This window comes from Streptomyces sp. NPDC005151, assembly GCF_053599875.1.
Genome location: NZ_JBSFYR010000005.1, coordinates 115,344 through 161,954 on the forward strand (window position 1 = coordinate 115,344; position 46,611 = coordinate 161,954).

The 46,611-nt window shown below is 69.6% G+C and carries 40 protein-coding genes and 6 pseudogenes (1 of these 46 cut by a window edge); 33 read left to right on the plus strand and 13 right to left on the minus strand.

Annotation, left to right across the window (positions count from 1 at the left end):
- The 7 genes from ACWD6R_RS04995 to ACWD6R_RS05025 form a co-directional block, all read left to right on the plus strand.
- Window positions 1-438: the final stretch of an ABC transporter substrate-binding protein gene (locus ACWD6R_RS04995; RefSeq protein ID WP_451817428.1), read on the plus strand. 900 nt of this gene lie to the left of the window's left edge; only the last 438 of its 1,338 coding nucleotides appear in the window; the start codon falls outside the window, past its left edge; its stop codon occupies window positions 436-438.
- Window positions 439-442: 4 nt separating this feature from the next.
- A complete protein-coding gene (locus tag ACWD6R_RS05000) occupies window positions 443-1,369 on the plus strand; it encodes a carbohydrate ABC transporter permease (protein ID WP_451817429.1) in 927 nt (308 codons plus the stop codon).
- Complete coding sequence (locus tag ACWD6R_RS05005) at window positions 1,366-2,223, plus strand: carbohydrate ABC transporter permease (protein ID WP_451817430.1); 858 nt, start codon at window positions 1,366-1,368, stop codon at window positions 2,221-2,223. The genes ACWD6R_RS05000 and ACWD6R_RS05005 overlap by 4 nt, the downstream gene beginning before the upstream one ends.
- Window positions 2,220-4,253: a beta-galactosidase gene (locus ACWD6R_RS05010; RefSeq protein WP_451817431.1), complete on the plus strand. Its 2,034-nt coding sequence runs from the start codon at window positions 2,220-2,222 to the stop codon at window positions 4,251-4,253. Before ACWD6R_RS05005 ends, ACWD6R_RS05010 begins: the two co-directional genes overlap by 4 nt.
- Window positions 4,250-6,430, plus strand: coding sequence for an MGH1-like glycoside hydrolase domain-containing protein (locus tag ACWD6R_RS05015; RefSeq protein WP_451817432.1), 2,181 nt, complete (start codon window positions 4,250-4,252; stop codon window positions 6,428-6,430). The genes ACWD6R_RS05010 and ACWD6R_RS05015 overlap by 4 nt, the downstream gene beginning before the upstream one ends.
- A 269-nt stretch (window positions 6,431-6,699) precedes the next feature.
- Window positions 6,700-10,074 carry a pyruvate carboxylase gene (locus tag ACWD6R_RS05020; RefSeq protein ID WP_451817433.1) on the plus strand — a complete coding sequence of 1,125 codons (3,375 nt, stop codon included), beginning with the start codon at window positions 6,700-6,702 and terminating at the stop codon, window positions 10,072-10,074.
- A gap of 430 nt (window positions 10,075-10,504) precedes the next feature.
- The gene (locus ACWD6R_RS05025; RefSeq protein WP_451817434.1) at window positions 10,505-10,642 is read left to right on the plus strand and encodes a hypothetical protein; all 138 of its coding nucleotides are present in this window, start codon (window positions 10,505-10,507) and stop codon (window positions 10,640-10,642) included.
- Window positions 10,643-10,653: 11 nt separating this feature from the next.
- Here ACWD6R_RS05025 and ACWD6R_RS05030 read toward each other — a convergent pair whose 3' ends face one another.
- Window positions 10,654-11,874: a saccharopine dehydrogenase family protein gene (locus ACWD6R_RS05030; RefSeq protein ID WP_451817435.1), complete on the minus strand. Its 1,221-nt coding sequence runs from the start codon at window positions 11,872-11,874 to the stop codon at window positions 10,654-10,656.
- A gap of 137 nt (window positions 11,875-12,011) precedes the next feature.
- Between ACWD6R_RS05030 and ACWD6R_RS05035 the strand changes: the two genes are divergently transcribed.
- Window positions 12,012-12,725 (plus strand): TetR/AcrR family transcriptional regulator, encoded by a 714-nt coding sequence (locus ACWD6R_RS05035; protein ID WP_451817436.1) that lies wholly within the window; start codon window positions 12,012-12,014, stop codon window positions 12,723-12,725.
- Between the two features lie 124 nt (window positions 12,726-12,849).
- Here the strand turns inward: ACWD6R_RS05035 and ACWD6R_RS05040 are convergent.
- The 4 genes and pseudogenes from ACWD6R_RS05040 to ACWD6R_RS05055 form a co-directional block, all read right to left on the minus strand.
- Window positions 12,850-13,452, minus strand: a pseudogene (locus ACWD6R_RS05040) (serine/threonine-protein kinase); the annotation flags it as partial.
- Window positions 13,453-13,467: 15 nt separating this feature from the next.
- The gene (locus ACWD6R_RS05045) at window positions 13,468-14,772 is read right to left on the minus strand and encodes a hypothetical protein (RefSeq protein ID WP_451817437.1); all 1,305 of its coding nucleotides are present in this window, start codon (window positions 14,770-14,772) and stop codon (window positions 13,468-13,470) included.
- Window positions 14,765-15,121 carry a hypothetical protein gene (locus tag ACWD6R_RS05050; RefSeq protein ID WP_451817438.1) on the minus strand — a complete coding sequence of 119 codons (357 nt, stop codon included), beginning with the start codon at window positions 15,119-15,121 and terminating at the stop codon, window positions 14,765-14,767. The genes ACWD6R_RS05045 and ACWD6R_RS05050 overlap by 8 nt, the downstream gene beginning before the upstream one ends.
- Before the next feature lie 1,145 nt (window positions 15,122-16,266).
- On the minus strand, window positions 16,267-16,689 hold the full coding sequence (locus ACWD6R_RS05055; protein ID WP_451817439.1) for an Hsp20/alpha crystallin family protein: 423 nt from the start codon (window positions 16,687-16,689) through the stop codon (window positions 16,267-16,269).
- A gap of 280 nt (window positions 16,690-16,969) precedes the next feature.
- Between ACWD6R_RS05055 and ACWD6R_RS05060 the strand changes: the two genes are divergently transcribed.
- From ACWD6R_RS05060 to ACWD6R_RS05070, 3 genes are all read left to right on the plus strand, one after another.
- Entirely contained in the window at window positions 16,970-17,818 is an 849-nt protein-coding gene (locus ACWD6R_RS05060; protein WP_451817440.1) for a universal stress protein, read from the plus strand.
- Between the two features lie 40 nt (window positions 17,819-17,858).
- Window positions 17,859-18,164 (plus strand): hypothetical protein, encoded by a 306-nt coding sequence (locus ACWD6R_RS05065; protein ID WP_451817441.1) that lies wholly within the window; start codon window positions 17,859-17,861, stop codon window positions 18,162-18,164.
- Between the two features lie 390 nt (window positions 18,165-18,554).
- Complete coding sequence (locus ACWD6R_RS05070) at window positions 18,555-19,601, plus strand: M4 family metallopeptidase (protein WP_451817442.1); 1,047 nt, start codon at window positions 18,555-18,557, stop codon at window positions 19,599-19,601.
- A gap of 333 nt (window positions 19,602-19,934) precedes the next feature.
- Here ACWD6R_RS05070 and ACWD6R_RS05075 read toward each other — a convergent pair whose 3' ends face one another.
- Entirely contained in the window at window positions 19,935-20,102 is a 168-nt protein-coding gene (locus ACWD6R_RS05075; RefSeq protein WP_451817470.1) for a hypothetical protein, read from the minus strand.
- 336 nt (window positions 20,103-20,438) lie between these two features.
- On the opposite strand from ACWD6R_RS05075, the gene ACWD6R_RS05080 reads away from it, so the two are divergent.
- The 3 genes and pseudogenes from ACWD6R_RS05080 (at window position 20,439) to ACWD6R_RS05090 (ending at window position 23,166) form a co-directional block, all read left to right on the plus strand.
- On the plus strand, window positions 20,439-21,770 hold the full coding sequence (locus ACWD6R_RS05080; protein ID WP_451817443.1) for a serine hydrolase domain-containing protein: 1,332 nt from the start codon (window positions 20,439-20,441) through the stop codon (window positions 21,768-21,770).
- Window positions 21,771-21,977: 207 nt separating this feature from the next.
- A pseudogene (locus ACWD6R_RS05085) lies at window positions 21,978-22,088 on the plus strand (ISAzo13-like element transposase-related protein); the annotation flags it as partial.
- A 583-nt stretch (window positions 22,089-22,671) separates the two neighbouring features.
- A complete protein-coding gene (locus tag ACWD6R_RS05090; RefSeq protein WP_451817466.1) occupies window positions 22,672-23,166 on the plus strand; it encodes a lamin tail domain-containing protein in 495 nt (164 codons plus the stop codon).
- 230 nt (window positions 23,167-23,396) lie between these two features.
- On the opposite strand, the gene ACWD6R_RS05095 is transcribed toward ACWD6R_RS05090, so the two are convergent.
- On the minus strand, window positions 23,397-24,242 hold the full coding sequence (locus tag ACWD6R_RS05095; protein WP_451817444.1) for a pentapeptide repeat-containing protein: 846 nt from the start codon (window positions 24,240-24,242) through the stop codon (window positions 23,397-23,399).
- 115 nt (window positions 24,243-24,357) lie between these two features.
- On the minus strand, window positions 24,358-24,504 hold the full coding sequence (locus tag ACWD6R_RS05100; protein WP_451817471.1) for a hypothetical protein: 147 nt from the start codon (window positions 24,502-24,504) through the stop codon (window positions 24,358-24,360).
- Here ACWD6R_RS05100 and ACWD6R_RS05105 point away from each other — a divergent pair.
- From ACWD6R_RS05105 to ACWD6R_RS05155, 11 genes are all read left to right on the plus strand, one after another.
- The gene (locus ACWD6R_RS05105; protein ID WP_451817445.1) at window positions 24,497-25,651 is read left to right on the plus strand and encodes an ABC transporter substrate-binding protein; all 1,155 of its coding nucleotides are present in this window, start codon (window positions 24,497-24,499) and stop codon (window positions 25,649-25,651) included. The two genes, ACWD6R_RS05100 and ACWD6R_RS05105, sit on opposite strands and share 8 nt — an antisense overlap.
- The gene (locus tag ACWD6R_RS05110) at window positions 25,648-26,607 is read left to right on the plus strand and encodes an ABC transporter permease (RefSeq protein ID WP_451817446.1); all 960 of its coding nucleotides are present in this window, start codon (window positions 25,648-25,650) and stop codon (window positions 26,605-26,607) included. Before ACWD6R_RS05105 ends, ACWD6R_RS05110 begins: the two co-directional genes overlap by 4 nt.
- On the plus strand, window positions 26,604-27,458 hold the full coding sequence (locus ACWD6R_RS05115) for an ABC transporter permease (protein ID WP_451817447.1): 855 nt from the start codon (window positions 26,604-26,606) through the stop codon (window positions 27,456-27,458). Before ACWD6R_RS05110 ends, ACWD6R_RS05115 begins: the two co-directional genes overlap by 4 nt.
- Entirely contained in the window at window positions 27,455-28,432 is a 978-nt protein-coding gene (locus tag ACWD6R_RS05120; RefSeq protein ID WP_451817448.1) for an ABC transporter ATP-binding protein, read from the plus strand. Before ACWD6R_RS05115 ends, ACWD6R_RS05120 begins: the two co-directional genes overlap by 4 nt.
- On the plus strand, window positions 28,425-29,222 hold the full coding sequence (locus tag ACWD6R_RS05125) for an ABC transporter ATP-binding protein (RefSeq protein ID WP_451817449.1): 798 nt from the start codon (window positions 28,425-28,427) through the stop codon (window positions 29,220-29,222). Before ACWD6R_RS05120 ends, ACWD6R_RS05125 begins: the two co-directional genes overlap by 8 nt.
- Window positions 29,223-29,383: 161 nt before the next feature.
- The gene (locus ACWD6R_RS05130; protein WP_451817467.1) at window positions 29,384-30,469 is read left to right on the plus strand and encodes an agmatine deiminase family protein; all 1,086 of its coding nucleotides are present in this window, start codon (window positions 29,384-29,386) and stop codon (window positions 30,467-30,469) included.
- Between the two features lie 344 nt (window positions 30,470-30,813).
- Window positions 30,814-32,070 (plus strand): sensor histidine kinase, encoded by a 1,257-nt coding sequence (locus ACWD6R_RS05135; protein WP_451817450.1) that lies wholly within the window; start codon window positions 30,814-30,816, stop codon window positions 32,068-32,070.
- A complete protein-coding gene (locus ACWD6R_RS05140; protein WP_451817451.1) occupies window positions 32,042-32,737 on the plus strand; it encodes a response regulator in 696 nt (231 codons plus the stop codon). The genes ACWD6R_RS05135 and ACWD6R_RS05140 overlap by 29 nt, the downstream gene beginning before the upstream one ends.
- 149 nt (window positions 32,738-32,886) lie before the next feature.
- Entirely contained in the window at window positions 32,887-33,825 is a 939-nt protein-coding gene (locus ACWD6R_RS05145) for an ATP-binding cassette domain-containing protein (protein WP_451817452.1), read from the plus strand.
- The gene (locus ACWD6R_RS05150; protein ID WP_451817453.1) at window positions 33,822-34,634 is read left to right on the plus strand and encodes an ABC transporter permease; all 813 of its coding nucleotides are present in this window, start codon (window positions 33,822-33,824) and stop codon (window positions 34,632-34,634) included. The genes ACWD6R_RS05145 and ACWD6R_RS05150 overlap by 4 nt, the downstream gene beginning before the upstream one ends.
- Window positions 34,635-35,122: 488 nt before the next feature.
- Entirely contained in the window at window positions 35,123-35,587 is a 465-nt protein-coding gene (locus tag ACWD6R_RS05155; protein WP_451817454.1) for a zf-HC2 domain-containing protein, read from the plus strand.
- 315 nt (window positions 35,588-35,902) lie between these two features.
- On the opposite strand, the gene ACWD6R_RS05160 is transcribed toward ACWD6R_RS05155, so the two are convergent.
- Complete coding sequence (locus tag ACWD6R_RS05160) at window positions 35,903-36,436, minus strand: SixA phosphatase family protein (RefSeq protein ID WP_451817455.1); 534 nt, start codon at window positions 36,434-36,436, stop codon at window positions 35,903-35,905.
- A gap of 428 nt (window positions 36,437-36,864) precedes the next feature.
- Here ACWD6R_RS05160 and ACWD6R_RS05165 point away from each other — a divergent pair.
- A pseudogene (locus tag ACWD6R_RS05165) lies at window positions 36,865-37,047 on the plus strand (IMP dehydrogenase); the annotation flags it as partial.
- Between the two features lie 307 nt (window positions 37,048-37,354).
- Window positions 37,355-38,539, plus strand: coding sequence for an AI-2E family transporter (locus ACWD6R_RS05170; RefSeq protein WP_451817456.1), 1,185 nt, complete (start codon window positions 37,355-37,357; stop codon window positions 38,537-38,539).
- A gap of 263 nt (window positions 38,540-38,802) precedes the next feature.
- Here ACWD6R_RS05170 and ACWD6R_RS05175 read toward each other — a convergent pair.
- Window positions 38,803-38,970, minus strand: a pseudogene (locus ACWD6R_RS05175) (SDR family NAD(P)-dependent oxidoreductase); the annotation flags it as partial.
- 111 nt (window positions 38,971-39,081) lie between these two features.
- Here ACWD6R_RS05175 and ACWD6R_RS05180 point away from each other — a divergent pair.
- Entirely contained in the window at window positions 39,082-39,726 is a 645-nt protein-coding gene (locus ACWD6R_RS05180; protein WP_451817457.1) for a TetR family transcriptional regulator, read from the plus strand.
- A 380-nt stretch (window positions 39,727-40,106) separates the two neighbouring features.
- Here the strand turns inward: ACWD6R_RS05180 and ACWD6R_RS05185 are convergent, their stop codons facing one another.
- From ACWD6R_RS05185 to ACWD6R_RS05195, 3 genes are all read right to left on the minus strand, one after another.
- On the minus strand, window positions 40,107-41,072 hold the full coding sequence (locus ACWD6R_RS05185) for an aldo/keto reductase (RefSeq protein WP_451817468.1): 966 nt from the start codon (window positions 41,070-41,072) through the stop codon (window positions 40,107-40,109).
- Window positions 41,073-41,420: 348 nt separating this feature from the next.
- Window positions 41,421-42,503, minus strand: coding sequence for an IS630 family transposase (locus ACWD6R_RS05190; protein ID WP_451817469.1), 1,083 nt, complete (start codon window positions 42,501-42,503; stop codon window positions 41,421-41,423).
- 119 nt (window positions 42,504-42,622) lie between these two features.
- Window positions 42,623-42,769, minus strand: coding sequence for a hypothetical protein (locus ACWD6R_RS05195; RefSeq protein WP_451817458.1), 147 nt, complete (start codon window positions 42,767-42,769; stop codon window positions 42,623-42,625).
- Between ACWD6R_RS05195 and ACWD6R_RS05200 the strand changes: the two genes are divergently transcribed.
- The 5 genes and pseudogenes from ACWD6R_RS05200 to ACWD6R_RS05220 all read left to right on the plus strand — a co-directional run.
- Window positions 42,768-43,004 (plus strand): hypothetical protein, encoded by a 237-nt coding sequence (locus tag ACWD6R_RS05200; protein ID WP_451817459.1) that lies wholly within the window; start codon window positions 42,768-42,770, stop codon window positions 43,002-43,004. The two genes, ACWD6R_RS05195 and ACWD6R_RS05200, sit on opposite strands and share 2 nt — an antisense overlap.
- A gap of 199 nt (window positions 43,005-43,203) precedes the next feature.
- Window positions 43,204-43,554, plus strand: a pseudogene (locus tag ACWD6R_RS05205) (NAD(P)/FAD-dependent oxidoreductase); the annotation flags it as partial.
- Between the two features lie 86 nt (window positions 43,555-43,640).
- Complete coding sequence (locus ACWD6R_RS05210) at window positions 43,641-45,239, plus strand: MFS transporter (protein WP_451817460.1); 1,599 nt, start codon at window positions 43,641-43,643, stop codon at window positions 45,237-45,239.
- A 366-nt stretch (window positions 45,240-45,605) separates the two neighbouring features.
- Window positions 45,606-45,896, plus strand: a pseudogene (locus ACWD6R_RS05215) (transposase family protein); the annotation flags it as partial.
- 50 nt (window positions 45,897-45,946) lie between these two features.
- On the plus strand, window positions 45,947-46,611 hold a 665-nt coding region (locus ACWD6R_RS05220; RefSeq protein WP_451817461.1), incomplete at its 3' end, for an ISAs1 family transposase.

The window sequence follows — 46,611 nt, forward strand, 5'->3', positions numbered from 1 at the left end:
GGGGTGGTGCCCCTGCCCGGGTTCACCGCCGACGGCATCCGCACCTCGAACATCGGTGGCTCCACTCTCTGCGTGCCCGAGCAGAGCAAGAACCCGCGCCTGGCCTGGGCGTTCATCGAGTTCCTGCTCACGGCCAAGGCGAACCAGATCTCCATGCTGAAGCGCGAGGGCCTCTTCCCGGCCTACCTGCCCGCGCTCGACGACCCGTATCTGAGCGCGAAGCAGGAGTACTTCGGCGGCCAGGCGGCCCTCGACGGGTTCGCCCGGCTCGCCCGCAACATCCCGCCGGTCGAGAACAACAAGGACGACGCGAAGGCATCCGACATCATGATCTCCGCAGTCACCGGTGTGATGCTGCGGGGCAAGGACCCGCGTGCCACGCTGAGTTCGGCGGCGCGGCAGATCGCCGCGGCAACCGGCCGCGAGAGGGTGAAGTAGCCCGATGGCCGTCCACACCACCTACGACCGGCCGGTCGCACCCGCCCGCGCCCCCGCGACTGCCCGCCGCCGGCGCCCGCGCCCCGTCGCCTGGATCTTCGCCGGACCGGCCGCCGCCCTCTTCGCTCTTTTCTTCGCCTATCCGCTCGGCGCGAGCCTCCTGCAGAGCTTCACCACCGAGGACGCGGGCGCCACCCGCTGGGTCGGCCTCGACCAGTACCGGCGCATGATCCACGACCCCGCCTTCGTGGAGTCCCTGCTCAACACGGGGATCATCCTCGTTGTCCAGGTTCCGGTGATGATCGGCCTTGCCCTCGTCCTCGCCGTCCTCCTCAACCAGTCCTGGCTGCGCTTCCGTGGCACCTGGCGCGCGGTCCACTTCCTGCCCGCCGTCACTACACTCGTCGCGTACGCCGTCGTCTTCCAGGTCCTCCTCAAGACCGACGGCGGCCTCGTCAACCAGATGCTCGGCGCCGTCGGCATCGGCCCGATCGACTGGCTCAACAGCCCCACCTGGGCCCGTATCTCACTGATCGCGTCCCTGACCTGGCGCTGGACCGGCTACAACGCCGTCATCCTCCTCGCCGGACTTCAGGCCATCGGCAAGGAGCAGTACGAGGCCGCAGCCATCGACGGCTCCGGCACGCTCTCCACGTACACGCGCGTGATCCTGCCGCAGCTGCGCCCGGTCGTCCTGTTCTGCGTGATCACCTCCACCATCGGCACGCTCCAGCTCTTCGACGAGAACTACGTCCTCACGCGTGGCGGACCCGACGACGCGACGCTCACCCCGGTCGTCTACCTCTACAAAGTCGGCTTCCAGCAGCTCGACTTCGGCTACGCCGCCGCCATCGCCTGGGTCGTCGTGGCCCTCATCGCCGCGGTCTCCGCCCTCCAGTACGTCGCCTTCGGAAGGGAGCGCCGCCGGTGACCGCCCTCCAGCCGGCCCCCGTACGCGTCCACCCCGCCCGGCGCGTCGGCCGCTACACCGTGCGTCTGTTCCTTGCGGTCGGCGCCGTCGTCAGCCTCGTGCCGTTCCTGTGGATGGCGATCGCCGCGACGCACTCCACCTCCGACCTGTTCCACTCGCCGCCACCGCTCCTGCCCGGCGGACGCCTGCTCGACAACCTCGCACGACTCCAGGACACCATCGGCTTCGGCCGTGTCCTCCTCAACAGCCTCGGCATCGCCGTCGTGCACACCGCGCTCAGCTCGCTGATCTCCGCCATGTGCGGCTACGGGCTCGCCAAGTACCGCTTCCGCGGAAGGGGTCTGCTGCTCGGCGCCGTGCTCGCCACCATGATGATCCCGTTCCAGGTGCTGCTCGTGCCGCTGTTCCAGATGATGGCGAGCGTCGGCTGGATCGACTCCTACCAAGCCGTCGTCCTGCCGTTCCTTGCCAACTCCTTCGGCATCCTGCTGATGCGGCAGGGCTTCGTCGACTTCCCCGACGAGCTCCTCGAATCGGCCCGCATCGATGGCTCCGGCGAGCTGCGCACCTTCTACCAGGTCGTGCTGCCGTGCGTACGCCCACAGCTCGGCGCCCTGGTCATCTTCACGTTCATGGCGCAGTGGAACAGCTTCATCTGGCCGCTGCTCATGCTCAACTCCGAGGACAAATACACCGTGCCCGTCGCGCTCAACACCCTCACGGGGCTCTCCCATGTCGACTACTCGGGCCTGATGCTCGGCTCGCTGCTCGCGACGCTGCCCCTCATGGTCCTCTTCCTGCTCTTCCAGCGGCAGTTCGTGGCCGGGCTGCTCGGCGGGGCGGTGAAGGGATGAGCCGCCTGACTCGAGTCCCGGGCGTCCTCTATGGCGGTGACTACAACCCCGAGCAGTGGCCCGAGGACGTCTGGGCCGAGGACGCCGAGCTGATGCGCGAGGCCGGCGTCACCATGGTGACCGTCGGCGTCTTCTCCTGGGCGAGACTCCAGCCCGGCCCGGACACCTGGGACTTCGCCTGGTTCGACCGGCTCCTCGACCTGCTGCACGCCCACGGTGTCGCCGTCGATCTGGCCACCGCGACCGCGTCACCTCCCGCCTGGCTCGTGCGCGCCCACCCCGAGATCCTGCCGGTCACGGCCGACGGCGTACGTCTCGAATTCGGCTCGCGCCAGCACTACTGCCCGTCCTCGCCCGTGTACCGTGCCGCCGCCGTGCGCCTGACCCGCGCCCTCGCCGAACGCTACGCACACCACCCGGCGCTCGCCCTGTGGCACATCCACAACGAGTACGGCGACCATGTCACCGAGTGCTTCTGCGCCCGCTCCGCCGACCACTTCCGTACCTGGCTCACCGACCGCTACGGCACGATCGACGCCCTCAACCACGCCTGGGGAACGGCCTTCTGGTCGCAGCGCTACGGCACGTACGCCGAGGTCGAACCCCCGCGCACCGCGCCCGGACCGGTCAACCCGACGCAGCTCCTCGACTGGCGGCGCTTCTGCTCCGACGCCCTCCTGGACTGCCACCGCGCCGAGCGCGACGTCCTGAGCGAGCTGAGCCCGGACATCCCGGCCACCACCAACTTCATGTCGATGTTCAAGGCACTCGACTACTGGAAGTGGGCCGAGCACGAGGACCTCGTCTCCGACGACGCCTACCCGGACCCCACCGACCCGCGCGCCCACGTCAACGCCGCCCTCAACTACGACCTGATGCGCTCGCTCAAGGGCGGCCGCCCCTGGCTGCTCCTCGAGCAGGCGCCGTCCGCGGTCAGCTGGCGCCCGGTCAACGTCCCCAAGAAGCCCGGCCTGCAACGCCTCTGGTCCCTCCAGGCCCTGGCCCGCGGCGCCGACGGCATCATGTACTTCCAGTGGCGCGCCTCCCACGCGGGCGCCGAGAAATACCACAGCGCACTGCTGCCGCACCGCGGCACCGCCTCCCGCGGCTGGCGCGAGACCGTCCGCTTCGGCACCGAACTCGCCCGGCTCGGCGAGGTCACCGGCGCCACCACCCCTGCGGACGTGGCGATCGTCCTCGACTGGGACTCCTGGTGGGCCCTCGAGGCCGACGACCACCCCTCGGCACGCATGCGCTGGCGCGACCTCCTGCGCCCCTGGTATGCGGCGCTCCACGCCCGCGCAGTCACCGCCGAGTTCGTGCCCCCGCACGCCGACCTCGACGGCTACCGGGCGGTCCTCGCGCCCAACCTCCACCTGCTGCGCCCCGAGAACGCCGAACGCATCGCCGCGTACGTCCGGGGAGGCGGCCACCTCGTGTGCGGCCCCTTCAGCGGCGTCGTCGACGGCCACGACCACATCCACGACGGGGGCGCGCCCGGACCACTGAGAGACGTACTCGGCGTGAGCGTCGACGAGTTCTGGCCGATCCGCGACGGCGAGGCGGTGCAGCTGGCCTCCGGCGCCGAGGCCACCCTGTGGAGCGAGTGGATCGAGACCGAGGGCCCGGAGACCGAGGTCGTCGACGTGTACGCGGCCGGAGAGCTGACCGGCCGCCCCGCCGTCACCCGCCACCCCTACGGCAGTGGCACCGCCTGGTACGCGAGTGCTCACCTCGGCGACGGCATCGGCGCCGTGTTCGACGCCGCACTGCCGGAGGCCGGCGTACGGCCCGTGCTCGACGTCCCCGAGGGAGTCGAGGCGACCGTCCGGACCGGCGAGCAGGGCACGTACCTCTTCGTCCTCAACCACAGCGACCACGACACACGGACGCCATTGACCGGCGCCTACGCCGCAGGCGGCACCGATCTGCTCACCGGAACGACCGTCCGCGACCACGTACGCCTCGGCCCGCTCGGCGTCGCCGTCCTGCGCATCGCCACCGACTCCCTTGGAGGGACCCAGAAGTGACCGGACACCGGCCCCTGAGAGCTCTGACTGCACTCCTTCTCGCCGGCGGCGCCCTCGCCGTGCCGCAAGCGGCCTCCGCCCATGAGCACCCGGCGCCGGCGTCCCCGTACGCCGACGTGCTCGACCTGCACGGCACCCCGGCCGCCGCCCTGCCCGGCGACGACGAGGACAACAACCCCGTCACCGTCTTCGCCGACCAAGGGGCCTGGCATGCCTACGCCCTGCCGAAGGCCGGTGACAAGGACGCGTACGGCGGCTTCTCCGGGCCCCTCTACATTGCCCAGGAATACCCCTGGTGGCTCAGCAAGTCCTTCAGCCGCATGCGCCTCACCGAACACGGCCGCACCCTCGACCTGGCCGGCGGCGGCACACCCCGGTTCACGTCATTGCCCGGCCGGCTCCTCCAGTCGTACGACCTCGGTCACGGACTGCGCCTCACCCTCGAACTCCGCTTCGCGACCGACCGCAGCGCCCTGGTGCGCGCCCAGGTCCGCAATACCGGCTCGGCGCCCCGCACGCTGGGCGCCGACTGGACGGGCAGCCTGCTGCGGCCCGCCGACAGACCGATGCGCGACGCGCCCTCGCTGACCGCCACCCGCTCGGGCGTCGGCGTCGACTTCGCCAAGGTCCGTGAGACCTGGGACTACCTCACCGACGGCACGGAACGCTTCGAGGTCACCCACAACGACCGCGTCCGCACCACGGTGGACGGTGACACGTATCGCACCGAGGCCACCGAGCCGGTGACCCTCGCGCCGGGTCGCTCGCACAGCTTCGACTGGACCGAGTCCTACACCTTCACCGCCGCTGAGAGGAGCCGCGAGAACGCGACGGTGCGGGACGTCCTCGACCACCCGGCGTCGGTCGTCTCGGCGAGCGACGCACGCTGGCGCGGCTACGTCGCCGGAGTGACCCGGAACGTGCCCGCGGACCGGCGGCGCGCCGCCGTGAAGTCCCTGGAGACCCTCGTCACCAACTGGCGCAGCGCGGCAGGGCAGATCAAGCACGACGGGATTACGCCGTCGATCTCCTACAAGTGGTTCACCGGCGGTATCTGGGCCTGGGACACCTGGAAGCAGGCCGTGGGCACGGCCCGCTTCGCGCCCGATCTGGCCGAGTCACAGATCCGCTCCATGTTCGACTGGCAGATCACGTCGGACTCCGCGACGCGCCCGCAGGACGTCGGGATGATCCCGGACGTCATCTTCTACAACGCCCCCTCGCGCGGCGGCGGCAACTGGAACGAGCGCAACTCCAAGCCCCCGCTGGCCGCCTGGGCCGTGTGGGAGGTGTACGCGAAGACGGGCGACAAGGCCTTCCTTCGTGAGATGTACCCGAAGCTCGCCGCCTACCAGGCCTGGTGGTACCGCAACCGCGACCACGACCACAACGGCCTCGCCGAGTACGGTGCCACCGTCGACCCCGCCAACAACTCGCCCGAGGAACGGCGCCTCGCCGCTGCCTGGGAGAGCGGCATGGACAACGCGCCCCGCTTCGACGCCGCCCTCGGCGCGAACGTCGTTGCCAACCGCGCGGCCGACGGAACACTCCTCGGCTACTCCCTCAACCAGGAGTCCGTCGACCTGAACTCCTATCTCGCCGCTGACCAGGGGCACTTGGCGCGCATCGCGAGCGCGCTCGGCCGCGGTGCCGACGCCGAGCGGTGGATGCAGCGGTCCGCCGCGACCTCCTCCGCCGTCCGCACGACGATGTACGACCCCACCGACGGCTGGTTCCACGACACCGCGCTGGGCAGCGGCGCGCCGCTCACGGCCCGCGGCCGTGGCATCGAGGGCGCGGTCCCGCTGTGGACCGGCACCGCGTCCAGGGCGCAGGCCCGCGCCGTGCGCGACAAGCTGACGGACCCGGCGGAGTTCGCGACGACCGTCCCGTTCCCGACCGTGTCGAAGAGCTCCCCCTACTTCTCGCCGACCGCGTACTGGCGCGGCCCCGTGTGGTTCGACCAGGCCTACTTCGCCCTCGGCGGCCTGCGCCGCTACGGCTACGACAAGGACGCGAACGCCCTGACGGATCAACTCCTCACCCATGCGTCGGGCCTCACCGGCAACGGGCCGATCATGGAGAACTACGACCCGACGACGGGAGCCCCGCTCAACTCGCCCAATTTCAGCTGGTCGGCGGCTCTGCTGCTGCCGATGCTGACACGGGACAACTAGTCCCGCATCAGGCAACGTTCGCCCTGTCGACGACGGCGCGTAGGCGCCGGTCGTCACAGGCGGCAGGTCGCTGGACGTGGCTGATCAGCACCGCGCACACCGAGCCGAGGCGTACCCGACCGCTCGATGATGACCTCCGCGAACCTGCAGAAGAGCGACCGGCCGGTGGTGATTCGGCCCAAGGTGCTCTTGTGCGGGTGTAGACAGGGCATCAGTCACGAGGGCGCCCGTCGGGCGCGCACGTCGCGAACGTCAGGAAGGGACTGCGCATGTTCCGGAAGGTACTTGTCGCGAACCGTGGTGAGATCGCCGTCCGTGCGTTCCGCGCCGCCTACGAACTGGGCGCGGGAACGGCGGCGGTGTTCCCGTACGAGGACCGCGGCTCGCTGCATCGTCTCAAGGCCGACGAGGCCTACGAGATCGGCCGGAGGGGGCACCCGGTGCGCGCCTACCTGTCGGTCGAGGAGATCGTGGACGCGGCGCGCAGGGCCGGGGCGGACGCCGTGTACCCCGGGTACGGCTTCCTGTCCGAGAACCCGGATCTGGCCCGGGCCTGCGAGGACGCCGGGATCACGTTCATCGGTCCCGGCGTCGGGGTGCTGGAACTGACCGGCAACAAGGCGCGCGCGGTCGCCGCGGCCCGTGCGGCGGGCGTGCCGGTCCTGGGGTCGTCGCAGCCGTCGACCGACGTGGACGAGCTGGCGGCGGCCGCGGAGGAGATCGGCTTCCCGTTGTTCGTCAAAGCGGTCGCCGGAGGCGGCGGGCGCGGAATGCGGCGAGTGGACGACCCCGCGCACCTGCGCGAGGCCATCGAGGCGGCGTCCCGCGAGGCCGAGTCCGCCTTCGGCGACGCCACGGTGTTCCTGGAGAAGGCCGTCGTCCACCCCCGCCACATCGAGGTGCAGATTCTCGCCGACGGACACGGCGACGTCATCCACCTGTTCGAGCGGGACTGCTCGGTGCAGCGGCGCCACCAGAAGGTCGTCGAACTGGCCCCGGCGCCCAACCTCGACCCCGTGATCCGGGACCGCATCTGCGCCGACGCGGTCGCCTTCGCGCACAGCATCGGCTACCGCAACGCCGGCACCGTCGAGTTCCTGCTCGACCGGGAAGGCAACCACGTCTTCATCGAGATGAACCCGCGCATCCAGGTCGAGCACACGGTGACCGAGGAGGTCACCGACGTCGACCTGGTCCAGGCGCAACTGCGCATCGCCGCCGGCGAGACCCTGGCCGACCTCGGTCTCGCACAGGACAGGATCTACCTGCGGGGTGCCGCACTGCAGTGCCGGATCACCAGCGAGGACCCGGCCAACGGGTTCCGGCCGGACACCGGCACCATCAGCGCGTACCGCTCGCCGGGCGGCTCCGGCATCCGGCTGGACGGCGGCACCGCTTTCGTCGGCTCGGAGATCAGCGCCCACTTCGACTCCATGCTGGTGAAACTGACCTGCCGGGGCCGCGACTTCGCCACCGCGGTGCGACGGGCCCGGCGCGCGGTGGCCGAGTTCCGCATCCGCGGCGTGGCCACGAACATTCCGTTCCTGCAGGCGGTCCTCGACGACCCGGACTTCCAGGAGGGCCGGGTCACCACGTCGTTCATCGAGGAGCGCCCGCATCTGCTGACCTCGCGCCACTCCGCCGACCGCGGCACCCGCCTGCTCACCTACCTCGCCGACGTCACGGTCAACAAGCCGCACGGCGAGCGCCCGCACCTGATCGACCCCACGACCAAACTGCCGGACATCGCGAACGGCGTACCGCCCGCCGGGTCGAAGCAGCAGCTGACCGAGCTGGGGCCGGAGGGCTTCGCGCGGCGGCTGCGGGAATCACCCATGGTGGCCGTCACCGACACCACCTTCCGGGACGCCCACCAGTCCCTGCTGGCCACCCGGGTGCGGACGAAGGATCTGCTGGCCGTTGCCCCGGCCGTGGCCCGGACTCTGCCGCAGCTGCTCTCGCTGGAGTGCTGGGGCGGCGCCACCTACGACGTGGCGCTGCGCTTCCTGGCCGAGGACCCATGGGACCGCCTGGCCCGCCTGCGTGAGGCGGTGCCCAACATCTGCCTGCAGATGCTGCTGCGTGGCCGCAATACGGTCGGCTACACCCCATACCCCGCAGAGGTCACCACCGCCTTCGTCGAGGAGGCCACCCGGACCGGCATCGACATCTTCCGCATCTTCGACGCGCTCAATGACGTCGGCCGGATGCGGCCTGCGATCGACGCCGTACGCGAGACCGGATCGGCCGTTGCCGAGGTGGCCCTGTGCTACACCTCGGACCTGTCCGACCCGGCCGAGAAGCTCTACACCCTCGACTACTACCTCCGGCTCGCCGAGCAGATCGTCGAGGCCGGCGCGCACGTCCTGGCGATCAAGGACATGGCGGGGCTGCTCCGGGCACCCGCCGCCGCGAAACTGGTGACCGCGCTGCGCAGGGAGTTCGAGCTGCCCGTCCACCTCCACACCCACGACACGGCCGGCGGTCAGCTGGCCACCTACCTGGCGGCGATCAACGCGGGCGCCGACGCCGTGGACGGAGCGGTGGCCTCGATGGCGGGCACCACCTCGCAGCCCTCGCTGTCGGCGATCGTCGCGGCCACCGACCACTCCGAGCGGCCGACCGGGCTGAGCCTGCGGGCGGTCGGCGACCTCGAACCGTACTGGGAGATCGTGCGCAGGATCTACGCGCCGTTCGAGGCCGGCCCGGCCTCGCCCACCGGGCGCGTGTACGACCACGGGATCCCCGGCGGTCAGCTGTCCAACCTGCGCGTCCAGGCAAGGGAGTTGGGCCTCGGCGACCGGTTCGAGGACATCGAGGCGATGTACGCCGCGGCCGACCGCATGCTCGGCCGCCCGGTCAAGGTCACACCGTCGTCCAAAGTGGTCGGCGACCTCGCCCTGCACCTCGTCGGCGCGGGCGTCTCACCTGAGCGGTTCGCCGCCGAGCCCGGCGCGTACGACATCCCGGACTCCGTGATCGGTTTCCTGCGCGGCGAGCTGGGCGACCCGCCCGGCGGCTGGCCGGAGCCGTTCCGCAGCAAGGCCCTCAAGGGCCGCGCCGCGCCCAGGCCGGTCGCCGAACTGTCCGCCGGGGACCGCGACGGACTGGAAAAGGACCGGCGGGCCACCCTCAACCGACTGCTGTTCCCCGGACCGGCGAAGGAGTTCGAGGCACATCGGGACGCCTACGGCGACACCGGAGTCCTGCCGAGCAAGGACTTCTTCTACGGTCTGCTGCCCGGGGAGGAGCATGAGGTGGACCTCGAGCCCGGGGTGCGGCTGCTCATCGCACTGGAGGCGATCGGTGAAGCGGATGAGCGCGGCATGCGCACCGTGATGGCCACGCTCAACGGCCAGCTCCGGCCGATCCAGGTGCGTGACCGCTCGGTGGCTTCGGAACTGCCGGCCGCGGAGAAGGCCGACAAGTCCGACCCGAAACACGTAGCCGCGCCGTTCGCCGGGGTGGTGACGCTGTCGGTCGCAGCCGGAGACCGGATCGAGGCGGGTGCGACCATCGCGACGATCGAGGCGATGAAGATGGAGGCCGCCATCACCGCTCCGGTCGCCGGAGCTGTGGACCGTCTGGCCATCACCGCCGTTCAGCAGGTCGAGGCGGGCGACCTCCTGATGGTGATCGCCTAACGGCCTGCCCCGCGGTAGGGAGTGGGCTCCCGACGCCCTGCGACTCCGCTTGCGGCGTTGTCGTCAGTCACCGACGCTCCGCGTCGACTCCGTCCTCCGCCTTGCCATCGAAGCCGCATGACGCCGCTCGCTGATCCACTCCCTGCCGCGGGGGAGGCCGTAAGGGTTGTCCCGTAGTCCCTGGCGGACCAGCGCGCGGCGTCGGATGCGGTGCATCGCAAGGCGGAGGGGTGTCCGCATACTGGATGTATTCGGACGTTCCGACAACGCTGCGAGGTGCCGTAGCTGTCGTCGTGCGCCCGCCAGGGATCGCGGGACAGCCCTTGGCCCCTGTGAGATTGATCGCCCGGGCCCCGGGACCGTGCAGATGCCCGCCCGGCTCCGGGACCCCACGGCCGGGAGGTGCGCAGGCCGGGAGGGTTCACCGCGCATGCGACGATCTCGCGGTGAACCCTCCCTGACGGTGTTCCTGGCCGGCGCCGACAACTGGGAGTACCCCGACAGCGGCGATGGGATCGGCTGTCCGACGCTCGCCCTCACCGAGGGGGGACGTCGGATCCCCTGGTGAGCCGAGGACGGTCACTGCTCCCGCATGCCCCACGGAGAGCCATACGCGGTGAGCAGGTCCAGGAAGGGGCGGGCGGGGAAGGCCTCCGGGCCGAGGACTCCCGAGCCGGTCCACGCGCCCGTGGCCAGGAGTTCGAGGGCGACGACCGGGTTGACGGCCGTCTGCCACACCACTGCCTGGGAGCCGTACTCGGCCATCGACCATTGGTTGTCGACCACGTGGTAGAGGTAGACCTCGCGCGGCGCGCCGTCCTTGGTGCCGCGCACCCAGGTGCCCGCGCAGGTCTTGCCGTGCATGCGCTCGCCCAGCGTCGCCGGGTCCGGCAGGCAGGCGGCCACGACGTCGCGGGGCGACACACCCACCGGGCCCGCAGCGCTCGGCACGGTCACCGGGTCGGTGCGGTCCAGGCCCAGGAGGTGCAGCGTCCTGAGGGTCTGGATGAATTCCTCGCCCAGGCCGTACTTGAAGGTCACGCGCCGTGCGTCGATCCAACGGGGGACAAGCAGCACCTCCTCGTGCTCCACGTTCACGCACTCGACCGGGCCGATGCCCTCGGGGAAGTCGAACACCTCCGGCTCGCTGAAGGGCGCGGTGGTGAACCAGCCGCGGTCCGCTTCGTAGACGACCGGCGGATTGAGGCACTCCTCAATGGTGGTCCAGATGCTGAAGGAGGGTGCGAACTCGTAGCCGTCGACGGTGAGGTTCGCGCCGTCGCGGATGCCGATCTCCTCGATCTCGTCGAAGAGTTCGTCGGCCGCGTACCGCGCGAAGACATCGGACAGCCCCGGCTCCACGCCCATGCCGACGAGGGCCAGCGCGCCCGCCTTCTCCCAGTCGGCGGCCTGCGCGAACTGCGTGTCGCCGAGCATGACCCCGCACTCCTCGTACGGTCGCTCGGGGTGCGGGCGCGACAGAGACATCGCCATGTCGAGGTAGGTTGCGCCGGCCGCGAGCGCCGCCTGGAAGAGGGGCATCACGAACCGTGGGTCGGTGGCATTGAGCAGGACGTCGCACCCGTGCCGCGTCAGCAGCGCCGTCACCGCGGCCTGATCGGACGCGTCGACGTGCTCGGCACGGAAGCGTCCCGCGGTGCCCGCGAGGGCAGCGACCGCCGCCTCGGCCCGGCTCAGGTCGTAGTCGGCCACGACCATCTCGTCGAAGAACGAGCGCCGGGCCGCGATCCGGGTGATCGCGGTGCCCACACCGCCGGCTCCCACAAGCAGAACACGCATGACACGGACTTCCTCTCAGTGGAGATGGGGCATGCCCGCGCGGACCGAAGGCGCGGCGCCCCTGCCGGGAGATCCAACGCCGCGTGCTCGGGTAAGGTCAATGGTGTTGGCATAAGGGCCGGGGCGAGGAGGCGGCGGTGGCGAAAGCGGTGGTGCCCGAGGAGAAACGGCGGCGCCGCCGTCCCACCAGGAGCGGCACCGTGCTGTCCGAGCAACTGATCGTCGAGACCGCCCTGCGGATGCTGTGTGAGCACGGCAGCGCGGGACTCACCGCCCGCCGTCTCGGCCTGGCCCTGGACGCCGACCCCAGCACCCTCTACCGGTACTTCCGCGGCATGGACGATCTGACCCTCGCCATCGGCGACGCCCTCATCGGGCAGGCCCTGCAAGGCTGGCGGCCCACGGGGGAGTGGCGGTCGGATCTGCGCGGCCTCGGGTTGCGCATCCACGCCGTGTATGTCGGGCATCCGCAGGCGGCACTGCTGACCGCGAACCGGGTCACCGGCCGGGCCCACGAGCTGGCGGCCGACGAGGCCATCCTTGACGTACTCCGCACGGCGGGGTTCCCGCTGCCGGACACGGTACGGATCTACCAGGCCTTCATCGACCAGACCCTGGCCTTCGCCGCGCTCGACGCCGCCTCGCTGGCCCTGCCACGCGAAAGCCTCAGCGCCGACGAGGACATGTGGCGTTCGACGTACGCCCGCCTGCCGCGCACCACACACCCCCGGATCGCCGAGGCGGCGCCCCTCCTGGCGACCCGCATGGTCGACAGCGCCTATCCCACGGCCCTGGAGATGCTGCTGGACGGCGCCGCAGCGCAGTGGGAGGCACTGCGCTCCCGGCGATAGAGGACCGTCCGGGGTCGTTGCGGGGCGGACTCGTCCGTTGACGCCGGCGCCGTTGCAGTTGGGGCAGGCGCCCTCGGAGTTGGCGCTGAACAGCCACCCGGTAGAGCACCGCGTGCGGTTCCCCGTCCGCGAAGGCGGCACCGCCCGTCGCTGCGAATACGACGGTCTGTTCCAGTGCGAACACATCGGCCGAAGCAGCGGCCTCTCCGCCGAGCACCAGCTCCGGCGCCATATAGGCGACCGTGCCGAGGGGCGTACCGCTCTGCGTCACCGACGTGGTATCCGCAGCCCGCGCGTTACCGAAGTCGATGACGCGTGGCCCGTCCGAGGCGAGCAGCACGTTCGACGGCTTGAGGTCACGGTGCACGATGCTCTCGCGGTGCACTGCCTGCAGCGCCTCCGCGACACCGGCGATCAGTCGCAGCACGGTGTCGACGGACAGTGGCCCGTGGTCACGCACCGCATCGGCGAGGGACGGCCCCGGCACATAGGCGGTGGCACACCATGGCATGGAGCCCTCGGTGTCGCTGTCCACGACCGGAGCCGTACAGAGCCCGTGTACTCGGCTCGCCGCCGCCACCTCGGCCCGGAACCGCTTCCGGAACTCGGCGCTCTCGGCCAGCTCCGGACGGATCACCTTGACCGCGACGGCCCGCCCGCCGGGCGTGTGGGAGAGATAGACCCGCCCCATGCCGCCGGACCCGAGCTCACAGCGTAGACCGGGCAGTTGCGGCCGTTTCGCTCACGTGTCCGTGCCCGCGCCACCGACCAGGGCGGCCAAGTGGTCCCGGTCCTGTGGGTTGTTGAGGTTCACGGTCTCGTACTGGTGCCGCGGCCACAGAGGACGGCCCTCGATCCAAGGGACGACAGTGGGGCCGCTGTCCTGCCAGCCGTGCAGGTCCGCGGCACCGGCCGGCGGCGGCATCCCGTGCGTGGGGTGCTTGGGTGTACCCGGCGGGTTGACCTCCATGAACGCTTCCGGTGGGTCGTCCGGGCCTCCGTGCGCGGGAAAGAGCACCAGGACGAACCCGTCGTCGGGGCCGGGCAGCAGGACATAGCGTTTGGGGACGGGAACGGGCGCTCGGGCAGCGAGCGCGAGGGCCTTGACCGCGGGTATCCCGTCGAGCATGCGGCGGCCGAACCGGAGAGCGTTGAATGCGGACAGGGCCGCGAACATCAGCGGCACCGAGATGACCGGATCCCTGCCGAGCAGCCACCAGGTCACCGTCATCCCGATCGCGAAAGCCGCGTTGAGCACGGTCGGCCAGAGCTGGGATATCTCCAGCAGTGAGCGTACGCGCCACCAGGGCGCGACCCGGATGTCGGCCTCATGGTGCGGGCCGACGCCCTCTTCCTCCGCAGTCGCCTGTCGGTAGGCCGCTTCCGCCATGGTCCCGTAAGTCAGGTCCGGTTCCTGGGGGCGGTCGAGTTCATCGCTCAGGGCAGTCTGCGGCTGCACCGGCGTCGCTCTGTGGAAGAGTCCTTGTTGTTCAGCGATCTTCAATTCGTTGCGACGGGTGCGGTCGGTGTGGATGGGGCGTGCCCACAGCAGGTGTGCGCCGCCCGGCTGGGCGAGGACTCCGCCGGCCCGCGCGTCGCCGCACCACCACAGCACACCGTTGCGACCGGGGCTGGCCAGGTGATAACGCTGTGGCACGGTGCGTACCGACAACAGCACGAGACCGTCGCCGACAGGGTCCCGCAGCACCACTCGCGGAGCGCCCTGACGGGTCGGGATAGTCACGGCGGCGCATGCGATCCAGGGACGGCTCGTGAGCGCGCGCCGCATGTGGCGGCAGTTGATGAGCGCCACCATGCCCACGACCACGGCGACCGGACCGCCTCCGACGCAGGCGACGGCGACGGCGCTCACCCAGCCGATACCGGCCTCGTCGGCGGCCGGCCCGACGGACAGCCCGACGATCACGGCCGCGAGCCCGGCCCAGACCCATCCGCGGGCGCGACGGCGACGTTCGGCGAGTCCTTCGGCGGTGGCGTCCATCTCGACAGCGGTGGTCGTGTGCGTCACCGGGAGCAGCTCAGGCATCTGTCTCTCCCCTGCTTCGCGCGTCATCGACCGCCCGGCGCCGCATCTCGCGCCGGTGGAATCGCTCACCGAGCTGTGATCCGCCGATGAGTCCGGCCGCGAACAGCAACAGGCCGACCTGCACGACGGTGGCGAGGAACCTGAAGTCTTCGGTGCCCAGACCGCTCAAGTGCAGCAGTGGAGCGACCATGCCACCGGCCCAGATGACCAGCAGTGCGACCCCGCGGACGCGAATGCCCCATGGACTGGTCGAATGGCGGACCCACTGGGGCGCCCAGCCTCGCAATGAGGCGGCGGCCAAGGGCAGCGTGAACGCCGACCAGACGACCAGCCAGAGCCACGTGAACACGGCTTGTACTCCATCTCTGTGAAGCCGCCGAGCGGCGGGAGGTTCCCTGGTTACTGCTGCTTCGGGCCGTCGTACGCCAGAGGTGGCTCCTCGAGCACTCCGTCGAAGGCGAGAGACAGGATGGGAAGCGCGACCCCCGTGATGCCGACCCCCAGAAACCAGGTCATGTGCGCTCACCGCCCCTCTCCCCGCTCGCGCCCTGTCGGCGAACGGATGTTGACACGCGAGCGCCGGGCATGACATTGCCTTGGTCCGGCAATCTTTACACTCCTTTTATGCCGCGCTTCTACAGCCCGAGGCTTTCGGCACCTCGGGCGGCGAGCCGAAGTCCTCGCCCAGCTGCGGATGGTGCGGAAAGAACGGCAGGGGAATCCTCCCGGAGCGCGCACAGAACGCCGGGTCGGCAACAGGCGCGCGCGGGCTCCCATCACTGCGCGAACACCGACCCGCATCAGCACGTGCTGGGCCACGGTCCGTGACAACGGGTGCTCTTCCTCGGAGCCCTGGTCATTGTTCGTGACAGCGCTCCGGGCTCGGCCCATGGGAGCGTGCTCTTCCTGCCCCTGCCGACGGCGCAGCTCGGGCGGTCCTGGGCCTGCGTACCCCTCTGCCGACCCGGGACAGCCTCTATTCCTGCCGCTGTCCGTGCTGACATCGGCGGGCCTCGCCTCGGAGGGCCTTCATGTGCCGTTCCTGCGCTCGGTGCTCGGGACGGAGCCACGGGGCTGGACGCAGGCCACATGGCGGCCGCGGCCGACCGTGGGCGAGGAAACGTGTGATGAAGGGGTGGCGTCTCACCGGGGGAGCCGACGCGCCAGGAGACCGGCCTGCCGGAAGCGAGCGCCGGAGCATACGGGCTGCCAGGCCGAGGGAGGGCCGGATGGGCTTGGTTCGGCGCTGATGGCCCGACTGCACGTGTGACCGCGGCGAGGGCCCGGCGGCCGGGCTGCCTGCAAGCGGTTCTGGGTCACAAACCATCGCCTGCCGACGGCGGGCCTCCCGCCATCGACGCTCCCGGCCATGGACTCGGCGACGGCCGCGACCGTGTGGGAGGACGTGTTGCGGCGGGTCCCACGGCCGGGCCCGACGTGGGCCGCCCGGACGGACGGCAGCGCATGTCCGTCCGGGCGACCACCAGGTGCGGGTCACGTGGCGTGCTTGATTTCGATGTGCTTCGCCTCCGCCTTCTCCTCGCCGAGGCCGACGCTGACGGTCAGCATGCCGTCGATGTATTCGGCACGGACGTCGTTCTCGTCCGCGCTCTTGGGCAGGGTGACACTGCGGGTCAGGGATCCGTAGCGGAGCTCGCTGCGATGCTTGTCCACCTCGCGCTCGGTGCGCTCGGCCCTGATGGTGAGGTTGCCGTCCTCGACCGTGACGTCCAGATCCTTGACCTCGATGCCCGGGAGTTCCGCTCGAATGACGTAGCGGTCGTCCTCGGTGAACTCCTCGATCCTCATGGTGTACAGATCGGCCATCGCCGGCATGGTGAATCGGGTGGGGAAGGCCTCGAACCAGTCCGGCAGATCCGGGAACGGGAACTTCTGCTTGCGTGCGATTACAGCCATGCCCAGACCTCCTCGGTCCTGCGGTTACGACATGTCCAGTCCACCGCGCCACGCTCCCGAACGCAGGGGCCGAACAGTCCGCAACGGGGGTCCGAAGGTCCCTGGAGCTCGCCCTTGCCCTGGGGAACAGCTCTCTGAACGGGGGCCGCTCGGCCCTCCGCCTCGTCGTTCATGTGCGTACCGTGCAGGTATGAGCTGCGGCCGCAGCCCACGGCTGCTGCCCCGCGCACGCAGACAGGTGGAGGAAGCCATGACAGCTGCCAGTGAACCACTCCCGATCATGCTCGGCGTCGACGCCGTGGAGCCGGCCGATGCGGCCCTGGCTTGGGCCACCGACGAAGCCGCCCGCCGTGGGGTGCGCCTGCATCTGGTCCACGCCGTGTTGCCTGTGACCCATCGCGTACGCGGCGTCGAGGAGACGGCACACCACAAGGCCTTGCGCCAGCTGGGCGACGAGGCGCTCGACAAGGCGACGGCTCGTGCCCATGAGCGCCAGCCGGGTCTTGAGGTGACGACCTTCATCACGGATGGCAATCCGGCCCAGGTCCTGGTACGGAGGTCCGCGCACGCGCGGCTGGTGGTCCTCGGCTCGCGTCGGCTGGGCCGGCTGGGGGAGGTGCTCAGTGCTGTCTCGACGACGGTTCCGGTCAGTGCTCACGCTGTCTGTCCGGTGGCCGTGGTGCCGGAAGCCGGGCGTACTGAGGAGGAGCCGCCGTACCTGGTGGTCGGGGTGGACGCCAGCCGGTCGGCCGATGCCGCGCTGGATCACGCCTTGGAGGCCGCTGTCTCGCAAGGCGCCTCCGTGCGTGCGGTGTGGGTGTGGCAGCGGCGGCTGCCAGGGCTTTTCGATGAGGACGCTGCGCTTGAGGCGTGCCACAGGCAGCTGCATGAAGCAACCGCGGGGCGGTCAAGTGCCTACCGCGATGTTCCCCTGAGCCACGCGGTGCTGCGGGGGCATCCTGTCGAGGTGTTGGCGGAGGCTTCCGAGCATGCGCTCGCTGTGATCGTCGGCCGCCGTGGCCGGGAAGGTTTCACCGGTATGCGACTGGGCTCCGTCCCGCATGGGCTGCTGCACAGGGCAGCCTGCCCCGTGATCACTGTGCCCCCGCCGGCCGGCGAAGGGATCTGAGACCGGGAGACCGGACCGAAGCGCATACCGCACCGGCCGATTGTGCGAGCCTCTCGCCCAGCGACTGCGCACGGACGGAACGGCGCGTGGTGAGCCGCTGCCCGGTCGCCGCAAGCACGCCTGCACGAGCCCGGTCATCGCCCGACCAGGCCACGAGGGCGACGGCGTCTACGCGACGAGGGCCCGCCTCGGCAGCGAGAAGCGCCTCGACCGGGAGTCCGACGACGAAAACGGGCGGTACACGATCTCTGCCGATCAGACCGACCAGCAGAAGCCCGACTCCATGCCTGAGGCCGACCTGACAACGTTCTACCCGGCCTGCGACGCCGGCGACGGCACCAGGTGACGAGCGCCCGCCATCCGCGGCCCGGTGCCGGGCCGCAGCCGTCCAGGTGTCGCCGGACCGCCACAGCCGCTCCGCGTCAGCCGGGCCAGTGGAGTACGGCGCCGACCGTGGGCCGCAGACCCGCCCTGAGCGCCGCGCTGGGTTACCGGTGCACCGCACCCAACGACGCGGATCTCGCGGCGCCGAGTGGCGTTCCACGGCGACCTGACGCCCACCGTCCCGGCACACGAACAGAGCGTCACCGCACGGTGGGGCTCTCGCCGCTGTGAGTCGCAAACGCGTTCAAGGCCTGGCCAAAGAAGGGCCCGTGCGCAAGGATCACGCTCGCACCACGCCATCCCCCGCTCTTCGACACACCTCCGCACCACATCCCAGCACGGGAGGATGTACATGACTCGCCGCACACCCCGCGGCCTGATCGCCGCGGCCACCGCCACCGTGGCCCTGCTCGCTCCGGCCGGAGCGGCCTCGGCCTCGGGCGCAGTCCCCGCCCCGGCCGAACCACAGGCCCGGGTATTCATGGTCAACCCCGTCCAGTCCTCGGGTGACCAGTCGTTCTCCGATGCCAAGGACTCGGCCGACGCCGTCCCCGCCTCGAGCTATGCCTCTGCCGCGTTGCGTAATCTCGACGGCAGTGGCGGACTCTCCGGACGGTGGGCCTACATCAGGTCGGACACCGGCGCCTCCGCAAAGACCGCCGACGCCGGCACGTACACCCGGCACGACGACCAGTTCGAGCAGGTCATGGCCTATTTTTGGGTCAATGAGGCACAGGAGTACCTGCAGGGCCTCGGCTTTGGCAGCGAACTGCCCGGCGCCAACAACCGTGCGCAGCCCATCCGTATCAACCAGTGGGGTGCGGACAATTCCTTCTTCACCGACAAGAAGGCCGAGATCCGCTTCGGCAAGGGCGGCGTGGACGATGCCGAGGACGCCGAGGTGATCGTTCACGAGTACGGACACGCGGTGCACAACGCCCAGGTGCCCGGCTTCGGCACCTCCCCGGAGGCCGGGGCGATCGGTGAGGCCTTCGGCGACTACCTGGCAGTCGAGGTCGGCGCCCATGCGGACGCCCGGTACGGCTGGCCCCTCAAGGCCGACCTGGCGTGCGTCGCCGACTGGGACTCGGTCGCCTACAGCGTCGCCCCGCACTGTCTGCGCCGGATCGACGGGAACAAGGTGTACGGGGACCGGGTGGGCGAGGTGCACGCGGACGGCGAGATCTGGTCCCGCGCACTCCTGGACATCCGGGGGGCGCTCGGCGCCAGGGTGGCCGACCGCATCATCGTCAACGCTCAGTTCGGCTTCGCGCCCGACACCAGCTTCGAGGACGCCGCGTTGACGACGATTGCGACGGCGCAAAGCATGTACGGCAAGAGCGCGGCGGACGCGGTCCGTGCCGCGTTCAAGGCCCGCGAGATCCCTGGCATCCAGTAGGCAGAGTGACGGCGGTCGCCCCCTTCCCAGGGCGGCCCTCAGCGTGGTCTCGCGTCGGCCTTGAGTCCGTTGCGAGACCATGAACCGCCCGGATCAATCACCGAACGCTGCTACGGCAGATGTGGCGAGTGCGGGCCGGCGCCCGGGGATTGCATCATGGCGACAGCCTTTCTGACGGGGCGCCGTCCCTTGGTTCGGGGGGCGCCCCGTAGACGGAGAGGCCTGTGCTCCCACGCAGCGGTGGCAGGGATTCGGGCGGCCGTACGCGTGATCGGCACCGGTGAGCCGCATCTGCGCCACTCGCGGGCCGACGGCCAGTCGGTCGGGCATGGATCAGCCCTCCCCTACCCCGGCAGCCCTCGCCACCAGCTTGATCCCGCCGTGCCCGATCGTCCGGGCCTCCGCACCCATCACCAACCGTCGCTGACGCTCATTCAAGTGCGGGAACAGCGCACCGAACTTCGCTGCCAACGACGCCTCAAGCCCCTCCACCGTGCTCATACCACAATGATGGCCTCAAGAACGCGAAGCGATGAGTTACTTCTCTGCAAGCCCTAAGTGGTCTGGTTCGGAAGTCCTTCGGGGGTTGACGCGGAGGGCATGAGTTCCTGGACCACATCGGCGAACCTACGACCGCACCGGTATCCTGCCGCAGTTGCGCCCCGCCTCTCCAAGGACGAACTGGACCACCTCAGGGGGCGGACCTCAGTGACATAGAAGTTCAAGCCACGGCCACTTCTGGCGGTGCGTCGACTCCGGGGCTTCCCTGCCGACGACCGTTCGGAGGCGGAGCACTATCGTTCGACCGACGAAGAATCCGATCGGGAGGTCGACCTCATGTTGGACGGGCTGGGTGGGCTGGACGAGTTCTGTACGAGGGCGCTGGCCGAACATAGCTGCGCGTCGGTCTCCGTCGCAGTGGCCGAACGCGATGAGCTCGTGCTCACTCGGGCCTACGGCCAGGCCAGCGTCGCCGACCAGCAGCCGGCCACTCCGGAGACGGTCTACGGGCTGGCCTCCATCACCAAGGCCTTCACCGCCACAGCCGTCTGCCTGGTCGCCGACGAGGGTCTGCTGGACCTCGACACCCCGATCCCCGGCAGCTTCCAGTGGACCGCACCGACACCACGCCAGCTACTCCAACACCGTGGTGGGTTCCCGGCGTTCTACAACTTCCACTACGACACCGGCCCGCTGCCGATCGACATCAACCGCTACCGCACGCTCGTCCGCGAGCCGGGTACCGACTTCGAGTACTCCAACGTCGGCTACCGCGAGCTGGGCAGCCTGCTGGAGGCCGCGACCGGCCAGAGCCTGGGCGACTACCTGCGCGAGCGGATCACCGAGCCGCTGGGCTTGACCAGCTTCGGGTACGGGCCGGCCTATACCGGGACGGCCCCCGTCGCCCAGCGCTACTCCGTCGACGGCCGCACGTACGCCACCTGCTTCAGCGGTCACCCCGCTGCGGGGGCCGGCTGGGCGACCGCCGGCGACGTCGCGCGCTTCGCCCGGACCTCCTCTCAACTGCTCAAGCCCGCCACGATCGCGGCCATGTACGGCGCCGTGCCGATCAACGAGCATCTCGGCTACGGGCTCGGCCGCATCGTCTCGCGCGGCGCCGGACCGGTGATCCGCAGCCACGGCGGTGGCATGGGTGGCGTCGCCGCGATGATGATCGAGATCCCCGAGCGTGAAATCTCGGTCGCCGTCCTGGCCAACTCCACCAACAAGGCCGCCCGCGACGCCATCGTTGACCATCTCGTGGCCATCCTGGCGCCCGGCTTCTCCAACGACCAGCTCAACCCGATCACCGAGCAGACCCGCCCGATGGCACTGGCGCAGGGCGAGTGGGCCGGAGAGATCAGCACCGCGGAGGGGGACATCCCGCTGTGGATCAGGATCCTGGCGAACAGTCAGGTAGAGATTCAGCTGGCCGACGGCCCGCCCGTCACCGCGCCGGCCATCGCCTCCCAGCGCTCGGACCTGCGCGTGAGCGCCCCGATGCAACTACCCACCGCCGACGCTCGGCTCAATAGCCCCAGCTTCGGTCTCGAACTACGTGCCGAGCGAGACCGGTTGGCCGGCCGGGCCATAGCGTTCAAGGACGGCGACCGGGATGGCTGGCTGGGTGCCTACCTGGTCCACCCCTGCGTGCTGCGGCCCCGCTGACGCCGGGGCGAGGCCGGTCCGACCAAGACCACCAGCGGGCAAAGGGCTTGCAGAGAAGTAACCCATCGCTTCGCGTTCTTGAGGCCATCATTGTGGTATGAGTACGGTGGAGGGGCTTGAGGCGTCGTTGGCAGCGAAGTTCGGTTCGCTGTTCCCGCACTTGAATGAGCGTCAGCGACGGTTGGTGATGCGTGCGGAGGCCCGGACGCGACCACCACCCGCACCGGCCTGCACGTGGACGCTCACCTGGACACCGGCTCCTACCCGACCGGGGTCCAGGTCAGCGACGCGCATCTGGCAGCCCTGCCGATCAGCCGGCTGTCTCCACCACTGCCTCACTACCCGCACCGAATACGACGAGACCGCCGCGTTCCCGCCATCCGAGAAGCCTGAACTCACAGCTGCCGCTTGACAGATCAACCGCATCGGATGTCTTCCTCGCCGTCCGGGCCACCGACACCGAAAAGGAGGCCGTAGACACGGTTCCGCCGGCCTCGTCCCGCTCACCGTGGCGAAAATCCGGCGACTCCTGGCAGCTCTCCAGCCCCCGCCAGGACCGCCTCGCAACCCCCTCACCCACGCACTGACCTGGTTCGCCCGGAGGCGACACCACCAAGCCACCGCACGCCGCAGCCACTACCGAAGACGCAGGTCAGGAGATGAAACACCGCTGCGGACTGTCGTCGCGCCGTGGTGCGCGGTGGAGGTCCGCATGTCGACCGACTGCCCGGCGTCGACCCGTGTGCGTCGCCGTCAATTCACCAGATGCGCCGCGCACTTGAGTGGTTCCGGGCGTGTGCCGCACGGCTGCCTTCACATATCCATCATGCTTTCTACATCTCTTCATCACGGATTGTGTATGCTCCAGGCGCTCCATCCGCACCACTGGGGGGACTTCCTCATGCGCATACGCCATGCCATATCCACTGTCGCCGCTGCCGGAACCATCGCGGTTGTTGCCGTCGCCCCGGCACAGGCAGCCGAGTACTCGTCGGCGCTGAAGATCAAGGGTGTCCAGTACGACGCGCCGGGCTCGGACTCCAACAGGTGCTCCACCGGGAACACCAAGGACGAGTACCTGACGATCAAGAACTACGCGTCGACGGCGACCGTCAATCTCAAGGGCTACGTCGTCAAGGATGCCGCGGGCAACCGCTTCACCTTCTCGACCAGCCACTACCTCGAGCCCGGCGACTACATAAAGCTGCGGGGAGGCCACGGCACCGACTCCGACGCCAAGAACGTCGTCTACCGCCAGAACTGCAACTTCATCTGGAACAACGACAAGGACACCATCTACCTGTACAAGCCGTCAGGCAGCCGGGCGGACGTCCACGCCTACACCAAGAGCGGCTCCGACCCCGACCGCAACGGCTACATCAACTACCACGGCTGACGCACCGTCACTGCATATCGCAGGGAACGGCGGCAGAGGGTGAGTGCTCTGCCGCCGGCTCGCCGGCGGGACCTCCCGCTGTCATCCGGCGCTTCGGTCAGTGGCCGCCGGCGCTCTCCTCGCGGACAGCCGTGTGATCCTGCGGAACAGGTCACCGGGAAGTGGCGGACCCTTGGCCGGGGGCGGCGCAGGCATCGTGGCGACCGCGGTCGTCGTGGCCCCGCCGCGGGCTACCAGTGCGCGGGACGGGTGAGGGCGGCAGGCAGCTTGGTGGCCGAGTCGCCCTTGGCCGAGTTGAGCTGGGCCTGGGTGAGGAAGATGCTCCCGGTGAGGTCGGCGCCGCTCAGGTCGGCGCCGCGCAAGTCCGCCCCGATCAGGTCGGCCATGCGCAGGTCGGCCTTCTTGAGGTCGGCCCCGATGAGGCAGGCCCCGCGGAGACTGGCCCCCTGCAGGCGGGCGCCGCCCAGCCCGGCCCCGATCAGCTGGGCTCCCCGGTGGTTCTTCTTGCGGCCGGGCACCGCGGCCCGCACCAGGTCACTGGTCCGCAGCAGCAGAGCGTTCACATCGTCGCGCAGCGCCGCCACGTCAAGGGCCGTGAGCGATGCGGCGTCCCCCCGGGTGAGGCCGTCGACGCGCTTCAGGGCACGGCGCAGGTCCGGGTGGACGGGGCGGGCCGGCGCGAGATCGAGGGCCTCGGTGACGTACCAGAGCAGTTCGTGGAGCTGCCGCATCACCGGCAGGACCTCGAACATCGGGCGGGCAGTCTCCGGCGCCTGCCGCCAGTCCGTTCCACCGAAGGTGACCTGCGAGACCTTCTGGCCCGCACCGAAGCAGTCGAACACGGTGCAGCCCTGGAAGCCCTTCTCCCGCAGACGTGTGTGGATGCCGCAGCGGAAGTCCGTCTGAAGGTTCGCGCACGGCTGCCCGGCGTCCTTGTCCACCGCGAAGTCCGCGGAACGGGCGAAGGGCAGCGCGACACAGCACAGCCCGAAGCAGCTCGCGCAGTCGGCCTGCAGATCGTTGCGGCCGCTGCCGTCGGACGGGGCCGCGTGCTTCTGGGACAACTGCGTGCTCACTCTCCTGTGACGAGACGAGCATGGCGGTCCGCCGCGCTCCGACGCGAGCGTCCATTCTCGCAGACGGCGCGCGCCTGCCGTCCGCGGGAGCACGGCCCCGGGAGCGGCGGCGGGCTCAGTCCGCGTAGACCGGTGGCCGGCGCTCCCTCCAGGAGACGGCCTGCTCCAGCTGGGCGGCCACCTGGAGCAGCAGATCCTCCCGGCTCTGCCCCAGCGGCAGGCTGATCGCGGGGACCGGTGGGCGACGTCGCGTCGTGGCCACAGCCGCCCCGTACGGCGGGGCGTGGGATCAGAAAGCCGACTCCCAGTTCCCCCAGTACATGGCGACCGCCGCGGGCGTGGTGGCCTCCAAGGCCGGTGTCGAGGCAGCGGGCAGGAACTACGGCACATCCGGCGGCCTCGCCTGCACCGGTCCGTTCGAGCTGGGCACCTGGAGCAAGGGCCAGTCGATCGAACTGGATCGCTTCGACGGCTACTGGGGTACCAAGGCCAAGTCCGGCAAAGCAGTGTTCCGCTTCCTGACCGCCCCCTCCGCCCGTACCAACGCCCTGCTCAGCGGGGAAGCCGACGGCGGATATCTGATCCCCACCGAGAGCTACGCCCGGCTGCGCAACAGCGGCGCGGGCACCCTGTACTTCGGCGAGGGCCTCAGCACCGTCAACGTCAACATCACCGACATGCAGGGCCCGCTCGGCGACATCCGCGTACGCCGCGCACTGTCCCTGGCCCTCGACCGGTCCGGGTTCGTCAAGGCCGGCCTCGGCGGCGCCGGCACCGTCACCAACTCGCTCACCACCCGTGCCGCCTGGGCGGAATCCTCGGAACAGACCAGGAAGGCCGCTTTCGACGGCCTGCCGCCGGCCACCCAGGACATCGAGAAGGCCAAGGCGCTGATCAAGGAGGCCGGCGCCACCGGCAAGACCCTGACCGTCGCCACCAGCTCCATCGGCCAGGACGTCTCCCTCCTGGCCACCGCGGTCCAGGCAGCCGGCACCCGGATCGGCCTGAGAATCCAGCTCAAGACCATCGCACCGAACGCGTTCACCGCGCTGTTCACCGATCCCAAGGCGCGCGAGGGCATCGACATGTTCCCGCTCACCTACTACGACTCGATCACCGACCCGCTGGACCTGCTGACGAACTTCAAGACCGGTGCCTACCTGAACTTCGCCGGCTTCAGCGACAAGACGTACGACGAGCTGGTCGACCGGGCCACCACCGTCTACCACCCGGACCGGCGGCTGCAGGTGGAGGCCGAGCTCCAGAAGCACGCCGCCGAGCAGCTGCTGTGGATTCCGGTCGCAGAGTGGCCCACAGCGGTGTTCCTCAACAAGAGGATCACAGGCGCTCCCACGACCATCTCGTACATGTACTACCCGTGGGCCGCCGATGTGGGGGCCGCGACGTGAACTTCGTCAGATTTGCGATGCGGCGGATGGCGGAGATGGCCGCCACTCTGCTCGGTGCGTCGTTCGTGGTCTTCGGTGCGATGTACCTTGCGCCGGGCAGCCCGGCGAGTTTCCTGCTGTCGGGCCGCCCGGCCTCGCCGGAGGCGCTCGCCGCGATCAACGCCCAGTACCACCTGGACGACCCGTTCGTCATCCGGTACCTCCAGTGGCTCGGCGACGTGATGCATGGCGACTTCGGGCGCTCGATCACCTACCGCACCGACGTGTCCCGCCTCCTGGCCGACCGCCTTCCCACCACCCTGCTGCTGATCGCGATGGCGCTGGTCGTGGTCGTGGTCGTCGGCCTACTGCTCGGCCGGCTCGCCGCCGTGCGCGGCGGCGCCACCGACTCCGCGATTCTGGTCACCACTACGCTCGCCGTCGGCACCCCGTCATTCGTCGCGGCCGTCCTGCTCCAGGGCCTGTTCGCCGTCGGCCTCGGCTGGTTCCCGAGCAGTGGCGCGGGCGAGGGCTTCGGTGACATGGTCTGGCACCTGACTCTCCCGGCAATCGCGCTCGCGCTCTACCTGATCGGCATGCTCGCCCGGGTCACCCGCTCCGCCATGCTCGAAGCCCTCGGAAGTGAGCACGTCACCGTGGCTCGCAGCCGCGGTGTCCCCGAACGCCAGGTGATCAGCCGTCATGTGTTCCGCAACTCGATGGGCACCGTCCTGACCACCGGCGGACTGATCGTCTCGACGCTCCTGGTCTGCACGATCCTGGTGGAGAGTGCCTTCAGCATCGGCGGCATCGGCCAGCTCCTCGAACTGTCCACCACCACCAAGGACTTCCCCACCGTCCAGGCCATCTCCCTGATCATCGTCGCCCTGTTCATGATCGTGAACCTCATCGTCGACCTGCTGCTGCCCCTGGTCGACCCGCGGATCACCCTCGGATCGAGGAGGTCCTCCGCATGACCGCCGTCCTCACCCGCCGGCCCGGCCTCTCCAGGATCCGCTCCGCCCGGTCACCGCTCTACCTGATCTGCCTGGGCTTCGCCGCCCTCGTCGTCGCAGCTGCGTTGCTCGCCCCCTGGGCGGTGCCCTACGACCCCAACAACATCGACCTGGGCAACGCACTCGCCGGACCCTCCGCCGGGCATCCCCTCGGCGTGGACGCAGCCGGCCGTGACACCCTCTCCCGTCTGCTTCTCGGAGCCCGCACCTCGCTGCTGGGCCCTCTCGGGGTAGTCGCGTTCTCCACCGTCGCGGGCGTGGCCATCGGTACGGCCGCGGCCTGGAAAGGCGGGTGGATCGACTCCGCCCTCTCCCGCAGCACGGAACTGGTCTTCGCCTTCCCCGGAATGCTGCTGGCCATTCTGATCATCTCCGTCTACGGCGAGGGGCTGCTCGCCCCGGTCATCGCGCTGGCCATCGCCTACCTCCCCTACGTCAGCCGCCTGACCCGCTCCCTGGTCCTGGCCGAACGCGAACGCCCTTACGTCAGTGCCTATCAGGTCCAGGGCCATGCGCCGATTCAGATCTGCCTGCGCCACATCCTGCCCAACATCGCGCCCGTCGCCCTCGCCCAGTCCACCATCAACTTCGGCTACGCCCTCATGGACCTCGCCGGCCTCTCCTTCCTCGGACTCGGCGTGCCCGCGCTCACCCCCGACTGGGGCCGCATGGTCTTCGACGGACAGACCGCCATCCAGTACGGCTACCCGCTGTCCGCGATCCTGCCCTCTGTCCTCATCGTGCTGAACGTGGTCGCCTTCAACGTGGTCGGCGAACGCTGGGCCGACCGCGTCGCCAGGAGAGAGCGATGAACACACTCGACATCCAGGGGCTGCGGATCACCCTGCCCGGCACCGCCCGCCCGGTCCTCGACGGTGTCGACCTCACCGTCGCCGCCGGCGAGACCGTCGCCCTCGTCGGTGAGTCCGGCTCCGGGAAGACCCTCACCTCCCGCAGCGCACTACGCCTGCTACCGCCCGGCGCCACCGCCGAGGGCGCCGTCCGCGTCAACGGCCATGACGTGCTCACCATGCATACCGATCAGCTGCGCGCCCTGCGCACCGGCACAGTGGCCATGATCTTCCAGGATCCGCGCGCCGCCATCAACCCGCTGCGCCGCATCGGTGACTTCCTCACCGAAAGCGTCCGCCGCACCCGGATCATGAACCGGACGGACGCGACCGCCCGGGCCACCGAGCTGCTCCGGGCGGTCGGGCTGGACGCCTCCGCCCTGCACAAGTACCCCAGCCAGGTCTCCGGCGGCATGCTGCAGCGCGTCATGATCGCAGCCGCCCTCATGGGTGACCCCGCCCTCCTGCTCGCCGATGAGCCCACCACCGCCCTGGACGTCACCACGCAGGCCGAGGTCGTGGCCCTCCTCGCCGAACTCCGCGAACGCTTCGGCACCGGACTGCTGTTCGTCACCCACGATCTCGACCTCGCCGCCGCCATCAGTGACCGCGTCTACGTCATGTACGCAGGGCGGATCGCCGAGAGCGGCCCCGCGGAAAACCTCTTCACGCACCCGCGCCACCCCTATACGGCGGCCTTGCTCGCCTCCACGCCCCGTCTCACGACTCCCGGCGGCAGACTCGCCGCCATCGACGGCCAGCCCCCCGACCTGCGCACGGTTCTGACCGGCTGCTCCTTCGCCGCCCGCTGCCCGCTCGCCACCGAGGTCTGCGGCCAGCAGGCCCCCGTACCCCAGCCCGTCCCGGGGCAGCCCGGACACCAGGCCGCCTGCCACCACAGCGACCGGCTCGACAGGAGCGCCGTCGATGTCTGAGCACGAACTGCAGGCCGTGGACCTGAGACGCACCTTCGGAACAGTACGCGCCGTGGACGGTGTTTCCTTCACCCTGCCGGTGGGCGGTTCCCTCGGCATCGTCGGCGAATCCGGCTCCGGCAAGACCACCACCGCCCGGATCGTCGTGGGCCTGGAGCAAGCCGACGCCGGTGAGGTCCTCGTACGGGGCCGATCCCGGCCCCGTGGCGCACGGGGCCGCGCACAGCGTCTCGCCCGTGCCCGCGAGGTCCAGATGGTCTTCCAGGACCCCTACCTCTCCCTCGATCCGAGGACGAGCGTCGAGGCGGTCCTGCGCGAGACCCTGCGCCTGCACTTCCCCGACATGAACCACGCCCGGCGTGTGCGCGAACTCCTCGACCAGGTGGGCCTCGGAACACGCGCCGCCGACGCGCTGCCCCGGCAGCTGTCGGGCGGCCAGCGCCAGCGCGTGGCCATCGCGCGGGCCCTCGCCGTGGAGCCAGCCGTTCTCGTCCTGGACGAAGCGGTTGCCGCACTCGACGTGTCGGTGCAGGCACAGATCCTCAACCTGCTGGCCGACATCCGGCAACAGACGTCGATCGGCTACCTGTTCATCACACACGACCTCGGCGTGGTCCGATGTGTCACCGACGACGTCATCGTCATGCGCCACGGCAGTGTCGTTGAGGCAGGCGCCACTGCCGAGGTGCTCGCCGCGCCCCAGCACCCCTACACCCGGCTCCTCCTTGAGTCCGTGCCCCATCCCGGCTGGGACCCGGAACGGATCGCAGCAGCCCGACGGGCCCTGTGACAGACCGTCACCGGATCGGCCACGTAAGGCTTTCCACCCAACTCCGGAGACTCCGCGAACAGTCGCAACAGGAGGCACTAGTGAACGATCACGCAGCGGGCCGACCCTCCGGATCGGGCCCGGGCAGGCGCAGTTTCCTGGCAGCCGCAGGACTGACCGCAATGGGAGCGGCCCTGGCGGCGGCAGCCCAGGGACGGGCTGGGGCCGCGTCCCGACCGAGACGGACCACAGCCCCGGCAGACTCCTTCATCGTCCCGGTCGAGGACGTCCGCCACACTCGCACCTGGATGGCCTGGCCGGACAGCACCGCCATCTGGGGTCGCGCGCTCAGCGGAGTCCAGGCGGACATCGCACTGATCGCCCGGACCATCGCCACATACGAACCCGTCATCATGTGCGCCAACTCCGCGAGCGCCGCCAGGGCGCAGTCGATGTCCGGATCCTCGGTCACGGTCATCAGCTCCATCCCGGTCGATGACTGCTGGATGCGTGACACGGGCCCGGTTTTCCGCACCGACGGCGCCGGCGGCCTGGACGCGATCGGCCTGAACTTCAACGGTTGGGGCAACAAGCAGAACCACGCCAGGGACGCACTCGTCGCCGAGCGGATCGCCACCTACGTCGGTGTACCGTTCACCCACGCCGATCTGGTCGGCGAGGGCGGTGCTGTCGAACAGGACGGCACCGGCACCCTCATGGCGACCCGCAGCAGCCTGATCAACCGCAACCGCAACCCCGGAATGTCGCAGAGCCGGCTCGAGACCGCGATGTGCGCAGCGTACGGCGCCTCCAAGGTCATCTGGTTCGACGGCGTCTACGGTCAGGACATCACGGACGACCACGTCGACGCCACGTCGCGCTTCCTCTCCCCCGGGGAAGCACTTGTCCAGATGCCGCCGGCGTCCGACAACGACGCCTATGCCCGGGACGCGCGTCAGCAGTACCACATCCTGCGCGAATCGACGACAGCCACCGACCGGCCGATGGACGTGATGCAGCTCCAGGGCCCGGACTACAACAAGATCCGCTCCACCAACCGGGACTTCCTCGCCTCCTACGCCAACTTCTACCTGTGCAACGGCGCTGTCATCTGCGCCCACTTCGGTGACACCCAGGCAGACGCCGCAGCGAAGGCGACCCTGGCCCGGCTTTACCCCGACCGAGTCATCGAACAGCTCAACATCGACCGCCTCGGCACCGGAGGCGGCGGCATCCACTGCGTCACGCAGCAACAACCTGTCCCATAACCGTCAGAAACGACAGGCGCGCCCCGGGGCCGGACTCGAACCGGCACGGGGCGCTGCCCTCTCACCGGCCCCTGGCATGGCGCTCGCCAGTCAGGGGGCAGGCGGCGTCGTGGTCCGCGGTTCCGTCGTCGGGAAAAGCAAACAGGACGGGCCGCGCCGGGACGGCCCAAGGGAAAGCCCGCAGCCTGTGCCGCTGGCCGGAGCGTACCGGCGTGGCGACCCCGATGGAGGCCGCCGGCCCGGCCTTCAAGCCCTCACGCAACCCGGTCACGGCGCCGTGCCCGGGGACCGCCCTGCCGAACCGACACGATGCCTGGCCCGGTCACCGCCCTTACGGTGGTGGGATGGCAGTGATCAACGGTTGGAGGCGGGAAGCACGAGCCCGGCCCGGCGTGGTGGACGCGCTGATGTCGGCCGTGCTGTTCGCGCTGTCGGTTGTGGCTTCTGCTGTTGTGCCGGACGAGCACCGGATCGAGTTCCGGTGGCAGGGCGTGGTGCTGGCGGCGGTCGGCTGCTCGGCGTTGATGTGGCGACGCCGTCACCCATTCGGCGTACTGGCTGTCGCGGTCGGCTGCGGAGTGCTCTTTCAGGTGCTCGGATTCCGGGAGAGCCCGCTGGTGGCAAGCCCGGTCGACGTGTCCGTCTACACCGTGGCGGTGCGGACCGACCGGCGCACCACCTGGACCACAACGTCGGTCACGGCCGCCGTCCTGGTGGGGGCGGCCGTGGCGTTCGCCCCGGGATCGTGGCTGGAGCCGGAGAAGGCGGTGATGCTGGCGTGGACGGCTCTGTCGGCCGCTATCGGGGACGCGGTGCGGTCACGCCGTGCCTATGTGGCAGCCGTGGAGGAACGGGCGGAGAACGCGGAGCGAACCCGTGAGCAGGAGGCACAGCAGCGGGTGGCGGCCGAGCGCGTCCGGATCGCGCGCGAGCTGCACGACGTCGTCGCGCACCACATCGCCTTGATCAACGCTCAGGCAGGCGTCGCCGTCCATCTTGCGGAGCGGCAGCCGGAGCAGACACTCGCCGCGCTGGAGAACATCCGGGACACCAGCCGGTCGGCGCTGGATGAACTTCGCGTGACCGTAGGCCTGCTACGGCAGTCGGGTGATCCGGCGGCGCCGCGCGATCCGATGCCGGGTCTGACGCACCTACCGGCCCTGCTGGCGTCGTTCGAAGGCGCCGGCCTGGCTGTCAGGCACAGTCAGCGCGGTATCAGTGAACCTCTGGCGCCGGCGGTCGACCTGGCCGCGTACCGCATCGTGCAGGAGGCGCTGACCAATGTGCACAAGCACGCCGGCGCGGACCACGCCCGATTGTTCCTGCATTACCGCCCCGAATGGCTGACGATCACCGTCGAGGACGACGGACGCGTCGGACCGCACCACCAGCCGACCCAGGGAACGGGGCACGGACTGATCGGGATGCGCGAGCGGGCTGCCATCGTCGGGGGCACGCTGTACGCGGGAGCCCGCCCGCAGGGCGGCTTCGCTGTGACTGCCGATCTGCCCCTGCGAGCCGCAACGGCCACGGGCGGTCCGGCAACGAACGGACCGCCGAGGAGAGATGGGTATGACGATCCGCGTACTGCTCGCCGATGACCAGGCCCTGCTGAGGGGCACCTTCAGGATGCTGTTCGATTCTGCGGACGACATGGAGACCGTTGGCGAGGCATCCAACGGCCGCGAGGCAGTGGAGCTGGCCCATGCGCAGCACCCGGATGTGCTCCTGATGGACATCCGCATGCCCGAGATGGACGGCCTCGCCGCGACGCGGCTGATCGGCGAGTCGGAGGACCTCGCAGGGGTGAAGGTCCTCATTCTGACCACCTTCGAAGAGGACGAGTACGTCGCTGAGGCGCTGCGCGCGGGTGCGAGCGGCTTTCTCGGCAAGGGCGCGCGGCCCGAGGAGCTTCTCGAGGCCGTACGCACGGTCGCCGCCGGGGAAGCGCTGCTGTGCCCGTCTGCCGCCCGAGCGCTGATCACGCGATTCCTGACGCAGCCGGAAGCGTGCCCGGCAGCCATGCACGAGCGGCTGGAGTGCCTGACACCACGGGAACGCGATGTCCTGGGGCTCGTCGCGCTGGGCCTGTCGAACGAAGAGATCGCCGATCGCCTGTTCATCAGCCCGCTGACCGCCAAAACCCACGTCAACCGGGCCATGACCAAGCTGGCGGCTCGTGACCGGGCCCAGCTCGTGGTCATCGCCTACCAGAGCGGCCTGGTCAGCCCGGCGATGGAGCCGAGTCGCCCGGCAACATCTGCGTAATCGCCGGCACAGGTACGTGCCGCGTTCCGTTCCTGCTGTAGGCCGGCGGACTCCCTACCACGGACGTGGTACCCCGGAATCGCTGCACGGGGACGATGCGCAAGGGGCCGTCCCCGGGCGAAAGTGAGGTGGTGAACGGAGGTTTCGCAATGATCGAAGCCCACTGCCTGACCAAGAGGTACGGCGACCGAACGGCCGTCGAGGATTTGTCCTTCACGGTCCGCCCCGGCATCGTGACGGGGTTCCTCGGTCCCAACGGGGCCGGCAAATCCACCACCATGCGGCTCATCCTCGGCCTGGACGCCCCCACCGCAGGGCATGTCACCGTCAACGGCCTCCCCTACGCAATGCACGAAGCGCCCTTGCGTGAGGTCGGGGCGATGCTGGAGGCCCGCGCCATCCACACCGGCCGCACCGCTTACCACCACCTGCTGGCCCTGGCCGCCACCACTGGCATCCCCCGCCGGCGCGTGAACGAGGTCATCGACCTCGTAGGCCTGCGCGAGGTCGCCAACAAGCGGGCCGGCGGGTTCTCCCTGGGCATGGGCCAGCGCCTCGGCATCGCCAGCGCGCTTCTCGGCGACCCTGCCACGGTCATCCTCGACGAGCCGGTCAACGGCCTCGACCCGGAGGGCATCCGGTGGATCCGGAATCTCCTCAAGAGCCTGGCGGGGGAGGGGCGCACGGTGTTCGTCTCGTCGCATTTGATGAGCGAGATGGCGCTCACCGCCGAACATCTCGTCGTCATCGGCCGCGGCCGGCTCATCGCCGACATCTCGGTCGAGGAATTCACCCGCGGCGCGGCCCACACCGTGGTGCGCGTGCGCTGCCCGGAAATCGGCCGCTTGAAACGTCTGCTGGCCGGTCCGGACGTCACCCTGACCTCCTGCGCGCCCTACACCTTGGAGGTAGTCGGCCTGACGAGTGACCACATCGGCTCGGTCGCCGCCGGGAACGGGCTTACCCTGCTCGAACTCTCCCCCCAGAGGATCTCTCTGGAGGAGGCATTCATGGAACTGACCCGGGACGCGGTCGAGTACCGCGCCAACAGCACCGACGAGCCGGTCGGAGTAAGGGGCGCATCGTGACCACGATCCTTACGTGCCCGCTCGGCTCGACAGTGCGCCCCGGCAAGGTGACCCTGCGGCGGGTCCTCAAGTCCGAATGGATCAAGCTGCGCACCGTGCGCTCCACGTCGATCACCTTGCTGACCGCCGTGGTAGCGATGGTCGGGTTGGGCATGCTGGTCAGTCACCTGCGGGCAGGCCACCTCGACGCGCGGGAACTGGCGCACTTCAACGGAGCCGAGGTCAGTCTGGGCATGTACCGGCCCGCACAGTTGGCCATCGGTGTCCTCGGCGTCATGGTGTTCACGGGTGAGTACTCCACCGGAATGATCCACGCCACACTCACGGCCGTCCCCAGGCGGCTTCCCATGCTGGTGGCCAAGGCCGCCGTCTTCACCGGCGTCGTCCTCGTCCTGATGACCGCAGCCTCTTTCGCCGCCTTCTTCGGTGGCCAGGCTGTCCTGTCCTCCGCTCACCTGGCCACGCATCTCTCCGACCCCGGCGTCACCCGTGTGGTTTTCGGTACCGCCCTCTACCTCACTGTCGTCGGACTGTTCGGCGTCGCCCTGGGCGCCATCATCCGCAGCTCTGCGGGAGCCATCGCCACGCTGGTGGGCATCCTGCTCGTCCTGCCCGGACTGGGCGCTCTGCTTCCGGCCGACTGGGCTCAGCACATCGACCCCTACCTGCCCAGCAACGCCGGACAAGCCGTGCTCTCCGTCGTCCCCGATCCCGCGATGGCCCCCTGGACAGGTCTGTCACTGTTCGCCGGATACGCAGCCGTCCTCCTGGGTCTCGCGGCCTGGCTCCTCAAGCGACGCGACGCCTGACCGGCGGAGGACGAAGCCGCACAACAGCGCCACAGGTTCGTCCCGCCGGATTCGCCGACCGCACGCCCCGTCCGGAGCAGACCGACACACCGGGGGCGGATGGCGCGGGGCACGCCCATCACCGCTCTTTCGGGCCGCGGCCCCGGCGGCGGGCGCACCCGAACACAGGGCGACACATCGGCGGCCTCGGCGCCCACGGCACCGCGCACCATTCGCTGCGCCGCCCGCCCACCGCATCCCCGATCCACGGCTGAACCTCCTGGATCTTCCCGCTGCTGTTCGCAGCCGCAGTCTTCCACTCCCGGCGCCGGGCCGGCCCGCAGAGCGGAGGCCCCGCCGATCGAAGGCGACCCACACCTATCAGGACAGCACCGCCGAACGGACCACGTCCGCCGTGGACGTCACCGAGCAGGACCAGGATGACGCCCGCGCCTGAACCCCATGGCCGCACCGACCGCGTGGCCCCCCGCACCGAGAGGACACCCGCCATGTTCACCGCACCCCAGGAATGCAGCACGATCCGTGAGCTGCTGGCCGGATACGCACTCAATGCCCTCGCCGCCGACGAAACCACTCAGGTCCGCGCCCACCTGACGACCTGCCCCGCCTGCCGGGACGAACACGACTGCCTCGCAGCGGTGAGCGCGCACCTGCCCCTGCTCCGCGACGCTCTCGCCCGCGACACCGGCCGACGGCAGCAGATGTACGTGCCCGCCCCGGCGGAGGGCTGCCACACGCCCCGTCACCAGCCCCGTCGGCGTCGGCCGGCCCGAGGGGTCATGGCCAGGCAGCTCACACTCACCCAATTGGTGAGCAGGACGCGTGCGTCAGGTGAACCCGGCAAGCGCGCAGGCAGGGATGCCCAGGGCACCCGGGTAACGGCAGACGGTGCGGAGGGGCGGGCTGCGCCTCAGCCTCTCCGCCGGGTGGCCACACCCCGGCCGGCCGCGTGAGGCCGAGGCGGGCCGACCGGGCTCCGTTGTCGCATACGCCTCGACCGCCTGGCTGTTGAGGTTCGTTGCCCAGCGCTCCTCCCATGCCCTAGGTCCTGTCCTGTCGATCTTCGTGGATCAGCCCGGGGCGTCTGGTGCGGTGCATCGCAAGGCGGAGGATCGTCCTCGTACTGGACGTACTTGGGCGACTGAAGACAACGCAGCGAGGTGCCGTGCCAGGCGTTCCGGGCCCACGAAGATCGGCAGGACAGGACCTAGTCAACGACCGGATCGTCGTCGGAGCGCTGGTGTTCGGCCTGCTGGGGGCGAGGGTGCTCAACGCCTGACGGTCAGGCCGCGGGGAATCGCGAAGGCGGTGAGTGCCGCGGTGCCGGGTCCGAGCCGGGCCCACGGGCCCGGGAACAGGAGCACGGCGAGGGCCGAGGTCGGGAACTTTCCGTGGACCCGTGCGAGTGCCTGGTCGTCACCTTCTCCGGCCAGGGACAGGACCAGGTCCTGCACGCCTGGCTGATGGCCGATCAGCAGCACGGTCCGCCGTCGCTCCGGGACCGCACGCACCACATCGAGCAGGGCGGAGGCGGTTGCCTCGTAGACCCGCGGCTCGAAGACCACCTTCGGTGCCGCACCGAGTTCCGCCGCGACAAGCTCCCACGTCTCACGAGTACGCCTGGAGGTAGAGCAGATGACCAGATCGGCCACACACCGAGCCTCGCGCAGCCACCGCCCGGCCGCCGCGGCGTCCCGGCGGCCTCGCCCGGCGAGCGGACGCTCATCGTCGGGTACACCCTCCGGCCAGGCCGACTTGGCGTGCCGCAGCACGATCAACCGGGTGTGCGCGGACCTGGGCACGGCTTCATCTCGCTTCCGCCGGCTGCATGCCACCGACTCCGGGCCTGGCGTACGCCGCTGCTTGCCCGGATGCCGGCAGCGCGCCGGGAGCGCTCCGCGGTACGAGCGTGCAGCTCGCGAGGACGAGGAACAGCCGCTTGCCCTGACCGGCTCGCGGAATCGTGAGGCCCACGGGCGCTCCCTCAAGCTCGATGGGTCGGTTCCCTCAAGGGCAGGCCGGAAACCGGACGGCCCTGACGGGACCAGTCTTGGTCGGCATCCGGCACCGAACCAGTCGATTGCTCCACCCGGCGGAATGCGCAAGGGAGCACCCCGGATGCGGACCAGGTTCATGACGGCGGCGTGGTGGGAGGCCCACCGCGGGTGGAAGTGCGGCTCCTGGACGGACAGTTCACCGACGAGGGCGGTCGGCCGCGGGTCGTCGGGGGATCACCCTCACCGGCGGCCCGGCCCCGGTGCGCGCCTGCATCGACGAGCTGCTGCCCGATGTTCTGGACGGCACGGTCGAGCCCGGCCGCGTCTTCGACCGCACCGCCTCCCTGGACGAGGTGCCCGAGGGCTACCGGGCAATGGACCGGCGCGAGGCGCTGAAGGTCCTCGTCACACCCTGACGCGGGCAAGCACCCCTTCGTCGGCAGGTGCCCGCATGGCACCTGCCGACGAGGCCGTGGTCAGCCGGGCTGCTGCCGACCAGTGGCCATCCTTGCGGGCAATCAGCCGGCGATCTCCGCCGGGAACCAGCGACTGCGCCTGTTGGGTGACTTCGCGAGTGTGCAGCCGCGAGAGCCGGGGGGATGCGGCGCTGTCTGGTACCAGCAAGGAATGCCCAGGCGATCGCATCTCCAGCCCGACAACCCGGACCCCGGCTCCCGGCCTGGAAGGCGGAGATACCCGATCCGTGCAGCGTCGCGCCAGGCGATGCGTGGCATCAGAGGTCCCGCGCCCCGGGACCTGGGCTCGCAGCGCGCAGCGGCCGAGCCGACGCAGGAACTGCATGTGCCCCCCGCGCTGCGGACGGCCGCTGCCTACGCCTGGCGGATGCTCGTCGTGGGAGCTGTTGTCTACGCCGTCTTTTCCGTGCTGGGACGGTTCCACGAGGTTGCGGTAGCAGTCTTCCTCGGCCTGGTCGTCACCGCGTTGTTGCGCCCGGCGGCTGACCTCCTGGCTCGTGTGATGCCGCGACCACTCGCGGTGGCAGTGACGCTCCTCGGCAGTATCGTCCTGGTCCTCGGCTTGCTGTCCCTGGTCGGCGAGGCGGTCGCCGGAGAACGTGCCGGGCTGGAGCGGCAGTTCAGCGACGGCCTTGCCAGGATCGAGCGGTGGCTGGAGGAGCCGCCGTTCCGGTTGAACCCCGGGGCACTGAGCGACTTGCAGGTCCGGATCGGACAGTACCTGTCCAGCCATCGGTCCACCCTGATCAGTACGGCGCTCAGTGGCGTGGGCCGACTGGTGGAAGTGATGACCGTGTTCGCTCTCGCGCTGTTCTGCTCGGTCTTCTTCATCCACTCGGGCGACCGGCAGTGGGACTGGTTGTGCGAACAGTTTCCGGCGACGGCGCGGGAGCGAATGGAGATCGCGGGCCGAGCGGCGTGGCGGACGTTCACCGGGTACACCCACGGCATCGTCGTGGTGGCCACTACCAACTCCGTACTCGTGGGACTTGCCCTCTTCGTACTCGGAGTGCCGCTGGCGTTTCCGCTGGCGCTGCTGGAGTTCTTCGCCGCCTTCGTCCCACTGATCGGCTCACCCATCGCCCTCGGAGTGGCTGCCGTCGTGGCTCTGGCGTCAAAGGGCCCGCTCGTAGCGGTCGTTGTCATCGCGCTGATCGTCATCATCGGCCAGATCGAGGGGCACCTGCTGCACCCGATCGTGATGAGCTGGGCAGTCCGCCTGCATCCAGTCGTGGTCGCACTCTCGGTGATCGGTGGCGCGATCGCGGCGGGGGTGCTGGGAGCGGTGGTGATTGTTCCGCTGGTGTCCGTCGTCTGGTCGGTCCATCAGGCTCTGCAGCGGGCACGGAGATCCACGCAGGCGAAGGACACCCGTACGCGGTCGGCGACCGGCATGCGCAGAGGACGAGGGCCGAACCGTTCCGGCGTGTAGCGACCCGGGACCGGTTTTTCGACAGCACCTCCAGCGAATACCTCGATGAGCGGAACGTCCTCGTACGCGAAGTCGACGGCGCAAGCCCGGCACCGTCACCGCTGAGCTGTGCCCCTGCGCCGCCGCTCCTCGTACGGGCCGGGGTGAGCACCCCAACTGATCAGTCAGGAGTCGGAAACACGAACTGCACGTCGGTCAAGTGTTCCGACAGCTCCCACAGGCGGCGGCCGGTCTCGGTGTCGGCCGCCGCGGGGGACATCTGCACCCGCGTCGGTCCGCCGCGCAGCTCGGCCAGGAAGGTGACCTTTTCCCTCGTCGCGCACCGCAAGGATCACGTGCCCGCCCTGGCGGGCGAGCGCTCGGGTGGTCGCCAGACCGAGGCCGCTGTTGGCTCCGGTGACGACGAACACCCGCTTGGTCTGGTCCGGGATCTGCTCGACAGTCCAGCGCTGCTCCTGTCATATGGCATACGTTGCCGTGCGTGGCACTTAGTGTCAAGATGCTCCTGAGTGTCACGCGCGGCATGGCGCTACGATTGACCTGTGAGTTCCCACCCCGAAATCAGCCTGGCCCAGCGCAAACGTCAGCTCGTCTCCAACGAGCTGACCGAAGCGGCGCTGCAGCTGCTGGCGCTGAAGGGGTTCGACGCGGTCACCATCGACGAGATCGTGGCCACGGCCGGAGTGTCCAAGCGCACCTTCTTCCGGTACTTCGCGTCCAAGGAGGACGTGGTTGTCCAGTTTCTGGCCGACATGGGCATCGGCATGCACGCGGAGTTGGCGGCCCGCCCCGTCGAGGAACGGCCCTCCGTGGCGCTGCAGCACGCCGTCTGGGTCTCCATGGCTGCCTGCGGCGACCCATCCGACAGGGCCCTGCGAGTGGTGCAGCTGATTCTGCGTACCCCCGCCCTCCACGCACGCTTTCTGGAGCGCCAGGCGCAGTGGCGCGACGACCTGACGGCGGAGTTGGCACGCCGCCTGGAGCTCGACCCCGACACCGATCTGTACCCGCAGCTGGCCGCCGGGATGGCGCTGACCGCCTTCGGGGCCGTGCTGCAACGGTGGAGCAGCAGCGAGGGTGCCGAGGATCCCGCTGAGCTGACCGACCGGGCCTTCAAGGTGATCGCCCCGGCGTTGGACGCCGTCGAAGGGCGGGCCTCTTCCGGGCACATGCCCCACGATGCCTGAGCCGGCTGCGTCGGCGGTCCCCATGGGTCTGCCGATGCACCGGCCGAGGCGACGGCTGCGCAACACCGCACCTCACCCGCAGGGCCGGAAACCGGCATGCCGCTGACCTCGGCACCCTGGCCGATGTCCGGCCGCGGGTGCACGTGCCCGGAATCGCTGCAGCTCCGCATGTGTCGGGTGTTCCGACAGCGCGGCGAGGTGCCGTAGCTGTCGTCGTGCGCCCGTCACGGATTACGGGACAGCTCTGAGGAAAGGCGGCCGTGCACCTGCCTTCCACTGGACCGCTTCGGCAGGGTGTGAACGAACCGGCCCGTGGAATCTCTTCCGCGGGCCGGTTCGCATGCCGGGGCATGCCAGGGCGGGCGACGCCCGCCCGCGGATCAGGAGTAGAAGTTGCGCTGCCACCGGTGCTTGGCCAGCACCGCGAGTTGGTCGGCAGTGAGCGGACACCCGTCGCTCAGGGCCGTGTTGCGCTCGACGTTGCGTACGGTGCGCATGCCGGGGATGACGGTGGAAACCGCCGGCGAACTCAGTACGAACCGCAACGCGGTCTCGGCGATCTCATCGGGGGCGATAGCGAGGTCGGCGACGATCGCGGCCACCCGCTGTTCGACCTGTGCCGGGCGGTCATCGCGGAAGTAGCGGTTGCGCCAGTCACCCTCGGGGAACGCGGTGCCCGCGGTGATCCGACCGGTGAGGCCGCCCTCGTCCAGCGCCACCCGCACGATGACACCGACGCCGTGTTCCTCACAGGCCGGGAACAGCGCGTCGGCGGGTGCCTGGTCGAAGACGTTGTAGATGACCTGCACGCTGTCCACGGCGCCGCTGCGTACGAGTGCGAGTGCGCTGTCGGGCTGGTGGTCGTTGATGGAGACGCCGAACAGGCGGATCTTGCCCTCCTGCTTCAGTGCGGCGATCGTCTCCAGCCAGTCGCCACGGCCGACCCAGTCGTCGCTCCACACATGGAACTGCAATACGTCGAAGTGATCCAGGCCGCTGGTGCGCAGACTCGTCTCCAGGCTTGCGCGGATGTGCTTGCCCGGGAACGCCTCGGCCGGGTCAAGGCCGTCGGGCGCCGGCCATGTGCCGTTCTTCGGCGGCACTTTGGTCGCGACGCGTACCTCGTCGCCGGCCCGCTCGCGGACGACCCGGCCGACGATCCGCTCACTCTCGCCGTAGCCGCGGGCGGTATCGATGAAGTTCACACCAAGGTCGATGGCACGGTGCAGGGCCCGTACGGACTCGTTCTCCGTGGCACCCACCCAGCTGGACTCACCGATGCCCCACGCGCCATAACCGATCTCGGACACGGACAGTCCACTTCGCCCCAGCTCGCGGTAGCGCACAATCATCCTCCACGTCATGGTCCTCGTCCTGGCCGAGTCGAGGCTTCCGCCAGGAATCACGTTGACAATAGGCGACGTGGGTGGCAGGGGCAGGTGGATTTTGCGAGGGCCGCTGTCGTGGTCACGGGTGCACCCGTCGGCGTGTGCGCGGTGGGCCCGGCGCACCAGCGGCCGGTCGACCGCCTCGATCGGCGGGTCCGCGACGGGTGGGTTCCGACCGCCGATGCCGGGCTCAGGAATTCATGGAACGACGACTCTCATGTTCCCGTTCCGTGCCCGGAGAACGTGTGCGTCTCGACGGGTGTGCTCAGCCGTGAACCCCGTCACCAGCCTCCATGGACAGAACGACTAGTGTCCTGCGCCGGGAATTCGATCAAGATATGAGGCGAGGCGTTCGAGGATCTCGTCGGCGCTCTTCGTCCAGGCGAAGGGGCGGGGGTTCTCGTTCCAGTTCTTGATCCAGTTTCGGATGTCCTTCTCCAGCGCCTGGAGGGACTTGTGGGTGCCGCGCCGTATCTGTTTGTCCGTCAGGAGTCCGAACCACCGCTCGACCTGGTTGAGCCAGGAGGAATAGGTGGGGGTGAAGTGCATGTGGAAGCGGGGGTGGTCCTGAAGCCACTTCCTGACTGCCGGCGACTTGTGGGTGCTGTAGTTGTCACAGATCAGGTGGACGTCCAGGCCGGCAGGGATCTCCTTGTCGAGCTTGGTGAGGAACTTTTTGAACTCGACGGTCCGGTGGCGGCGGTGGATGGAGCCGATGATCTCGCCGGTGGCCACGTCCAGGGCGGCGAACAGGGTGGTAACGCCGTGACGGATGTAGTCGTGGGTGCGGCGTTCCGGCATGCCCGGCATCATCGGCAGCACCGGGGCGGACCGGTCCAGTGCCTGGATCTGGGACTTCTCATCCACGCACAGCACCAGGGCGCGCTCGGGTGGGTCGAGGTAGAGGCCGACCACGTCGCGGACCTTGTCGATGAACTGCGGGTCGTTGGACAGCTTGAACGTGTCGACCTGGTGCGGCTTGAGGCCGAACGCCTTCCAGATCCGGCCGACCGTGGACTTCGACAGTCCGCTCTCGGCCGCCATCGAAGCCCTCGACCAGTGGGTGGCGTCCTTCGGGGACCGCTCCAGCGTGGCGACGACAACCTCCTCGACCCGCTCATCGGTGATCTTCCTCGGACCGCCGGGCCGGGGCTCGTCCACCAGCCCCTCCATCCGCACTTCCAGGAACCGCCGCCGCCACTTGCCAACCGTCTGCGGCCAGATACCGAGCTCGTCGGCAACCTGCCGGTTCGTCTTGCCGTCCGCGCACCCCAGCACGATCCGGCACCGCTGAGCCAGCGCCTGCGAAGACTTCGCCCGCCGCGACCAGCGCACCAACGTGGCCCGTTCCTCCTCGGACAACACCAACTCGGCCATCGGCCGCCCCATCTTCGCCATGGAAGCAGTCTACTTATTCAACGAATTCCCGGTGCAGGACACTAGATGATCGATTCCAAGGGTTGGCCTCATTGCTCGAGGCGATTCCACGCGCCGCGGACATTGGTCGGTTACCCGGTGACGGGCCAGCCGATCACCTGGTCGAGCTGAAGGTCGCGAAGGACAGCGTTGTCCAGCTTTGCGTCGGTGGCGTTGGCCAGCCCATGAGGCGGGGCACCGGTGAGGACGTCTGATCGTTCCTGACGTTGTCTGGTCATGCTGGATGACGTGACGCTGGAGCAAGTCGAGGGCTGGGCTGACGAATTGGCGGCCCTGACGAGCCGGTTGGGGTATCTGTTCGCGCGGCCGGAGCCGCGGGAGGTGTTCGCCGACCTGATCGAGGGGCTGCTGTCGGACCTGCGCCCGGTGGAGCGGGGGATTCGGTGGGGAGTCGTACGCCGTCGCGCCTCGGCCGCTTCCGGGCCTGGGCTCCGAGCGGTCGTGAATCGGTGAGCACGGGCCAACGTGCGCGCGTCGGGCATTCAATGTCATGTCCGCGTCATTATCTAACATATGGCGAGTCCCATCCAATCCCCATCCACTTTTAAGTGACAGCTGCTACCATTTACCTATGGCTGTCAAAAATCGCTGGTTGGCGCTGATTGGTCTGACGATCAGCGTCCTCGTCATCGGCTCGGTGCAGGAAGTCATGAACAGCGAGGGCGGCGGCATCGCATGAGTACGCCTGGCCGACGGCACGTTCGTGGCCCGCCGCATCCTCGCGGTCGCCACCCAGATGCAGGCCCGCACCGAGGGTCTGGACGGCCTGAAACTGCCGATTGAGGAGCTGCCCGACAGCATGGGGCGCCGCTTCGCCTCCGGCATGGCCGGCACCACCGAGGTGCTGGGCGTGTGGGTGGCCGGCAACGCCACCGACCTGACCGCCCAGGTCGGCGCCTCCGCCGCGGCCGGCGCCCTGGCCGCCTCCCACGTCAACGCACTGCTGGCCACCGCTGACACCGACGCGGCCCTCGCCGCAACACAGGGCGCCACCACCACCTGACGTCCTGGCCTGCACCCCACCTCCCATTCACTCAGCGACCGGTCCTGCTCCAGCGCTGATTCTGCATGCCCTTTTGAGAGGAATCCATGAGTACGAACCCTGCACAGGTGGCACCCGCTGACGGGAGCGGCGGGGGCGCGCCGGATGCGCGTCAGCTGCGCGCGATCCTGATCGCCGTCTCGATGGCGCTGATGGCCGTCATCGCGTCAGTGTCCGGGCTGAACGTCGCCCAGACGCACATGGCCGTCGACTTCGACACCTCGCAGAACACGGTCCTGTGGATCATCAACATCTACACCCTCGCCCTGTCCGCACTGCTGCTGCCGCTCGGCGCGATCGGTGACCGCTTGGGCCGCAAGCCCATGCTGATCGCCGGGCTGGCCGTCTTCGGCGTCGCGAGCATTGTGGCGGGCCTGGCCCCGACCGCTGAGGTGATGCTTGCCGCGCGCGTGGCCAGCGGTATCGGCGCAGCAATGATCATGCCCATCACCCTGGCCGTCATCACCTCCACCTTCCCCGAGGAGCACCGCGGAAAGGCGATCGGCGTGTGGACCGGCGTCGCCGGAGGCGGCGGCGTCCTGGGCATGTTCCTCTCCGCCTTTCTCGTCGACGTCGCCGACTGGCGCTGGCTGTTCGTCCTGCCCGCAGTCCTGGTCGTCATGGCCCTGGCCATGACGCTGAAGTCGGTTCCCAACTCCCGCGAGCGCTCCGCCCACGCCTTCGACACCGTCGGCGCACTGGTATCCATCGTCGCCGTGGTCGGCCTCATCTTCGTCCTGCAGGAGGGACCGCAGCGCGGCTGGACCGCACCTGCGACTCTGATCAGCCTCGCCGTCGGCGTCATCGCCACGGCCGGTTTCGTGTTCTGGGAGCTGCACCGCCGGGACGCCTCGCTGCTGGACGTACGTCTGTTCCGTGAGCGCGGCCTGGCCGGCGGCTCGATCACGCTGGTAGTGGTCTTCGGTGTCCAGGCGGGTATCGCCGTGGTCCTCTTCCCGTTCCTCCAGGCCGTGCTCGGCTGGTCGGGACTGCTGTCCGCGGCGGCGCTGATGCCCCTGGCGATCGCGATGATGATGGCCTCCGGCCTGGCCCCCAAGCTGGCCGCGCAGATCGGCTCCCGCCCGACCATGACCGTGGGAATCGCGCTGACCGGCGTCAGCCTGGCGCTCATGGCCCTGTTCGTCTCCGTCGACGGTGGCTACCTGTCGATCCTGCCCGGCATTCTTGTCATGGGCATCGGCATGGGCCTGTCCATGGTGCCCTCCACCGAGGCCATCACCCGCTCCCTGCCGCGCGAGAAGCAAGGCGTCGCCTCCGCCCTCAACGACGTCACCCGCGAATTCGGCACCGCACTCGGCGTCGCCATGCTCGGCGCACTCCTGACGGCCGGCTACCGCAACGCCATCGACGACAGGCTGCACGGCATCCCCCAGGGGACCGCGGACACCGCACGGGAAGGCATAGCCAACGCCGTCGAGGCCTCGGGCAGCGCGGGCTCACACGCGCAGGACCTGGTCCACGCCGCAAAGCAGTCCTACGTCGACGGATGGCAGCAGGCCATGTGGGTAGGCGTCGCCGTCCTGGGCGTGCTGCTCGTCTACATCGCCCTCCGCGGCCCGAAGAATGCCACCCCCGCGGCTGCCTCGGACGAGGCAGAGGATACCGAGACCGTCGCCGCCCGATGACCGCATAAGAACTGGATGAACGGCACGCAGACTGTTCGTGCCATGGCAGAGCGTAGGCACCGCGACCTCGCGGCACCTGACGCCGGCCCAGACCGGTTCAGCAGCACTCGAGCCGCAGGCAACTAGCGCCACTTACCAAGACCGCAAGAAGGAGTACCACTGAGCGAGCGCCATCTTGAAGTTGGCTGGTCACAGGGGCTGGCGTGACTCCGTTCCGGGTTCTCGTGCTGGTGGCGGGCGGCAGTCTGTGGGGTAGATCGTCCGTCAGGTCGGCGGGCGTGACCGGATACGACGAAGCTCCGTTGAGGTGAGAGAGGTCTCAAGTTCCTTGCCAACAGCGGAGCTTCGGTGATTCGTGAGTCTGCCATGCCCGCGCTCGTGCTGTCGTGTTCTGTCGCCCTGGCGGGTGATGACGCGACGGAGAGCGTCGATCCGCGCGATCGTCGCGGGCGGCGATATCCGCTGGTCGCGCTGGTGAGAGCGGCGGCCTGCGCGGTGGCGGCCGGAGCGCGTTCGTACGCGGCGGTCGGGCACTGGCTGCGGCGGGCACCCCAGGACGCCCTGGCCCGGCTCGGCTTCCCGGTTCGTGGCGCGCTGGGGGTGCGGCCGGCCGCGTCGATGGACACCGTCCGCCGGGTCATCGGGCAACTGCACCCCGACGGTCTGGCCGTATTGCTGCGGCCCGCCGATACAGGCGGGCCCGCCCTGTGCGGTTGGCGGCGGACGGCAAGAGTGCCCGGGGCTCGCGCACCCGGACCCGGACCGCGGCTCATCTACTGGCTGTCATCGACCAGGACGACCAGGTCATCGCCCAGTTACGGATCCCCGACAAGACCAACGAGATTCCCTGCCTGCGCGAGGTGCTCGGCTCGTTGGACATCGAAGGCGCGTGGGTGAGCGCGGACGCACCGCACACCCAGACCGACACCGCACGGTTCCTGGTCCAGGACAAGAAGGCCCACTACCTGCTCACCGTCAAGCTCAACCAGCCCACCCTGTATGCCAGTTGCCGCCGCCTGCCCTGGGACAAGGTCACCGCGAACTACTACGACCGCACCGAGGGCCACGGCCGGAAGGAGACCCGGGTCGTGCAGGTACTGACCGTCTCCCACCTGGACTTCCCCCATGCCCGCCAGGTCGCCCGGGTCACCCGACACCGGACACACACCGCGACGGGCAGGCGCACCCGCGAGACCGTCTACGTCATCACCGACATACCCGCACGCCAGGCGAAACCCCAGGACATCGCCCTGAGCCTGCGCGGCCACTGGCGATCTTGGTGGTTAATTCGGGGGCCGGGTGACGTGCGTCAGCCCGTGTGCGGATCATGGTTCTGCGGCAGTCTTGTGGCTTCTGCCGCAGGACGGAGCGT

Coding starts and splice junctions, on each gene's coding strand:
- ACWD6R_RS05000 (WP_451817429.1), top strand. CDS start 443: ATGGCCGTCCACACCACCTACGACCGGCCGGTCGCACCCGCCCGCGCC.
- ACWD6R_RS05010 (WP_451817431.1), top strand. CDS start 2,220: ATGAGCCGCCTGACTCGAGTCCCGGGCGTCCTCTATGGCGGTGACTAC.
- ACWD6R_RS05020 (WP_451817433.1), top strand. CDS start 6,700: ATGTTCCGGAAGGTACTTGTCGCGAACCGTGGTGAGATCGCCGTCCGT.
- ACWD6R_RS05025 (WP_451817434.1), top strand. CDS start 10,505: ATGCGACGATCTCGCGGTGAACCCTCCCTGACGGTGTTCCTGGCCGGC.
- ACWD6R_RS05030 (WP_451817435.1), bottom strand. CDS start 11,874: ATGCGTGTTCTGCTTGTGGGAGCCGGCGGTGTGGGCACCGCGATCACC.
- ACWD6R_RS05045 (WP_451817437.1), bottom strand. CDS start 14,772: ATGCCTGAGCTGCTCCCGGTGACGCACACGACCACCGCTGTCGAGATG.
- ACWD6R_RS05055 (WP_451817439.1), bottom strand. CDS start 16,689: ATGGCTGTAATCGCACGCAAGCAGAAGTTCCCGTTCCCGGATCTGCCG.
- ACWD6R_RS05060 (WP_451817440.1), top strand. CDS start 16,970: ATGCTCGGCGTCGACGCCGTGGAGCCGGCCGATGCGGCCCTGGCTTGG.
- ACWD6R_RS05070 (WP_451817442.1), top strand. CDS start 18,555: ATGACTCGCCGCACACCCCGCGGCCTGATCGCCGCGGCCACCGCCACC.
- ACWD6R_RS05075 (WP_451817470.1), bottom strand. CDS start 20,102: ATGAGCACGGTGGAGGGGCTTGAGGCGTCGTTGGCAGCGAAGTTCGGT.
- ACWD6R_RS05080 (WP_451817443.1), top strand. CDS start 20,439: ATGTTGGACGGGCTGGGTGGGCTGGACGAGTTCTGTACGAGGGCGCTG.
- ACWD6R_RS05090 (WP_451817466.1), top strand. CDS start 22,672: ATGCGCATACGCCATGCCATATCCACTGTCGCCGCTGCCGGAACCATC.
- ACWD6R_RS05115 (WP_451817447.1), top strand. CDS start 26,604: ATGACCGCCGTCCTCACCCGCCGGCCCGGCCTCTCCAGGATCCGCTCC.
- ACWD6R_RS05120 (WP_451817448.1), top strand. CDS start 27,455: ATGAACACACTCGACATCCAGGGGCTGCGGATCACCCTGCCCGGCACC.
- ACWD6R_RS05125 (WP_451817449.1), top strand. CDS start 28,425: ATGTCTGAGCACGAACTGCAGGCCGTGGACCTGAGACGCACCTTCGGA.
- ACWD6R_RS05130 (WP_451817467.1), top strand. CDS start 29,384: ATGGGAGCGGCCCTGGCGGCGGCAGCCCAGGGACGGGCTGGGGCCGCG.
- ACWD6R_RS05135 (WP_451817450.1), top strand. CDS start 30,814: ATGGCAGTGATCAACGGTTGGAGGCGGGAAGCACGAGCCCGGCCCGGC.
- ACWD6R_RS05140 (WP_451817451.1), top strand. CDS start 32,042: ATGACGATCCGCGTACTGCTCGCCGATGACCAGGCCCTGCTGAGGGGC.
- ACWD6R_RS05145 (WP_451817452.1), top strand. CDS start 32,887: ATGATCGAAGCCCACTGCCTGACCAAGAGGTACGGCGACCGAACGGCC.
- ACWD6R_RS05155 (WP_451817454.1), top strand. CDS start 35,123: ATGTTCACCGCACCCCAGGAATGCAGCACGATCCGTGAGCTGCTGGCC.
- ACWD6R_RS05170 (WP_451817456.1), top strand. CDS start 37,355: ATGCGTGGCATCAGAGGTCCCGCGCCCCGGGACCTGGGCTCGCAGCGC.
- ACWD6R_RS05190 (WP_451817469.1), bottom strand. CDS start 42,503: ATGGGGCGGCCGATGGCCGAGTTGGTGTTGTCCGAGGAGGAACGGGCC.
- ACWD6R_RS05200 (WP_451817459.1), top strand. CDS start 42,768: ATGCTGGATGACGTGACGCTGGAGCAAGTCGAGGGCTGGGCTGACGAA.
- ACWD6R_RS05195 (WP_451817458.1), bottom strand. CDS start 42,769: ATGACCAGACAACGTCAGGAACGATCAGACGTCCTCACCGGTGCCCCG.
- ACWD6R_RS05210 (WP_451817460.1), top strand. CDS start 43,641: ATGAGTACGAACCCTGCACAGGTGGCACCCGCTGACGGGAGCGGCGGG.